This window comes from Neoroseomonas oryzicola (assembly GCF_012163135.1).
In the GTDB taxonomy this organism is placed as follows: Bacteria; Pseudomonadota; Alphaproteobacteria; order Acetobacterales; family Acetobacteraceae; genus Neoroseomonas; species Neoroseomonas oryzicola.
The window spans coordinates 1-54971 of the sequence record NZ_JAAVUP010000013.1; the positions used below are offsets into that span (position 1 = coordinate 1).

The following is a 54971-nucleotide window of genomic DNA, read 5'->3' on the forward strand; positions in this document are numbered from 1 at the left end:
ACCACGCGGTGGCCGCAGGACTCGACCACGCGCCGGATGTCCATGGCGGTCACCGGTTCGTCCTCGATGACGATCACATCAGTCGCCGATACGGCACGGAGGGCGGACCGTGCCACCTCGAGCTCGAACCCCGCCTCCTCGGCACCGATGCCGATCACCAGGGCGACCTCGGCCAGGCTCAGGTTCTCGAGTGCGGTGAGGAGGAGCAGCTGCCTCTGACGCGCGGAGAGGTTCGTCGTGTCGCGCGGTGTCGGCGCGGCCCGCGTGACCGCGGCGTAGAGCGCCAGCTGGGGCGCCATGTCCGGCAGGTCTGCGCCCAGCACCGCGGCGACGAGTGCGTCGCCCTCCGCCTGCGTCCCTGTCAGGGCGCGGGCGTAGCGCCGCGCGAAGGGCACGGCATGCATGAGGTCCCGCTGTCCTGAATTCTTCACTCTGTCGCCTCCGGTGAGTTCGCGCCTATGGTTGGTGACGCAGATCGAATGTGGCGCCACTTCGCATGCCGCGCGTGCCGTCCGAGTTCCGCAAAGCCCTGGCCGCACTGCTGCCGCAGCTGCGCGCCTTCGCGCGTTTCCTGATCCGGGATCCGGCGCGTGCGGACGACCTCGTGCAGGACGCCATCCTGCGGGCCATGACGGAGGAGCAACGCTGGGAACCCGGCACGAATCTTCGCGCCTGGGTGTTCCGCATTCTCCGCAACGGCTTCCTCATGCAGCTGCGCAGGGGCGGGGCGGAGCAGCGCGCACTGGAACGGTTCGACGCGCGCGCTTCCTCGGCACCGGCGCAACTGGCCACGGCTGAGCTGCATGAACTCGACCGCGCTCTCGACGACCTGCCCATGGCGCAGAGGGAATCCCTCACGCTGGTCGCCGCCCTGGGCTTCTCGATCGAGGAAGCGGCCGCGATCTGCGGTGTTCCGCCCGGCACGGTGAAGGCGCGCGTCTCCCGCGCCCGCGCGGTCCTCGCGCAGCGCTTCGCCGACAAGACGTGATAGGTGAACGCGATCGCGGATCAGGTGGATTTGCATCCAACGGTAATGCGCGAAGCCATCACAAGGTTGCATCGCCCGGTCACGCTTGTGCCCCGCGCCGGCGCGCAGGATCCGATGCAACCGTTTCGGGGGCTCGTGCATTGGACTTGCATGCCCCTCGACACCCGTGCGCGCGCCCTGGCGCGGAGCCCCCCAACCCTCATCGCAGGAGAAGTCCGGCGATCCTTCGCCGATGATCTTGTGGCGTTACTGCCGCGCCTCAGGATTCAGGCCCTGGCCCTGACCCGCAACCATTCCGACGTCGACGATCTGGTGCAGGCGGCGGTCACCAGCGCCCTTGCCGCGAAGGCAAGCTTCACCCCCGGTACGAACTTCGGCGCCTGGATGTACCGCATCCTGCGCAACCGGTTCCTGTCCGATCGCCGTGGCACGCACGATACAGTAGGCCTGGACGACGCCACCGCGGATGCCCTGCAGCGGCCCGCGAGCCAGGAGCACGACATCGCGCTCGAGGAACTGCACGCGCATCTCGCCCGGCTGTCGCCGGACCAGCGCACCGCGCTGATCATGGTGTCGGTGCAGGGCCTCAGCTACCAGGACGTGGCCGATGCCATGGGCTGTGCGGTCGGCACCGCGAAATGCCGTGTCTTTCGTGCGCGGCGGCAGCTCGAGCTGTGGCTGCTTGGCACGGACGGCGCACGGCGCAGCAAGCCTGCACCGGTTTCGGCTGGCGTCAGGCGCGGCACGACGGATAGTCTGCCGCAGGTCGCCAACGGCCCGCGTTCCGCCGCAGCGTAGGACCTGATGGACCAGAGCGAAGACCCGAATCAGGATGTCGCGGCGCGGATGCCGAACGCTGTGCTCCGTGGGCGAGCGTATCATCGCGCGATGCCGGACACGGCCTTCGATATCTGGCTGCGGCGCGGCCTTCGCACGATGTACGACGAGGTCGCGCGCGAGCCCATCCCGGACGATCTGCTCCGGCTGATCGAGGCGGATCGGGAGAAGTGACGGCGGGTGGCGCCGCAAGGGCCGCCCGCTTGCCAGAGTTCCGACGTCTGATGACCGGCCTGCGCCGACGGCTCCTGCTCATCCTTCTCGTACCCTTCGTTGGGATCTACGGAGCGATCGCCTGGAGGGACTATGCGCGCGAAGTGGCCGCGGACCGGACGGCCGCCCTCGTGCTGCACCAGGCGACTGCCGCGCACGCCAGCGCCGAGATGGACGTCGTCGAGGAGATGCTGCTCGCCGTCGCAGGGCGCACGGAACTGTTGGCGATGACGCCAGAGGCCTGCGATGCGGCCCTGCGCGCGGCGCATGACCTGTTCGGACAGCGCTATGCGGATGTCTGGATCCTCGATGGCGACGGGCGGCTGCTCTGCAGCGCAGCGCCAGTTCAGCACGGGATCGATCCTCACGATCTGCCGGTTCTTCGCGACGTCCAGGCCATCCGTCCGCACACCGTGAGCTGGTTCAGCATTGGGCTCCTATCCGGCCGTCCCGTGCTTCGGGCTGCCACGCCGGTCCTCGCGCCCGATGGCGGCCTGCGCGCGGTGGTCGGCGCCTCAGTCGTCCTGGACCAGGTCTTCAGGCCACAACACGCGGCATCGATCACTGGCGCACAGCACAGCTGGCTGATCGACCGGACCGGCACCGCGGTGAGCGTGACCGGGGGGGCGGCGGCCGCCCTGCCGGACGTCGGCACCCTGGAACGGATGCTCTATGGTGGGGTCCGGACAGCCGAGGGCAATGCGCGGTCGGGCGAGCCTTATGCCTCGACGGTCGCTGTCCTGCGTCCAGATTTGCTGCTGTTGGCCGGCGTGCCGATGGACGGTCTCCGCCCCGCGGCGCGCGCGGCACTGCGGGTCCGATGGATCGAACTCGGCGGCGTCATGATCGGTTGTCTGATCGTGGTGCTGATCGGACTCGAGATCGGCGTCGTCAGGCCGTTGTGTCGCCTCGCCGCGCGGGTCCGCGCCTGGTCGCCGGGACAACCGTTCGCGGCGACTGGCGACGGCCACAGATTGCCGGAGGTGAGGGAGATCGACACCGCCATGCTGGCGGCGAGCGATGCGATCATCGCCAGGGAAGCGGCACTGCGGGATGCACGGTGGCAGCATGACCTTGCGATGGAGGCCGTGAACCATCGGGTTCACAACAACCTCCAGATCGTCGCCTCGCTGTTAAGCATGCAGGCCAATGGCCGTGTTCAGCCGGAGGTGCGGACGGAACTCATCGTCGTGCGGGACAGGGTGCGGGCGCTTGCGGCGCTCTATCGGCACCTGTCCCGGGCTTTGGATCCGAGGGGCATCACGCTCGGCCCGTACATCGAGGAGTTGTGCCGGCAACTCGCGCCGATCGTCTGCGTCGCGTCGAACGCTGATGTGGCGACGGCGATCGAGATCGACGACATGGACCTGAGGGCCGATCAGACCGGTTCGCTCGTCCTTCTGATCACCGAGGCCGTGACCAATGCCCTGCAGCACGCGTTTCCTGCGGGGAGGCCCGGGACGATCACGGTCTCCCTGAAGCAGCAGCGCGAAGGCGCGCAGCTTGTTGTTGCCGACAACGGCGTGGGTCTGCCGAAGGAAATGGAGTGTCGAAAGTCTCTCGGGCTGAAGCTTATCCGGGCTTTCGCAGAGGACCTCGGCGGCGCCGCCCAAATCTCTAGCGATCATGGTACGCTGATCAGCGTGCGGTTCGCAGTCAATCATAGTCCGGCCCGAAGGTAGGCCTTCCTCACGGAATGGGGCTCCGGCAGCATGACGTGGCTGCCGTTCGAAGTGATAGGGGCGCTAGCCGGCAGCGTATTGAACCAACGCTTGGAAACTAGTCCGGCGATGAACTGTAGGGCAGGACTGCCGGTGAAGAGGCAGATCGCGCGAGACGAACTCCGTGCCCTGGTCGACCCGGATCGTCTTCGGATAGCCCAGCGCCGCGCAGGCTTGCTCCAGCGCCGCCACGACATTCTCGGCCCGATAGCTGACCGAGGATCGATCACTGGCGAGCAGCGGGAGCAGGTGTCCACCGCCGTCATGACCCTGCCCCCCCTGGATGTCCCCGCCCTGAGCTAGAGTCCGTCGAAGGGATGCTCCGAGCCCCAACGTTGGAGCGCCCGATGGTGGAGTTTTCGGGCCTTGTGCTCCGAGCCCCATCGTTGGAGCGCCCCATGGTGGAGTTTTCGGGCCTTGATCACGGTGACGGGCTGGTGATGCCACCGGGATTTTGCAACGAAATGGGCGGCTTCTGCCCGATCGCCCCATGCGGGCGATCCTCGTTGTAGTACTTGCGCCAAGCCTCCGACTTTTCCTGCGCATCGGCAAGCGTCAGGAACCAGTGCGCGTTCAGGCATTCCGCCCGGACGCGCCCGTTGAACGCTTCCGCGAAGGCATTGTCCGTCGGCTTGCCGGGTCGCGAGAAGTCGAGCGTCACCCCCTTCGCGTACGCCCACAGGTCCAGATCGCGCGAGACGAACTCCGTGCCCTGGTCGACCCGGATCGTCTTCGGATAGCCCAGCACGGCGCAGGCCTGCTCCAGCGCCGCCACGACATCCTCGGCCCGATAGCTGAACCGCGGATCGATCACCGGCGAGTAGCGCGAGAACGTGTCGACCACCGTAAGCACCCGGATCTTCCGCCCCGTCGCGAGCTGGTCGTGGATGAAGTCCATCGCCCAGGTCTCGTTCGCCTGGCTCGCTGCCCGGCGATCGTCGCGCAGCTTCGCCCTGACCCTTCGCTTGGGCGTCTTGTTCCGCAGTTGCAGGCCGAGTTCCCGGTAGATCCGGCATGTCCGCTTATAGTTCACGCGCCATCCCTCCCGCCGCAGCAGCACATGCACGCGCCGATAGCCGTAGCGCACGCGCGTCGCGCAGATCTCCCTGATGCGCCCTTCGAGGCCGGCCTGGTCGGGTCGACGTGAGCGGTAGTGGTGGGTCGACGTGTCCACCTCCAGAACCCGGCACGCGCGCCGGATCGACACGTCCCACTCCCGCCGCACCGCGTCGACAAGTTGGCGCTTGCGACCAGGCCTCAGATTTTTCGGCGGATGACGTCTTGCAGCATCTCGCGATCCAGCGACAGGTCCGCCACCAGCTTCCGCAACTTGCCGTTCTCGTCTTCCAGCTGCTTCAGCCGCCGCATCTCCGGCGGCGTCATCCCGTCGTACTTCTTCTTCCAATTGAAGTAGGTCGCCTGGCTGATACCCGCCTTGCGGCAGATCTCCGCCACCGGCATTCCCGCCGCACCCTGCTTCAGGATGAACGCCTTCTGGGCATCACTGAACTTCGAGGCCTTCATCGGCTCCGCTCCTCCCAGCCCAGGGAAAACCCGGCACCGAAAACTCTACCTCCAACCGATCCAGTTTTCCGGGCTCGGATCAACCGGCTACCGCGATCGCATCGTCCACATTGCGCAGAGGCCGGGCGAGGGCGGCCTGAGCCTCGGCATGGACAGCGCCACCATCCTGAAGCTCTCGGCGCGCGGCGCCGCGGCCGCTCAGCTCCTAGTGGACAGGTTCCATCCCAGGGGTCCGGCGGCGCGCCTTGTCGATTTCCCGATGGACTGGGACAATCATCCGTGGGTCCGCTACCGCACGCTGATGGCTGCTGTTGAGCGGCTGCTGTCCGGGATCCTACGCGGGGCGGGCGATCTGCCAGAGAGCCTGTCGAGCTATCGGTGGCCCTCCGAGGCCGCGGCAGAACGCGCCGCAAAGGCACATTCGGCTCTGATGGAACTGGCAGAGGCATTCGAGAAGGCCGCTCATGCGCAGGCATCCGCCACCGGCGATGCCCCAAGCCTGTTCGACCGCCTGACGCCCAATGGGGCGCGTTCTCCCCATGGCGGGAACAGCCCCCGCCCGAAGATGGGCCTGACCCTGCAGCCTATCGGGCGGGACCCGGCGCGCAGCCTGCCCTATCCGTGACTCGCTCTTGCGATGTGGCAGGACGTCACGCGACACCTGAGCTGACTCTGGGGGGGCGGCGCTCCGGCGCCATCACGCCAGGCGCGATGGCCCTGAACCCGGAAACTGATCCGCTGGGAGGCCAGACTTTTCGGGCACTTTGACCGAAGATGGACGGCGCCAAGAAGACGTTCCGCTTCACGGAGGAGCAGGTCCCGTTCGCGCTACTGCAGGCTCACACAACGTCGGCGCGTCGCCCGTCGCTAGGATAGAGCCGCTCGTAACGTCATCAGCGGCAGCCACACATCGCTAATCCCAGGGTGGCGCTACGGAAAACGCACCGCGATGACCTTCGCCAGTTGAACATCCTTGGCGGGAAATTTCCGCGGCTTGTCCTCCGCATCGCGGATCGCGACGACGCTATCGGCCGACACGAGCGTCCCGAGTGCCACGACACGCCGCTCCGCCAACGCCAACGCGGTGTCGCCCACACGCGGCGGCTGCAACATGTGGACGTAAGCCAGGTCGCCAGGCTGCAGGCGACCGCGGGTGCCGGTGATCCACAGGGCAATGTAGATCCCGCCATAGGCCGTGGATTTCAGGCCCGTGGTCCACTCCGCGGCCTGGGCCGGATCAATCACACCATCGTCGCGGAACACGGGCACGTCGCGCAGTTCCCCGCCGCTCCTCGCCCCGCCACCGGGCGCCTCGGTGTCGCCGACGATGCTGGCGAGGCTCGGCTCGCCCGGCGGACTCAGCGAATCCACCGGCATGTCCAGCGCCTTGGCCACTTGGATGCGGACCGCCAAGGGGAGTGACTTCGGCGCGCCCTTCCAGATGAACTGGTGGACGTAGCTCAGGTTCTTTCCGGCTGCCCGACTCAGATCCGCCAAGGTCACGCCCTTCGCGCGGGCCCGCTCGACCAGCCTGCGGCGAACCGGATCCAGGTCATCCTCTGACGTCACCTTGGCCATTTCGTTGGGTTCCAGCTGCCAGTTGTTAGGAAATTTCCTAGTTAATTTCGCGCATGTATGCAAGTGAGTTTGCGCGCTAGGTGAAAAGAGGATATTTCCTCGCTTGCATGGTATTGAGCCAAGGGCGCTTAGCGCCGTCCGCACCGCCGCCCGCCGACCCTCCGAGCGAGACCGCCGGCGATCGGGGCGATCGCTGCGTGTCAGACGCCCCTTCCAGCACGCTTCTCCTGGGCCTCGTCCGTGCCATCGCGCGGCAGGCGGCCGCGGATGCGTGGGTCAATGCCATGGCACTGCAACCCGAAGGATCGGAGATCCCAGCGTGATCGATTCCTATACCAATCCCAGCTGCGCCAGCGGGCGCCTCCTCTCCATCGGGAAGGTCGCAGAGTTGCTCGACCTCTCGATCAAGACGGTCCGCCGCATGATCAAGCGCGGGGAACTGCGCGTGCATCGCATCGGCCGCCAGATCCGGATCGCCGAGGACGATTTCACGGTGTTCCTCCGCCATCGCCGCCAGTAGCGCCGAGGCCTCCGCAATTCGGATCGCATGTCCGCCAAAGTCCAATTAATTCCTGAGTACTAATCCGTATCGTGACTGCGTCTTTCGCGAATTAAGGAACATTATACAGCAAACGCAGTCACGTTTTGGCGGTATGTACCGCCTTGTCCATGGGAGTCATTCTGTGAACATGTCTGTATCCTTGCATAAGGCCGCCTCGGCGGCCACGGTTCCTTCGATGGCTGACGTTCGGCAGCGCATCCTGGCGGACGAGGCGGTGCCGCCCGGCCGTCGTCGCGACATGGCCTCGGCCCTGATGTCGCTGGCCAAGGCAGTGGGCCGACCGGCGGAAGTGCTGCCCGCGGATCCCCAGGTGCTGCGCCCGCTGCTCGCGGGGCTGACCCCCGCCATGGTCGGGCAGAAGCCCGGCCGCTGGCGCAACATTCTGTCCCTGTCGAGCACCGCGCTCGCGCATGCCGGGATCGTCGCCATCCAGGGCCGCATCCGAGAGGAACCCTCGCCCGCCTGGGTCGCGATCCTCGACCTGCTGGCAGACGGTCAGCACCGGCACTTCAATCTCTGGCGGCTGGCGCGCTACGCCACCCAGCAGGGGATCGAGCCGGACGCGGTCGACGACGCCATGATCGAGCGCTACCGCCTCGATCTCGCGACGCGCAGCCTGGTGTCGGAGCCGGATCGCGCGGCGCGCGATGCGGCGCGCTACTGGAACATGGCGGTGGAGGCGTGCCCCGAATGGCCGCAGCAGCGCCTGTCCATCCCCGACAACCGCGATACCTACTCGCTGCCGTGGGATCGCTATCCGGACAGCCTGCTCCAGGAGGTGGAGGCGTGGGCGGCCAAGCTCTCCGATACCAGCCCGTTCGGGGATCGCGGCCTCAAACCGTTGCGGCTGACCTCGGTCAGCACGCGCCGATGCCAACTGCGCCTGTATCTGGGCGCCTTGGTGCAGAAGGGCATCGAGCCGAGCGCGATGGTGAACCTGGCCACGGTCGTCGCCCCCGCCATGGCGGCTCGTGGCTTACGCTACATTTGGGAGCGTGCCGGCGAGAAGTATTCCCACCACCTCTTTCAGATGGCCGGCATGGTGCAGATGATCGCGCGGCACTGGTGCAAGCTGCCGACGTCGGACGTTGACCAACTGGCGGAGATGGTGAAGCAGTGCCGTCCGGAGCGCGCCGGCATGTCCCTGCGCACCAAGGAGCGGGTGCGCGCGGTGGCGGAGAACCCCGAGCGTCTGCGGCAGCTCCTCCTGCTCCCCACCACCCTGATCGACGAGGCACGGGCGATGCCGCCGTGCGAGCAGACGGCGCAGCAGGTGCAGACCGCCATCGCCCTCGAAATCCTGCTGTTCGCGCCGATTCGGCTCCGCAACCTCCAGAATCTCCGGCTGGGCGTGCACTTGCTGCCGAGGCAGGCGAAGGGGTTCGACATCTCGATCCCCGCGTCGGAGACGAAGAACGGGGATCCCTACGATGCGGTGCTGCCGCCGGAGGTCGCGCGGCACATCACGCTCTACCTGGAACGCTACCGTGCATTCCTGATGCCTGCGCCCAGCGACTGGCTGTTCCCGGGCCAGGTGCTGGGCAAGGCCAAGACGGACGACGGCCTGCGCAGCCAGATCCGCAAGGCGATCGCGATCCGCTGCGGCCTCGTACTGACGCCGCACTGCTTTCGCGCGCTGGCCGGGTGGATGGTGCTGAAGAAGAATCCCGGTGCGCACGGGCTGGTGCAACGCCTCCTCGGGCACAAGTCGACCACCACGACGATGGCGTACTACACGGGCCTCGAGCAGGTGCTCGCGGTCCAGCACTATGACGAGATGCTGCGGGAGGAGCGCGAGAAGGCCGCAGCGTCGTTCGATCGCGCCGGCCGCCGCCGGAAGGCGCGCTGATGACCGGCACCGCAATTCGACCCCACGCCGCATTGCCGGTCGCGGCCTGGCCCGCGGCGGACCAAGCCGCCTGGCAAGCCGCGCACCGGCAGGGCGACTTCCTGGTCAAGGCCGGTCACGCCACGACGTGGCGTGCCGCCAGCCAGCGCTCCGCCGCGGGCGCCTACGGACGCTGGCTGGGCTGGCTCCAGTCCCGGGATGTCGCTCTATCGAACGAAGCTCCGTCAGACCGGTTCACCGAAGAACGCACGCGGGCCTATGTCGCGTTCCTGCAGCACGGGCGCTCCCCGGTCACCGTGGCGAGCTACCTGGGCCTGTTGTGCATGACCGTCGTCGCGCTGTTCCCCGACCGGGACTGGGCCTGGCTGCGCGGGACGCAGGCCCGTCTGGCCCGCCGGGCAAAGCCGGTGCGCGACAAGCGCTCTCGCTTGGTGCCGGTCGGCGGCTTGGAGCAGCTCGGCCTCGATCTCCTGGAGCGGAGCGGATCGGAGCTCGACAAGCCCCGCACCGGCGAAGCCGACCGGCGCCGTGTGCTGGCGGCCGCGCGGGACTATCGGGACGGACTCATGATCGCGCTGCTCGCATCGCGCGCGCCGCGGCTGAAGAACCTCCTCGGCATCGAGATCGGCGTTCAACTGCGGGACACCGCCGGCCTGGCGACGCTGCACTTCGCGGCGTCGGAGATGAAGGACAAGAAGGCCAGGACCATGAGCTGGCCGCGCAATCTGCTGGCAGGGCTGGAACGTTACCTGACGGTCGTGCGGCCGATGCTCATCGCGGCGACGGCCCCGATCGACCCGAAGCGCCCGGCACGGCCGGCCGGCGCCATGCTCTGGGTCGCCCAGGGCGGTACGCCGTTGACCGCAGGTGGCCTGCAGAAGGCACTGCGTCGTCACACCGCCCCCCGGTTCGGCCACGCGATCAACGCCCATCTGTTTCGCGATTGCGCCGCGACGACCTACGCGAACGAAAGGCCCGCCCATATCCGCGGCGCGAGTGCCCTGCTCGGCCACAGCCGCGCGAGCACGACGGCCCGCAACTACATTGCCGTCGATACGCGTCCCGCGGTGGCGCAGCACCAGGAAGTCATGCTCGCCTTGCAGCGGGCTGCACGTCGGCGCCGGCGGACCGAAAAGGAGTAGGGGACATGGCTCGCTGCGTCATCTACGCCCGCTATTCCTCGGACAACCAGCGCGAAGCGTCCATCGAGGATCAGCTGCGCATCTGCAACGTGCGCGCCGAGCGTGAGGGCTGGTCGGTGACGGCCACCTACACGGATGCGGCGATCTCGGGCGCGACGACGCAGCGGCCGGGCTATCAGGCGATGCTGGAGGTCCTGCGGAAGGGTCAGGCCGACATCGTCCTGGCGGAGAGCCTGGATCGGTTCTCCCGCGACCTCGAGCACGTCGCCGCGTTCCACAAGCTGTCGATCTTTGCCGGCGTGAAGATCGTCACCCTCGCCGAGGGCGAGATCTCTGAACTGCATGTCGGACTCAAGGGCACCATGGGGGCGCTGTACCTCAAGGACCTGGCGCAGAAGACCCACCGAGGTCTGGAGGGCCGTGCCCGTCAGGGGTTCGGGACCGGGCGGTTGGCCTATGGCTATCGGGCAATCCGTCAGTTCGGCCCGGACGGCGAGCCGGTGCGGGGGTTGCGCGAGGTCGATGAGGCCTGCGCCGTCGTCGTGCGGCGGATCTTTCGCGACTATGTCGGCGGCGCCAGCCCGCTGGCGATCGCCCGGGCGCTGAACGCCGAGGGCGTTCCGGGCCCCGATGGCCGGCCCTGGCATGACTGGACGATCCGTGGCCGGCCGGGGCGGGAGAACGGCCTGCTGCGCAATCCGCTCTATGTCGGCCTCCAGGTCTGGAACCGCACCACCCGCCGGCGTGATCCCGTTCGCGGTGGCTGGGTAAGGCGCGCCCATGCCAAGGAGGCCATGGTCGAGACGCCGGTGCCGGCCTTGCGGATCATCGATGATGAGCTGTGGCAGCAGGCCCAGCGGCGGCTGGCCGCCGAGGCGTCACCCGCCGATCAGAACCGCGGCAATACCTTCTGGGACCGGCGACGGCCAAAGCACCTGCTGAGCGGCAAGGTATTCTGCGGCTGCTGTGGGAGGGCGTTCTCGGCGGTCGGGCAGGACTATCTGGCCTGTCTGGCGGCCCGCAACCGGCAGGGCTGTCCCAACCGACGGACGGTCCGGCGGTCAACGCTCGAGGCGCGGGTCCTGGACGCGCTCGGCCGGCGTCTCATGCGGCCTGATCTGGTCGAGGCGTTCTGCAAGGCATTCATCGCGGAATGGAACCGCCTGTCGGCGGAAGCCTCATCGGGGGCCGAAATGCGCCGGCGGGAACTCCAGGCCGTCGAACGCAAGATTGAGAACCTGGTCGAGGCGATCTCCGACGGCCTCAAGGCCGCCGGTGTGCAGAAGAAGCTGTCGGATCTGGAAGCGCGTCGGGACGAGTTGGCGGCAGCGCTCTCGACGGGGCCGGCGTCTCCGCCCGCCCTACTGCCGAACCTCGCGCAGGTCTACGCCGCGAAGGTCGCCCAGCTGCAGTCAGGCCTGGAGGCCGGCAAGGGCCAGGAGGTACTGGAGGCCGCGCGGGCGCTGATCGACAAAATCATCATCACCCCCGGCGCCGGGCCGGACGACCCTCCTGGAATCGAGCTGATCGGGCACCTCATGGCCATGCTTCAGGCGGGCGGGGCCTTTGCATACGGAGCTGATGAGACCAGTCGCGGACTCATCAACGCCGTATCCAGCGGTTCGGCAAAGGGGGCTATGAGGGGGCGGCGCCCCTCCGCCGTCACGCAATGCGTAGCGCCATCCGCCGTTCCGCCACGCGCCGCCCCCATTGCTCCGCCGCGACCTCCTCGGTCACGCGGAACCCCGCCTGTTCATACAGATGCGTCGCCGCATCGAGCCCCGCGAGGGTCCAGAGGTAGACCTCCGGCACGCCCAGGCGACGCGCCTGGTCCACCGCCTCCGCAAGCCATCGCCGCCCCAGCCCCTGCCCGCGCAGCGCGGGGTCGAGGATGAACCAGCGCAGATGCGCCGAGCCCGGGTCCTCCCCGCAATCCAGCGCGATCGACCCGAGCACGCGGCTGTCGGCCGCGCAGCGGAACAGGTCGCGCGCCGGATCGAAGCGCAGCAGGAAATCGCCGAGCTCGCGGGCCACCTTGGCCTCGAAATACGCCCCGAAGCCGTGGCTCACGGCGTAGGTGCGGGCATGGAGCGCGGCGATGTCCCCGATCGCGCCGGGGATCCAGGCGCTGTGCAGCGTGATGTCCATGGCTGCCATCCTGGCACGGGCCTCGTCAGCCCGCGCGGGGTGCGGTAGAGCGCCCGGCGTGACCCCGACCCGCTTCTTCCTTGTCCGCCACGCCCTGGTGGAACCCTCGGCCCGCGCCGTGCTCTACGGCTCGATGGACGTTTCGCTTTGCGACCTCGCGCTCCGGCAGGAGGCGGCGTCCTATCGCTGGCTCGCGCATCGCCTGCCGCAACCGGCGCGCTGGTTCGTCACCAACCTGTCGCGCACGCGGGCGACCGCTGCGGCGATCTTCGCGGCCGGCTATCCGGAAGCGGAGCTCGACGCGGAATCGGACCTGGCCGAGCAGCACCTCGGCGAATGGCAGGGCATCCCGCACGAGGCGCTGCCCGCCCTGCTGCGCCACCCGCCGCACCCCTTCTGGCCGCATGGCGGCGAGGAGCATCCGCCCGGGGGCGAATCCTTCCGCGAGGTCCAGGCCCGCGTCGCCGCGGTAATGGAACGGATGGCGACGCTGCTCGAAGGCCAGGACGTGGTGATCGTCGCGCATGGCGGGTCGATCCGCGCCGCGCTGGCCCATGCGATGGGGCTGACGCCGGACCAGGCGCTGGTGTTCAGCATCAAGAACCTCTCGCTGACCCGCATCGAGAAGCACGGCCGCGACTGGCGCGTCGCCGCGGTGAACGAGGAACCCTGGACCCCGCCGCCCGTCGAGGGCTGACGCGTCCAGGGCGGCGGCACGCGCCTCGCCGCGCGACTCCGGGGCCGGCGCGGCGTCCGAGGGCACAAGACAATCCGGCCCGCGGGGCCGAGGCCGCGACTGCGACCCGCCGCGAGTGCGGCGAAGCCAAGGACCGCGGATGCGGTCCGCCCGGCGTCCGAGGACACAACACAACACCGCCCGCCCGGCGCTTGAGGGCGCGGCACCACCACCGCCCGCGGCCCCCGACACCCCCCTCCTCACGCTTTCGCCATCGCGAAACCTTTGTGTTGCCCGAGAAGCACGGTTAGAAGGACGGACATTCAAAGGCTTGGGAGGTTCGCTTCATGCGCCGTCTCGCCCTTTTCGCCCTTGCGCTCTGCGCCTTGGCCCTTGGCGGACGGGACGCCCGCGCCCAGTCGGAGGAGCAGACGCTCGTCGACCGGGCCGCGCTGTCCCTGCGGGAAGTCTTCGACATCGGGGATATGAGCGCCGATGCGCGCTCGCTGCTCGGCCGCGCGCGGGCGGCGGTGATCTGCCCGCAGGTCATCCGCGGCGGCTTCGTCATCGCGGGGCAGGGGGGCGATTGCGTGCTGGTGGCGCGCGACGGCAGCGGATCCTGGTCCTCGCCCGCCTTCTACACCATGGGCGGCGCCTCGGTCGGGCTGCAGATCGGCGTTCAGGACGCGCAGGTCGTCATGCTGATCATGAACGACAAGGCGCTGGACGCGGTGCTCGACAGCCAGTTCCGGGTCGGCGCGGACGCCAATGTCGCGCTCGGCACGCTCGGGCGCGGGATCGCGGGGTCGACGACGGCGGCGGTGGGCGGCGACATCGTCACCATCGCCCGCGCGCGGGGGCTCTTCGCGGGCATCTCGCTCGACGGCGCGATCCTGTCCGCGCGCAGCCAGTACATGCGGAACTACTTCGGCCGCGACATCTCGCCGCGCCAGGTCGTGGTGGGGATGGAGGCGCACAACCCGGCCTCCGACCCGCTGCGCGCGGAGCTGATGCGGATCGCGCAGGCTCCGGCGGCCAGCGCGGCGACGCCGGCCCCGGCGCCCCAGGGTTCGGCCGCGCCGCAGGCGGTGATCACGCCCGGCCCCGGTACGACCACGGGCCGCGTGCAGACCGAAAGCCTGTCGGCCCCGCCGCGCAGCGGCACGCGCTGATCGCAGCGTCATGCCGTGTCCCTGAACAAACGAAGCGGGGGAGGTTGCCCTCCCCCGCTCCCATCTCGGTAATGTGAAGGGCGGTCAGGCCGCCGCTTCGACGCTCCGCCGGCCCGTGAGGCGGCCGAGGTCGAGGGCGAAGGCGCCCGCGCCGAGGCCCGCCTGCACCAGCAGCAGCACGGTCCAGAAGGCGGGGAATTCCCAGCCGCCGCCGCGGGCGCTGAACACCCAGCCATTGGGCAGGTGCTGCAGGGTCGCGCCGATCATGATCGGCAGGGCCAGCAGGCTGACCGCCCGCACGCCGACGCCGAGGATGAGGGCGATGCCCGCGCCGATCTCGGCGGCGATCACGATGGCGCCGAAGAAGGGCGGGTAACCGAGCGAGCCGAAATAGCCCATCGTGCCGGTGATGCCGAAGGTGCCGAGCTTCAGCAGCGCGCCATGGGCAAGGAACAGCAGGCCCATGCTCACGCGCAGCAGGAAGGCCGCATAGGGGGTGGTGGTCCGGGTGTCGATCATCGTCGTGGATCCCATCTGGTGAAGGCCCGCGGCCTTCGATTGGCGGGGAACATGCCTCCGCAGGCCCCCCGGCTTCCAACGGGGCTTCCGAACGTCCATCATCACCGGCGCCAATGGCGGACCTTGCGACCCTCGACCTCAACCTGCTGCGCGTCTTCGACGCGGTGGCGCGCGAACGGCACGTCACGCGGGCCGCGCGGCGGCTGAACCTGTCCCAGCCGGCGGTGTCGAATGCACTCGCGCGATTGCGCGCGGCGCTGAACGACGAGTTGTTCCTCCGCCGGCCCGGCGGGGTCGAACCGACGGAACTCGCCCTGGCGCTGGCCGGCCCGGTCGCCGAGGTGCTCGACCGGCTGCGCGATACGCTCGCGGTCCATGCGCCCTTCGATCCCGCGACCTCGGACCGCGTCTTCCCCGTCGCCTTCAGCGAATATGCCGAGGCGGTGCTGGTGCCGCGCCTCGTGCAGCGCCTGGCGCGCGAAGCGCCGGCCTGCCTGCTGACGGTCCGCCATGCCGACCGCACCAACTGGCAGCAGCTGCTCGAACGCGGGGAGGCCGAGCTCGCCCTCGGCGTGCTGCCCGAGCCGCCGGCGATCTACACCCGCATCCGCCTGCTGCCCGAGGGCTTCAAGACGCTGATGCGCGAAGGCCATCCGCTCGCCGAGGGCGTGCTGACCGAGGATCGGCTGATCACCTTCCCGCACCTGCTGCATTCGCCGAACGGATCGCGCAACGGCGCGGTGGATGTGGCGCTCGCGACGCGGGGGAAGCAGCGGCGCCTCGGCGCGGTGGTGGCGCATCTCTCGGCGGTGCCGGAGATACTGCAGCGCACCGACATGGTGATGACGCTGTCCGCGCGGCTCGCGCTGGCGCTGGCCGAGGCGCACGGGCTCAAGGTGCGCGAGAGCCCCGTCGAGATCCGCCACACCCGCCTGTCGATGCTGTTCCACCGCCGCTTCGAGAGCGATGCCGGGCATGCCTGGCTGCGGCGCCTGATCCTCGCCGTGGCGCGCGAAGTCCCGGCGGTGGAGCAGGGAGAAGCGCCGCGCGGCGACGATGATTGAACGTGTTTGTACGAAGGCGTTGCCTTCGTGCCCCTCAGACGCCGGGCGCCGCGCGTCCGCGCGGCTTGGCTTCGCGGCACTTGCCGCGGGCCGCGTTCGCGGCCTCGGCTCTGCGGGCCGCAGGATGCAGTGGTGAACCCGATGCAGGACAGTTTCGACCACGTCATCGTCGGCGCCGGCAGCGCCGGCTGCGTGCTGGCCAACCGCCTCTCGGCCGATGGGCGGTCGACCGTCGCGGTGATCGAGGCCGGGGGCAAGGACCGCCACCCCTACATCCACATCCCCGCCGGCTATGCCCGCATCCTCAACCACCCGAAACTGACCTGGGGCTTCCGCACCGAACCGGATGCCGCGACGGGCAACCGCGCGCTGGATTACCCGCGCGGGCGCGTCTGGGGCGGGTCGTCCTCCATCAACGGGCTCGGCCATGTGCGCGGCGATCCGTCGGATTACGACCTCTGGGCGCAGAAGGGCTGCACGGGCTGGGGGTGGGACGACCTGCTGCCCTACTTCAAGCGCCACGAATCCTTCGCCGGCGGCGGGGAAGGGCGCGGCACGCAGGGGCCGCAGCCGGTCGAGCACTTGGCCGAACGCCCCGAGTTGCTCGACCGCTTCGCCGCGGCGGCGGAAGCGATCGGCCTGCCGGTGAATGCCGACATGAACGGTCCGCGGCGCGAAGGCTTCGCCACCTTCCAGCAGACGCGGCGCGGGCAGCGGCGGATCTCGGCGGCGCGCGCCTATCTCGTGCCGGCGCTGTCGCGGCCAAACCTGACGGTGATCGACGACTCCCTCGCGCTGCGCATCGTGGTCGAGGACGGCCGCGCCGCCGGCGTGCTGATCCGTCGCGGCGGGGAGGAACGCCTGGTCCGCGCCCGCTTCGGCGTGGTGCTGGCCGCCGGCGCGATCGGATCGCCCCACCTGCTGCTGCTCTCGGGCTTCGGCCCGGCGGAGGAGGTCGCGCGCCACGGCATCGCGCCGCTGATGGACATCCCCGGCGTCGGGCGGAACCTGCAGGACCACTACATCGTCCGGCTGACCTATCGCCTGACCGACCATCGCTGGTCGGCCAACCGCCGCATCGTCTGGCCGCGGCTGGGGCTCGAGGTGCTGCGCTGGATGACCACCGGCAAGGGCGTGCTGACCTGGTCGCCGGGGATGATGTCGCTGTTCGCGCGAACGGAACCGGGGCTCGAGGCGCCCGATGTCCAGATCAACGGCGGGCCGCTGTCCTGGCAGGACGGCCGCATCGGCGTGCCGGAGACCGAGCCCGGCTTCACCCTCGGCGTCTGGCAGTGCCGACCGCACAGCCGCGGGTCCGTCACGCTGAAATCCCCCCGCCCCGAGGACGCACCCGCGATCAACCCGCGCTTCCTGACCGAACGCGCGGACGAGGCCTGCGTCGTGCGCGGCCTGCGCCTGGCGCGCCGCTGGATGGCGGCCGCGCCGCTGCAGGGCGTCGTCGCGCACGAAGTCCGCCCCGGCCTGCAGGCCGAGAGCGACGAGGCGCTGCTCGCCGTCGCCAAGGCGACAGGCGGGACGGTCTATCACCCGTCCTGCACCGTGCGGATGGGGGCCGATGCGGCGGCGCCGCTCGATGCGCGGCTGCGCTTCCGCGGCATCGAGGGGCTGCGGGTGGCCGATGCCTCGGTCTTCCCGGACATCCCGGTGTGCAACATCAACGCGACGGTGCTGAGCGTCGCCGAGAAGGCCGCCGACCTGATCGCCGAGGACATGCGTCGCTGACGCAGGGCCGCCACGATCGCGTAGCATCATCGCCGAACCGTCCTGCCCGAGGCCGCCGATGGTCCTTCGCGTCGCCGCGCTGCTGCTGATCCTCCTCGCCGCGCCCACCCGCGCCGAGACGCCGCCCGATCCCTTTGAGGAGGCGAACCGTGGCATCCACGCCTTCAACGACCTGCTGCGGCAGCATGTGCTGGGGCCGATGGCGTCCTTCTACGTCGAAACGACGCCGCAGCCCGTTCGGGCGGGTATCGCACGGGCGCTGTCCAATCTCGGCGAGCCGGTCACGGCGGTGAACGCGCTGCTGGCCGGCGAGGTGGAGATCGCCCGCAACGCCGCGATGCGCTTCGGCATCAACACGGTGCTCGGCTATGGCGGCGTGCAGGATGCGGCGGCCGAGCGGGGCCATGTGCCGCGTCCCTTCACGCTCGGCGATGCGGCCTGCCGCTGGGGCGTGCCCGCCGGCCCCTACCTGGTGCTGCCCGTGCTGGGCCCGTCCTCGCTGCGCGATGCCGTGGCGCAGATCGTGACCGGCGCCGCGCTGTCGCAGGCCGTGGGCTCGGAGGCCGTGACCGCCTGGGCCTCGGGCCTTGGCTTCACCGACTATGCCGAGATCCACCGCGACCTGACCCAGGCCGAGGCGTTTTCCCTCGATCCCTACGCCCTGCACCGCGCCGCCTGGTCCCAGCGCCGCGCCGCGACCTGCCCCTCGGACTGACGGTTCCTGTGTCCCGAAGTCCCCAAGTGGCAAAGAAGGTTGGGGGGCGCGGGGGGAAGTTCCCTTCCCCCCGCCCTTCCTCATGCTAAGCACGTCCTAGATGCCCCGTGCCGTCGCGCCGCGGGTGCGGCGTGCCCCCCTTGCCGCGCCTGTCCGACCAGCACCCCCCGCCCCGCCGCGTCGCCGCGGCCTGCTCTCGCGCCTGTTCGGCTGGGCGGCGATCCTGGTCGCCTGGGGTCTCGTCGCCGGTTTCGTGGCGCTGGTGGTCATGGCCTGGGACCTGCCGCGGCCCGAGGATGCGCTGGCCGCGACGCGCCGGCCCTCGGTGACGCTGCTCGCCGCCGACGGCGCGCTGCTGGCGACCAGCGGCGACCTCTATGGCGAGACGGTGCGGCTGCGCGACCTGCCCGCGCATGTCCCGGCGGCCTTCATCGCCATCGAGGACCGGCGCTTCCGCGACCATCTGGGCCTCGACCTGATTGGCCTGGTGCGCGCCGCCGTCGTGAACGTCACCGCGGGCCGGGTGGTGCAGGGCGGGTCCACCATCACGCAGCAATTGGCGAAGAACCTGTTCCTGACGCCCGAGCGCAGCCTGCGGCGCAAGGTGCAGGAGGCGCTGCTGGCGCTGTGGCTCGAGAGCCGCTTCACCAAGGACGAGCTGCTGACGATCTACCTGAACCGCGTCTACCTCGGCGCCGGAACCTTCGGCGTGGATGCGGCGGCGCGGCTCTATTTCGGCGTGCCGGCGACGCGGCTGACGCCAGGCCAGGCGGCGGTGCTGGCGGGGCTGCCGCGCGCGCCCTCGCGGCTCAACCCGCGGGTGAACCCCTCCGCGGCGGTGCGCCGCGCGGTCGAGGTGCTGGACGCCATGGTCGAGACCGGTGCGCTGACCGCCGCCGTCGCGATGCAGGAAGCCGAGCGCCTTCGCTTCCCGCCCGCGCCATCCCGCGACGCCGGCTGGTTCGCCGACTGGGTGCGGGAGGGCCTGGCGGAACGCGCCCCGCCGGGCCGCGACCTGACCCTGCGCACGACGCTCGATTCCCGCCTGCAGGCGGCGGTGGAGGCGCGGCTCGAGGCGCTGCTCGCCGGCCCCGGCCGCGCCGCCGGCGTCAGCCAGGGCGCGGTGGTCGCGATCGATGCCGAGACCGGCGCCGTGCGCGCCATGGCGGGCGGGCGCGACTACCGCAGCAGTCCCTTCAACCGCGCGACGCAGGCGCGGCGCCAGCCGGGATCCGCCTTCAAGGCCTTTGTCTACCTCGCGGCGATCGAGGCCGGGGCGTCGCCCGACGACCTGGTGGGCGACGGGCCGGTCAGCCTCGGCGGCTGGTCGCCGGGCAACGGCAATTGGCGGACACGCGGCGAGATCAGCATCGAGGACGCCTTCGCCCATTCGGTGAACACGGCGGCCGTGCGGGTGATGCAGCGCGCCGGCGGGCCCCGCGCGGTGGCCGCGGCCGCGCAGCGGGTCGGCCTGCCGGGGCCGTTTCCGCGGGAGGCCTCGATCGCGCTCGGCACGTCCGAGGTCACGCTGCTCGACCTCGTCACCGCCTATGCGCCCTTCGCCAATGGCGGCACCCGCGTCGCGCCCTTCGGCGTGGCGGAAGCCCGCGCCGAGGGTCGCCCCGTCGCCTGGCTGCCGCCGGCGCCGAGCCCCGCGATCTCGCCGGCCCAGGCCGCGGCGATGCGGCGGATGATGGGCGCGGTGGTGGCGCGCGGCACGGGCCGCGCGGCGGCGGTCCCCGGACTCCAGGTGGCGGGCAAGACGGGCACCACGCAGGACAACCGCGACGCCTGGTTCATCGGCATGGCGGGCGGGCTCGTCATGGGCGTCTGGCTCGGCAACGACGACGCGACGCCGATGGAAGGGGTGGCCGGCGGCGGCCTGCCGGCGCGGCTGTTCCGCGACATCCTGGAAGCGGCGCGCGCCGGGCGGGGCTGACTCCCGCTTTGGATGCCTTCACGCCGCCACGCAGGGCGGCGATGGTAGGGGCCCGATGCAATCGCGCCTTGCCGGTGTCGCGCTGCAGCTCGCAGCGCTCGCGACCTTCGTCGCCATGGACACCATCATCAAGCTCCTCACCGAGGGCTTTCCCGTCGTGCAGGTCATGTGGGCGCGCTTCTTCTTCGGCGTGCTGACCGTGACGCTGGCGATGAAGCTGATCACCGGCCAGGTGCCCTGGCGGTCGCGCGCGCCGGGGCTGCAGACGCTGCGCAGCCTGACGCTGGCCTTCTGCAACCTGCTGTTCACCACGGCGCTGGTGCACATCCCGCTCGCGGATGCGACGGCGGTGGGCTTCGCCTCCCCGCTGCTGACCATCGCGCTGGCGGCGGTCTGGCTGAAGGAACCGGTCGGCTGGCGGCGCTGGGTCGGCGTCGGGATCGGGCTGCTCGGCGTGGTGGTGCTGCTGCGCCCGCCCTTCATATTCGGGGCCGCGCCGGTGCACTGGGCGATGCTGCTGCCGCTCGGCACCGCGGCGCTGTTCGCGGTCTACCAGATCCTCACGCGCAAGCTCGCCGGCGTGGACGATCCGCGCACCACCATCCTGCACACCAGCTTCGCGGCGTCGCTGGTGACCTCCGCGACGCTGCCCTTCGACTGGGTGTGGCCGTCCGCCGGCGGCTGGGGCGCGCTGGCGATGCTCGGCGTGCTGGGCGGGCTCGGGCACGGGTTGCTGGTGCTCGCCTATGCCCGCGCGCCGGCGAGTCTGCTCGCGCCCATGTCCTACACCCAGATGATCTGGGCGGTGCTCGCCGGCGTGCTGGTCTTCGGGGACGTGCCGGACCTGCTGACGCTGGTCGGCATGGCGGTGATCGCGGCGGGCGGCGTGCTCGTCGCGCTGCCGGACCGGACCCGCCGCTGACCGGACCGCCGAGGCGCTTGCGCCGCCGACCCCGCTGCGTTACCGAAAGCCGTCGCTCCGGCCGCCCTCCCGCGCCCGGCGACTCGCGGCCCCTTCCTCCCGGGATCGCGCATGAGGGACACGATGGCTGACATCGGACTGGCCAAAGGGGCCGAGGAACGCGGGCACGCCCGGGCGGCGCTCGACGCCGACAGCGTGCGCGAGGCGTATCGCCGCTGGGCGGGCGTCTACGACACCGTGTTCGGCGGCGTTTCGGGCTTCGGCCGGCGGCGCGCCGTCGCCGCGGTCAACCGGCTGACCGGCCCGCGCGTGCTGGAAGTGGGGGTCGGCACCGGCCTTGCCCTGCCGCAGTACCGGCGGGACCTGCAGGTGGTCGGCATCGACCTCTCCCGCCACATGCTCGAGCTCGCGAAGCAGCGCGTCGAGACCGAGAAGCTCGCGAATGTCCGCGGCCTGCTCGAGATGGACGCCGAGCACATGGCCTTCGCCGACGGGTCCTTCGACATCGCGGTGGCGATGTTCACCGCCTCGGTCGTGCCGGACGCCAAGAAGCTGTTCGCCGAGATGTCGCGCGTCGTGCGCCCCGGCGGGCACCTGCTCTTCGTCAACCACTTCGCCGCCGAGGGCGGGCCGCGCTGGTGGATCGAGCGCGCCATGGCGCCGTTGTCGCGCCGGCTCGGCTGGCATCCCGACTTCGCCCTGCGCGACCTGCTCGACCCCGAGGCGACCAAGGTCGAATCGATCGAGGCCTGCCCGCCGGCCGGCATCTTCACGCTGGTGCAGCTGCGCAACCCGGCGGCGGCGGAACAGCTCCTCGCCGCCGAGTAGGGCGGGTCAGCCCCGCCGGGCGCGGGGCTCGCGCGCCTGCGCCGCGCCGGACGACCGTCCGGCGTCGAATCCCAGGAACCCGACATCCGGCCGCGGCGCGCCGCCGTCGTTGGCGAACAGGCGCGGCCGCGTCGACGGCGCGGGGCCGAGGCGCGTCGGTCCCGCCCCGCGGACGCCGGCGGCGGCGCGGGCCGACCGTTCGGCTTCCTCGCGGATCGCACGGTCGCGCGCCGCGCGCTGGGCGGGGGTCAGCGCGGCCTCGGGCGGCGGGGCCGGGCCGCGCGCCGCGGTGCGGGCCGCCAGCAGGTAGAACAGGATCTCGTTGCGCCCCTGGTCGACCGCCGAATCGATCGCGGTCATGCCGAGCACGTTGCGTTCCTCGAGGCTCGCGCCCCGGCCGACCGCATCCCGCGCCGCGGGGAGGTCGCCGCGGTTCACCGCGTCGAACAGCGCGGCGGTGGGGGAGAGGTTGGCGTTGGGGTCGGCCGGGATCGGCTCGGGCGCGCGGCGCGCGGCGAGGCCGGGCAGGCCCGGGGGCGGCGGCTGCTGGGTCCGGGTCGAGTTCGGCGCCGCCGGGCCGGCGAACTGCGCCTGGGCCGGAAGGGCGCCGAGGGCCAGGAGGCCGGCGGCGAGGAGGGGGATGGACCTTCTCATGGACGCGCTTCTACGCCGGATCGGCCGCGAGGGAAAACACGGCGTTCGGCAGGCCTGAAGCGCGGCGCCCGTCAATGCCCCTCGCGCCGCCACGCCATGACGGCCGCCCCCATCACCAGCGCGAGCGCCAGCCAGGGCGGCAGCAGCGGCAGGGCGCTGATCCCGGTCACCGTATGGTCCCCGTTCCGCCGCAGCCCGATCCAGCCCGGCCCCGCGACGTCCCGCCCCGGCGCGACCCGGCGCAGTTCGGGCAGGGCCGGCGCCGCGCCGTCGCCCATGAAGCGCGCCGCCCCGCCGGTGCCGGCCAGCAGCGGCCGCAGCCGCTCGGGGTCGGCGCGCAGGTCCGCGACCTCGAGCGGATTGGTCGCCGCCGAGGCCGCGAAGGCGGTCCGCCGCCCGTCGGTGGCCTGCCAGACGCCTGGCTGCGTCGCGGGCATGGACAGCGTCGTGCGCCCGCCACCGGCTTCCTCCGCCCGCGCGCGCGTCACGCCGCCGTCGGGCGCGGTGACGGTGATCTCGGGCGGCGGCCCCTCGGCCAGGCTGCGCCGCGTCACGGTCAGGCGCCCTCCCTCGATGCGCGCGGTCAGGTCCTCTTCCTCGAGCTCCGTCTCCCGCATCAGCCAATGGGCGATGCGGCGGAGCAGTTCCTGCTGCGGCCCGCCCCCGTCATGGCCGCGCGACCACAACCAGATGTGATCGGACAGCAGCAGCGCGACGCGCCCTTCGCCGACGCGGTCCAGCACCAGCAGCGGTGCCCCGTCGGGCCCTTCCATCACCGTCGACCCGCTGCGGGCGTCGGCGCGCAGCCAGCGATACCAGCGGCCCCATTGCGCCTCGGCCTGCTGTTCGGTGTTGGCGCCCGAAAGCCCCTCGGTCACCGGGTGGCGGAACCCAAGGCCCGAGACGCGCGGGCGGAACGCCCCTTCGGCCACGATGTTCTGCCGCCCCGAAGGCCGCGCCGGCAGCACCTGGCCGAGCGGCGTCAGCGCCAGCGAGACCGGCCCGCTGAATTCCGGCCCCGTCGACATCAGCAGCGCCCCGCCCCCGCGCACGTAGTCGGCGATGTTGCGCAGGTAGGCGACCGGCAGGATGCCGCGGTTGCTGAACCGGTCGAAGACGATCAGGTCGAATTCGCGCAGCTTCACCTGGAACAGCTCGCGCACCGGGAAGGCGATCAGCGCGAGCTCGTTGAGCGGCGTCAGGTCGTCCTTCTCCGGCGGGCGAAGGATGGTGAAGTGCACCAGGTCGACATTCGGGTCGGCCTTGAGCAGCCGCCGCCAGGTGCGTTCGCCGGCATGGGGTTCTCCCGACACCAGCAGTACGCGCAGCCGGTCGCGCACGCCGTTGATGGTCACGACCTGGCGGTTGTTGCGGGTGCTGACCTCGCCGGGCCGCGCCTCGGCGTCGATCTCGACGACGGTCGGCCCGCCGCGCTGGATCGGCACGGCGATGCGGTGGTCGCGGCCGATCGGCACGCTTTCGGTCCGCGGCGCCTCGCCGTCGCGGCGGATGGTCAGGCGCGCCGCACCCTGCGCGTTCGGCACGCCGAGGTCGTCGACCGCGACGCGGATCTCGACCTCGCGTCCGACGATGCCGAAGCCCGGCGCCTCGATGACGCGCAGCCGCCGGTCGGTCTCGCCCGCCCGGCCCGGCATCAGCGCGTGGAAGGGCGCATCGAAGGGCGAGGCGGCGGGGATGTCGTGCGCCTGCCCGTCCGTCAGCGCGATGACGCCGGCGAGGCGCGCGCGCGGGATCTCGGCCAGCGCGCGCTCGATCGCGGCGAACAGCCGGGTGCCCTGGTTGCCGGCCTCCGGCACCTCGACCGTGCGCAGTTCCAGTTCGGGCAGGCGGCTGGCGCGCGCCTCGATCTCGCGTCGTGCGGCTTCGATCTGCGCGGTGCGGGTGCCGACCGTGGTGGAATCGCTGTGGTCGACGACCAGCAGCGCGATGTCGGGGCGCGTCTCGCGCGATTCCTCGACCAGTCGCGGATTGGCGAGCGCGAGCAGCACCAGCGCGAAGGTCACGGCGCGCCAGATCGTGCCGCGCGCACGGCGCCACGCAGCCGGCGCCAACGCCAGAACCGCGAGGACCGCGGCTGCCGCGAGCAGCCAGAGCGGCAGGACGGGGGCGAAGTCGATGCCGGCGATGGTCTGGGTCATGGCGCTGCCTTCCCCGGACCCCATCCGCCAAAGGCCGGAAGGCCTGTGGAAACCGTGACGTCAGCCATCAGTTCCCGAGCCTTTCCAGGATGGCCGGCACATGCACCTGGTCGCCCTTGTAGTTGCCGGTCAGCGCGTACATCACGAGGTTCACGCCGAAGCGATAGGCCAGCACGCGCTGCCGCGCCCCGCCGGGAATCGTCGCGTAGGGATTCTGCCCGCGGCTGTCGATCGCCCAGGCCGCCGCCCAGTCATGGCCGCCGATGATCACCGGGCTGACGCTGTCATTCGCCCGGTCCTGGTCGCGCGCCACCCAGACCTGCCCGCCGCTGAACCGCCCCGGCAGATCCTGCAGCAGGTAGAAGGCGCGCTTCAGGACGTGGTCCTCGGCGACCGGCGCGAGCGGCGGGACGGCCAGGTCCCGCGTCACCCGCCGCAGCGCCGCCCGCGCGCCGGGGTTCATGCCCTCGCCCGTCCCCTCGTCGCGGGTGTCGAGCAGGATGATCCCGCCATTCCGCATGAAGGTGTTCAACGCCGCGACCATCGCCGCATCCGGCTGCGGCGCATCCGCCAGCACCGGCCAGTAGAGCAGCGGGTAGAAGGAGAGATCGTCCCGCCCCGGCACCACCGCCGCCGGCTCCGCCAGCCCCGCCGCCGTGCGCCGGTTCACGAAATCCGACAACCCCAGCAGCCCGAGCCGCGAGACCTCGTCCACCTGATTGTCGCCGGTGACGACATAGGCGAGCCGCGTCGCATTCGCCGCCGCGCCGTCCGGTTCCTGCGCCATGGCCGGGGCGGTCAAGCCCAGCGCCAGCACCAAGGCGGCCGCCCGCGCCCAGCGCGGCCCGATCAGCCCGCGCTGGACCAGGGAGATCACCAGGTCCGCCGCCAGCAGCAGCAGCGCCAACGCCAGCAGCCAGGGCCCGAGGTCACGTTCGCCCGGCACCCCGCCCACGCTCTCGATCCGCGCCGAGGCCGGCGGCGGCGCCGATGCGCGCGGCGCCGGCAGATGCGCCGTCAGGTTCAGCGCCCGCCGCCAGGCGGCGTCCTCCGCCTGTCCCGGCGTGCCGTACCAGCCCGGCGGATGACGCGGGGAGGCCACCGTCTCCTCCACCTTGTTCGCCGGAATGGGCGCCGCCGCCGGCGTCGCGGGCCCCAGCCGCCCGAAGCCGTCCAGCATCTCGAGCGGCGCCAGCGGTGCCTCGCTCTCCGCCCCCTGCACGCCGGCCGACAGCGCGACCAGCCGCCGCAGCATGTCCACGAACAGCCCCGACAGCGGCAGGTTCGACCACTCCGCATTCGCCGTCACATGGAACAGCACGATCCGCCCCTGGCCGCGCGACACCGCGGTGACCAGCGGCGTCCCGTCCGCCAGCCGCGCCCAGGACCGTTCGGTCAGCCGCGGGGACGGCTCGGCCAGCACCTGGCGTTCGATCGTCACCTCCGCCGGCGGCACCAGACCCGCGAAGGGAGACCCGTCCGGGAAGGGTGCCAGCGTCTGCGGCCGGTCCCAGGACAGCGCGCCGCCCAATTGCCGTTCCCCCGCCCGCAGCCCGACCGGCAGAAGCGGGTCGGGGCGTTCCGCGAGGCGAGGACCGGCAAAGCGGATCAGCATCCCGCCCTGTTCGACCCAGCGGGTCAGCGCCTCGCGCTCGCGCCCCTCGGGCACCTCGCGGTCCGCGAGGATCATCACCGCGAGCCGCCGGCCCAGCAGCGCCTCCGGCGTGCCGCGCCGCACCTCGGCATAAGGCGCGAGCGCGCGTTCCAGGTAATAGAGATCGCCGGTCAGCGGCGCATCGGCCGAGGTCTCGATCGCCGCGGCGAGGCCCACCGGCCGCCGGCGGAACCGTTCATCCAGCAGCACCGTCCCCGCCGCGCCCGCCTCGGGCTCCAGGTCCAGCCGCACGACCTGGTTGCGGATCTCGATCGGCAGGTCGAGCGACGCCTCGGCCTCCGTCGCACCCGCCGGGAAAGCGAGCGTCGCCGAGGCGATTGCCCGCCCGTCGCTGGTCCGCGCCAGGACGTTCGCCTCGCTCGGCACCGCGACCGGGGTCTGCAGCGCGCGCACCACCAGCCGGTCGGCCTCGGCGCGCGGCGGGGGCAGCATCCGCGCCGGGCGCGCCTCGGCCCGCGCCACCGTCAGCGGCCCGGCATCGGCCAGCGCGCCGGCGAAGGGGCTGAAGGCGCTGCCCTCGGGTGCATGTTCCACGCCATCCGCGACGTAGAAGGTTGCGAAGGGGCCGGGATGGGCGGCCCTGAACGTCGTCAAAGCCGCCTGCGCCGCCACCCGGTCCGGCGCCCAGGCGCGCGGCCGCAGGGCCGCGAGGCGCGCCCGCGCTTCCTCGGCCGGCACCAGCCCGGTCGCGGCGATCGGCTCGCCCGTCTCCGGCGGGGCGGTGGCGAGCAGCGCCACCCGCCGCCCCTCCCGCGCCGCCGCATCCAGCGCCGCCGAGGCCGAGGCGACCCGCGCCGGCCAATCGGGCGCGGCCGCCCAGCCATTGTCGACCACCAGCAGCAGCGGCCCCGACCCGCCGCCGCCCGCCTGCGGCTGCCAGACCGGCCGCGCCAGGCCGATGATCACCAGCGCCGCCGCCACCAGCCGCAGCAGCAGCAGCCACCAGGGCGTGCGGTGCGGCGTCTCCTCGGTCGGCGGCAAGTCCCGCAGCAGCCGGATCGCCGGGAAGGCCTGCGTCCGCGGCGCCGGCGGGCTCACCCGCAGCAGCCACCACAGGACGGGCAGCGCCGGCAGGGCCAGCAGCAGCCAGGGCGCCGCGAAGGCCAGGGGACCGAGATGCCACATCAGCCGGGCGCCAGCCTGCGATGCAGCGCCAGCAGCGCCGCCTCCGGCGGCTGGTCTGTCCGGTGCGTCGCGAAAGACCAGCCCGATGCCGAGGCCAGCGCCGCCAGCCCCTCCCGGTGCCGCGCCAGCCGTTCCTCATAGAGCGCGCGCACGCCCTCCACCCGCGGCACCAGCGCGTGCTCCGTCACGCCCAGCGCTTCGAAGCGCACGCGGCCAGTGAAGGGCAGGGTCTCTTCTGCGGGATCAAGCACCTGCAGCAGATGGCCCCGCACGGCCCGCGCCGCCAGTTGCGCCACCACCCGCTTCGTCTCCTCGAGCGGCGCGAGGAAATCCCCGATCAGCACCGCCCGCGCATGGCGCGGAATCCGCCCGTCATCCGCCACCTCGGCCGCCGCCGGCAGCGACTGCGCGATGGTCTGCAAGGCCCCCCGCCCGGCAAAGGCCCGCGGCAGGCCGAACAGCCGCACCCGCTCCCCGCCCCGCAGCAGCAACGCCGACAAGGCCAGCAGCAGCAACTCCGCCCGCACCCGCTTGGTCGGCAACTCCTTGCCGCTCCGCCAATCCATCCCCGGCCCGCCCTGGCACCAGAGCGCGACCGTCTGCGCCGCCTCCCACTCCGTCTCGCGCACGAACAGCCGGTCCGACTTGGCCGACTGCCGCCAATCCACCCGCGCCGCCGCATCCCCCGGCAGATACGGCCGGAACTGCCAGAAGGCATCGCCCTGCCCCGGCCGCCGCCGCCCATGCACCCCCTGCATGACCGTCGCCGCCACACGCTCGGCCTGCACGACGAGCGGGGGGAGCGAGGCACCAAGGGCCTCGGCCCAGGGGACGGGAACGGTGGTCACGGGCGCGCGCCGGTGAGGGCGCTGCCCTCCCCGGACCCCTCCCGCCAAGGGCTTAAGGCCCTTGGAACCCTCGACTTGATCGGGGTGGAGAGGGAGGGGGCGTGGCGCGCCTGCGATCGAGGGCGCGCGCGTGACGCCCCCTCCCTCTCCACCCCGATTGAAACTGGTTTCCAAAGGCCCTTCGGCCTTTGGCGGGGAGAGGTTTGGAGAGGGGCGGCGCCCCTCTCCAACGCGACCTGTGCCACCGTCCCTTACCCCAGGCTGGCCTTGAGTGCGTCGATCACTTCGCTCAGTCGCACGCCGTCCGCGCGGGCGGCGAAGGTCAGGGCCATGCGGTGGCGCAGCACGGGTTCGGCGAGGGCGATGACGTCGTCGATGGACGGTGCCAGGCGGCCGTCGAGCACGGCGCGGGCGCGGGTGGCGAGCATCAGGGCCTGGGCCGCGCGCGGGCCGGGGCCCCAGGAGAGGTTCTGGCGGACGGTCTCGAGGCTGGTGGTCTCGGGGCGTGCGCTGCGCACCAGTTTCAGGATGGCGTCGAGGACCTGTTCGCCCACCGGGATGCGTCGGATCAGGGCCTGGGCGGCGATGAGTTCGGCGCCGGTCATGGCCTGGACGGGCTTGGCTTCGCGGGCGCCGGTGGTGGCGAGCAGCATGGCGCGCTCGGCGGCTTCGTCGGGGTAGCCGACCTCGATTTCCAGCAGGAAGCGGTCGAGCTGGGCTTCCGGCAGGGGGTAGGTGCCTTCCTGCTCGATCGGGTTCTGGGTGGCGAGGACGTGGAAGGGGGCGGGCAGGGGGTGGATCTCGCCGCCGATCGCGACCCGGTGTTCCTGCATGGCCTGGAGGAGGGCGGACTGCGTGCGGGGGGAGGCGCGGTTGATCTCGTCCGCCATCAGCAACTGGCAGAAGATCGGGCCCTTGATGAAGCGGAAGGCGCGCTTGCCGTCGGCCGCTTCCTCGAGGACTTCGGAGCCCAGGATGTCGGCCGGCATCAGGTCCGGGGTGAACTGGACGCGGCGCGGATCGAGGCCGAGGACGGTGCCGAGCGTGTCGACCAGCTTGGTCTTGCCCAGCCCCGGCACGCCGACGAGCAGGACATGCCCGCCGGACAGCAGGGTGATGAGCGTCCGCTCGATCACCAGGTCCTGGCCGAAGATGACGCGGCCGACGGACTCGCGCACCCGGGCGAGGCGGGCGCCGAGCGCCTCGACCTCCGCGACGAGAACGGAAGGGTCCTGTGTCGTCTCGGCCACTTCACTCATGCGGGCAAGGCTCCCTATATGTCGGGCGGAGGCGCACCGTCCGGTGCCGCCCGGGACATGGATTACCTCGCATCGGCGACGCTGAGTGCAAGGGCGACGATTGGCAATGACGCTCCAGCGCGTGGAAAGCACGGAAAAGCACGCAGCAAGGACCATGCCGGCCCCCGGCACCGTCCTGGCGCGGGCGAAGATGGAATGCGGCGACTACGCGATTCGGATCGCGCGGGACGGCACCTGGTATTACCGGGACAGCCCGATCCAGCGGAAGCCGCTGGTCTGCCTGTTCGCCTCGGTGCTGCGGCGGGGGGAGGACGGCTCCTATTGGCTCGAGACCCCGGCTGAGCGCGGCAGGATCGAGGTCGAGGACGCGCCCTTCATGGCGGTCGAGCTGTTCTGGCGCGATTGCGAATGCGGCTGCGCGACGAAGCAGCAATGCCTGACCTTCCGCACCAACCTCGATGAGATGGTGACCGCCGGCGCGGCGCACCCGATCCGGGTCGCGATCTGCCCCGTCACGCGCGAACCGCGCCCCTACATCACGGTGCGCCCGGGCCTCGAGGCGCGGATCAGTCGCGCGGTGTTCTACGAACTGGTGGCCCTCGCCCAGCCCGAGACGGTGGATGGGCGCGAGGTGCTGGGCGTCTGGTCCGAGGGGGTGTTCTTCCCGATCGACGAGTCGCCCGCGATCGACATGGCGGCGGATTGAGCGCCGCCCCGCTTTTCGCGCTCGATCCGGACGATCTCCGGGCGCGCCTCGCCGATCCTGATCGCCTGCCGCGCGACCGGCCGACGCCGGAGGACGACCTCGACCGCGTGGCGCGCACCGGCGGGACGGTGGTGCCGGCCGCGGTGCTGGTGCCGCTGGTGATGCGCCCCGAACCGACGGTGCTGCTCACGCTGCGCTCGGCGCGGCTGAAATCCCATTCCGGCCAGGTCTCCTTCCCCGGCGGCCGCATGGAGGAAGGCGAGACCCCCGAGGAAGCCGCGCTGCGCGAGGCGGAGGAGGAGGTCGGCCTGCACCGCTCCCTGCCCGAACTGGTCGGGCGGCTGCCCTCGCTGCTGACCGGCACCGGCTTCGCGGTGACGCCGGTGGTCGCCCTGCTGCGCCCGCCCTTCGCGCTGCGCCCCGATCCGGGCGAGGTGGAGGAGCCCTTCGAATACCCGCTGGCGCGGCTGCTCGATCCCGCGGCGCCGGAGCGCCGGCGGCAGGAATTCCGCGGCCGCATGCGCGAATTCTGGGTCTGGCCGCATGACCGGCACTACATCTGGGGTGCGACGGCCTCGATGCTGGTGACGCTGGCCGCGGTGCTGCGCGGCGAGGGCGACTAACCCAGCCGGAAACTCGGCAGGTAGCGCATCACCCGGCCCTGCCCGTCCACCACGCGCTTGTGGTGGATGGCGGGCGCCATCTCCGGTGGTAGTTCCACAGCGAAGCGGGCGGTCGAGACGAGCCGCGACAGGAAGGCGGCCCGCGTTCCCCCGGCGCCGCGGCGCGCGAGCACATAGGTCGCGAAGGCCTCGGCGTTCAGCGCCAGGATCTCGAAGCCCGAGCGCTTGATGAATTCCGTCACCCCGCCGACCACGCCGAAGCCCATGCGCCGCGTGTCCGCGTGGCTCGAGAAGTCATGCCCCCAGAGCAGCCCGTCCGGCTTCAGCTTCGGCGCAAAGGCGAGCAGGTCGGCGAGCACCGCGTCATGCGTGTGCATCGCATCGACATAGACGAGGTCGAGGCTGCCGTCGGGAAGGTCCGCCGCCGCCTGGGCCGAGAAGGCGCGGTGGATGCGCACGGCCGGCACGCCGGCGAAGCGCGCGGTCACGGCGCGGAACCGTCCCTCCTGGTCGTCGTCGGCGACGTTGTTGAGGTCGCGGACGTAGTCCTCCCGCGGCTGGTGCACCCAGGGATCGATCAGGTGCAGCGCGGAAGGCTGCACGCGCGCCAGGATCTGGGCCGAGAAATCGCCCGTGGCCACGCCGATCTCGGCGCAGGCCAGGCCCTTGGGCAGGCAGTCGAGGAGGTCCTCGCGCCGCGTGTCGACGAAGTACATGGGGCCGACCCTGGCAGCCGCGCGGCGCGCTGTCACCGGGGCCTCGTCTGGCCTTCACGGTTCGGGCGCTATATCTGGGAGGTCACGAAGACTCACCGGGAGAAAGCAACGTCCATGAGCACCACACGCCGCACCATGCTGGCCGCCGGCGCCGGCCTCCTCGCCGCGCCCGCCGTCCAGGCCCAGGGCGAATGGCCCAACAAGCCGGTCCGCATCATCGTGCCGTGGCCGCCCGGCGGGTCGACCGACGTGCTGGTGCGCCTCTATGCGGAGCTGCTGCAGCCGATCCTCGGCCAGCCCTTCGTGATCGAGAACCGCCCGGGCGCGGGCGGCAACATCGGCATCGACGCGACCGCCAAGGCGACGCCGGACGGCTACACGCTCGGCATCGCCTCGGTCGGCCACCTGGTGATCAACAACTTCCTCTATGCCCGCCTGCCCTACGACCCGGCGAAGGACCTGATGCCCGTCGGCATCGCCTGGGACCTGCCGAACGTCGTGGTGGTCAGCAGCCAGCACAACCCGTCGCGCAGCCTGGCGGACTTCATTGCCTGGTGCCGCGCGAAGCGGGGCGGCTTCACCTATGGCTCGCCGGGTGTCGGCACGACCGGGCACCTGACCGGTGCGCTCTTCGCGAGCCGCATCAACGTGGAAGGCACGCATGTGCCCTTCCGCGGCGCGGCGCAGATCATCCCGGCGATGCTGTCGGGTGATCTCGATTCCGCGCTCGACAACCTCGCCTCCTACGTGCCGGTGATCCAGGAGGGGCGGATGCGCGCGCTCGCCGTCACCTCCGCCGCGCGCTGGCCGACCATGCAGGACGTGCCGACCATGGCCGAGGCGGGGATGCCCAATTTCGTCGTCTCCTCCTGGCAGGGCTTTGTCTTCCCCGCCGGGACGCCGCGCGCGGCGATCGAGCGGCTGAACGGCGCGCTGCGCCGCGTGGTGTCCGACCAGGCGGTGAAGGACCGCTTCATCCGCATCGGCGCCGAGGCGGTGTGGTCCACGCCGGAGGAAATGATCGCCCGCGCCCAGGCCGAGCGCCCGATGTGGCAGGAGGCGGTGCGGGTGTCGGGCGCGCGGCTCGAATAGCGCCCGGCGGGCCTCCGGATAGGGGCGCGCGCCGCTACTTCTCGCAGCGGATGAAGACGGTGCTGGGGTGGACCTGCTCGCCCACCTCGGCCGCCGGCCGTTCGGCCGAGGCGCTTTCGCGCATCTGCGGCGTCACGCCGTTGCGGCGCAGGAAATCGACCGCCTCGGTCCCCTTCACCGCGAAGTTCACGTTCTGCGGGATGTCGCCGGTGCGCTGCGCGATGCGCGCGGCATTCAGTTTCGACACCACCACGCCGATCACGTTGCCCTGCCGGTCGAGCAGCGGCCCGCCGGAATTGCCCTGCTGCACCGGCGCGCTGATCTGGAACTGCTGCTGGTTGTCGCCGAGCCCCGAGAGCGCGCTGACCTCCCCGGTCGTCAACGTCGGGCCCGACGACAGAAGGCCCGCGAGCGGGAAGCCGTAGGTCACCACGCTCTCGCCCCGCCGCACCGGGTTCGAGCGGAAGGAGAGGACCGGCCCGGCCTCCCCGGTCACGCGCACCAGCGCGAGGTCGCGCCGCGCATCCGCGGCCGGCACCTGGGCCGGCAGGGTGCGATTATCCGCCGTGCGGACGAAGACGCGCTGGCAGCCGTCGATGACGTGGTGGTTGGTCAGCACCGCACCGCCGCCGACGACGAAGCCGGTGCCGGTGGTCACGCGCGCATTGGGGTTGGGCCGCGCGGTGCCGGCGGGCGGCGGCGGCAGGGCGCCGGCCACGCCTTCGGGTGCCGGCTTGCGGTCGGGCAGTCCGGGCAGGCCCGGCATCGCCAGGACCGGCGGCGGGGCGGCCATCACCACTGTGCGGTTGGCGCAGATGTCGACGTTGCGCTGCACGACGTCCTGCCCGCCCTGCAGCACCAGGCGCAGGTCGAAGGCGCAGCCCGCGCCTTCGGACGGGCGCAGCGCGAAGGTCTGCCCGGGCCCGAGCGGGCCCCGGTTCAGCAGGTTCGCCCCCCATTCCGCCCGCCCGCTACGCACCGCATAGAGCCCGACCGCCGTGCCCGGCGTGCGGTTGACGATGCGGAAGGGTTCGTTCTGCGCCAGCGCCGGCGATGCGGGGACACCGGAGGCAAGCAGGGCGGCGGCGATGACGAGGCGCATGGAACGATTCATGCCCGCAGCGCCCCCGCGCCTGTCAATCGGCATTGCCATGTCCCGGCGCGACCTGCGTCACGCTCATCGCGGCGCGGGCGCGATGCTGGGCAGCAGGCGGTCGCTGCCGCCGACCTGCGGCAGCGCGCCGGCGCGCGGCGCCGGGGCGGGACCGCCCGCGAGCTCGATGTTGCGCTGCGTGCAGATGTCCGCCTCGCGCTGGACCAGTTCCTGCCCGTTCTGCAGCACCAGGCGGATGTCGAAGAGGCAGCCCGCGCCTTCGCCGGGACGCAGCGCGAAGAAGGTGCCCGGGGCCAGCGGATCCCGCAGCAGGTTTGCCCCCCAGGGCTGCCCCGTGCGCGAGACATAGAGCCCGGTCGCCGGCACCGCGGCGCGGTTGGTGACGCGAAAGGGCTCGTTCTGGGCGGAAGCCCCCGGCGCGATGGCGAGGAACGCCAGGACGGCGAGGCAGGCGACGGTCCGGATCATCGCCTTTGCATGTCGGCAGTCGCCATCGCGGAGTCAATTGCGGAGCGCCCTTGACCTTCCCATTATGGGAAACCCCATCTGGGCGGCGAGAGGTTGACCATGCCCGAAGCCCCCCTGTCCGAACCCCGTCTTCTCCTGCCCGTCGAGGGCATGACCTGCGCCGCCTGCGCGCTGCGCGTGCGCCGTGCCCTGACAGCCGTCCCCGGCGTCGCATCCGCCGAGGTGAACCCCGCCTCCGGCCAGGCCGAGGTGCGCGGCACCGCCCCCGTGGGCGACCTCGCCGTCGCCGTCGCCAAGGCCGGCTACCGCGTGCCGGAGGTCACCTTCGACCTCGGCGTCGGCGGCATGACCTGCGCGTCCTGCGTGAAGCGCGTCGAGAAGGCGCTGTCGCGCGTGCCCGGCGTGCTCGAGGTGAGCGTGAACCTCGCGACCGAGCGCGCCCATCTGCGCGCGGTGGCGGGCACCGAGGAAGCGGCGCTCGCCGCCGCGCTGACCCGCGCCGGCTACCACCTGGTCGCGGCGAGCGAGGCGGCGGCGGAAGATCCCGGCGCGTCGCGCGAGAAGCGCGACCTGCTCCTCGCCGCCGCGCTGACCGCGCCCTTCCTGGTCGGCATGGTGGGCCTGCCCTTCGGCCGGGACTGGATGCCGGGCGGCTGGTGGCAGGCGGTGCTCGCCACGCCGGTGGTATTCGTGCTGGGCGCGCGCTTCTGGCGCGCGGGCTGGGCCGCGGCGCGGGCCGGGACCGGCAACATGGACCAGCTGGTCGCCATCGGCACCGGCGCCGCCTGGGGCCTGTCGATGTGGCTGCTGCTGCGCCACGGCGCGGCGCACGCCCACCACCTGTATTTCGAGGCCGCCGCCGTCGTCGTCTTCTTCGTGCTGCTGGGCAAGTGGCTCGAGGCGCGGGCGAAGCGCGCGACGGGGGCGGCGATCCGCGCCCTACTCGGCCTCGCCCCGCGCACCGCGCGGCGGATCGAGGACGGCGCGGAACGCGAGGTCCCGGCCGCGGCCCTTGTTGTGGGCGACCTGGTCGTGGTGCGGCCCGGCGAGCGCATCCCGGCCGATGGCGAGGTGCGGGAGGGCCGGTCCGGCGTCGACGAAAGCGCCCTGACCGGCGAAAGCCGCGCGGTCGAGAAGGAGCCCGGCGCGAAGGTCGCGACCGGCACCATCGCGCTCGACGGCCGGCTGGTGATCGAGGTCCGCGCGGTGGGCGGGGAGACGATGCTCGCCCGCGTCGCGGCGCTGGTCGCCGCCGCCCAGGCCTCCCGCGCGCCGGTGCAGAAGTTGGTCGACCGCGTGAGCGCGATCTTCGTGCCTGTGGTGCTCGCCATCGCCGCGGTGACGCTGGCGGGCTGGCTGCTGGCGGGCGCGGATGCGGAAACCGCGATCATCACCGCCGTCTCGGTGCTCGTCATCGCCTGCCCCTGCGCTCTCGGTCTCGCCACGCCGGCGGCGATCATGGCCGGGACGGGGACCGCGGCGCGCGCCGGCATCCTGGTGCGCGACGTCGATGCCATCGAACGCGCGCAGGGCGTCACGCTCGTCGCCTTCGACAAGACCGGCACGCTGACCGAAGGCAAGCCGCGGCTCGCCGCGCTGCATCCGGCCGAGGGCGTGACGGAGGGCGATGCGCTGCGCCTGGCGGGCGCGCTGCAGGCGGGCAGCGAGCACCCGCTCGCCCGTGCGGTGGTGGCCGCTAGCGGCGCCGTGGCGCCTGCGGCCAACTTCCGGGCCCTGCCCGGGCGCGGCGTGGAGGGCGTGGTGGACGGACGGCGCATCGCGCTCGGCAGCCCGCGCCTGCTCGCCGAAAGCGGCGCCGATGCCGGGGCGCTGGTCGCGGCTGCGGAGGCCGAGGCCGCTCAGGGCCGCAGCCTCGCCTGGCTGATCGAGGGTGACCGCGCGCTCGCGCTGCTCGCCTTCGAGGACGCGCCGAAGCCCGGCGCCGCCGCCGCCGTCGCCGGCCTGCGCGCCATGGGCATCCGCACGGCGATGCTGAGCGGCGACATCCGCGCCGCGGCCGAAGGTGTCGCCGCACAGCTCGGCATCGACACCGTCGCCGCCGAGGTCCTGCCCGACGGCAAGGTCGATGCGGTCGCCGCCTGGCAGGCCGAGGGCGCGCGCGTCGCCATGGTCGGCGACGGCGTGAACGATGCGCCTGCGCTGGCGAAGGCCGAACTCGGCATCGCCATGGGCACCGGCACCGATGTCGCGATCGAGGCGGCGGGCATCACCCTGCTGCGCGGCGATCCCGCCCTGGTCCCCGCGGCGATCGAGGTGGCGCGGCGGACCCATGCGAAGATCCGCCAGAACCTGGTCTGGGCCTTCGGCTACAACGTCGTCGGCCTGCCGCTCGCGGCCCTCGGCATGCTCTCGCCCGTCGTGGCGGGGGCGGCGATGGCGGCGTCCAGCGTCAGCGTCCTGACCAGCGCCTTGCTGCTCGCGCGCTGGCGGCCGAAGGGAGATGCACGGTGAACATCGGCGACGCGGCCGCGGCCTCCGGCGTCTCGGCCAAGATGATCCGGCACTATGAATCGATCGGCCTGCTCAAGGCCCTGCGCAGCACCAACGGCTACCGCGTCTATGCCGAACGCGATGTCGCGCTGCTGCGCTTCATCCGCCACGCGCGCGACCTCGGCTTCCCGCTCGAGGATGTGCGCCGGCTGCTCGCCCTCTGGCAGGACCGGGACCGGGCGAGCAAGGAGGTGAAGCGGCTTGCGCTGGCGCATGTCGCCGCCCTCGAGACCAAGGCAGAATCGCTGCGAACGATGGCGGCGAGCCTGCGCCACCTGGCCGCGCACTGCCACGGCGATGCGCGCCCCGACTGCCCGATCCTCGACGACCTCGCACGGAAGGAATGAGACCCATGGCCAAGACCGAGAACGCCCCCGCCCTGATCACGCTGAAGGTGGGCGGCATGTCCTGCGGCCACTGCGTCAGCGCCGTGACCGCCGCCATCCAGGCCAAGGACCCGACCGCGAAGGTCGTGGTCGACCTGACCGAGGGCACCGTGAAGTCCGAGACCGTGCTGCCGCGCCACGTCGTGTCGATGGCGGTGGAGGAGGAAGGCTACGAGGTGAAGTCCTCGGACTGAGGCCGCGCGCCACGTTGATCTGAATCAACCTGGATCCGCGCCGCTCCTGCGATGGTGCGGCCATGCGGATACCAGGCCCATGCCGGCGATACGCAGCGCCAACGGCGTGAAGGACGCCGGCCCCCTCCTCGCGGCGGCGACGCCCGAGGTGCGTGCGCGGCTCCTCGCGGAGGCGAAGCCCCTGATGGTGCCGCGCGGGGGCACGGTGCTCGCGCAGGATGCGCCGGCGGATTTCCTCTATGTGCTGACCCAGGGCTCGATCGGCCTCAGCACCGCCGAGGAAGGCAACAGCGGCACGATGGTCGAGATCCTCGCCCCCGGCGAGGCCTTCGTCATCGCCGCGGTGATGCTGCGCATGCCGAGCCCGGTCGCCGCCACGGCGCTGGCGCCCACGCGGCTCATCGCCATCGAGGCCGAGCGCCTGCGCGCCGCCGCCGCCGGCGATCCCGGGCTGATGCGCGCGGCGATGGAACAGATGGCGCGCCAGTGGCGGCTGATGATCGACCAGGTGGTCGACCTCAAGACGCGCGACGCGACGCAGCGTGCGGCGCGCTTCCTCGCGCGCCGGCTGCCGGCCGCGCGCGGGCCGGTCGACCTGCCCGAACCGCGTGCGGCGATCGCCGCGCGGCTCGGCATGACGCCCGAGAGCCTGTCGCGCGCGCTGCATGGGCTCGAGGCCGCCGGGCTGCTGCGCCTGCACGGCCGGCGCGTCGACGTGCCCGACCGCGCGGCGCTGCTGCGCGTGACGCTGCCGAGGACGGAAGCGCGCGCCCGGTCCGCCTAGGGACTTTCCAGCCTGCCCGTCGCATGGTGCCATACCCCCGAAGCATCGAAGGGGGAAATGCCGATGGCTCGCGTGCCCGACATGACGGTCGCCGACCTCAAGGAAGCCGATCGCGACCTGCTCAAGCGCAACATCGCGCTGCATCGCGCGCTGACCAACAGCCCCAACGGGGCGCGGGCCTTCTCGGGCCTCGGGCAGTTCATCCGCTACGGATCGACGCTCGACCCGCGCCTGCGCGAGCTCGCGATCCTGCAGGTCGGCTGGCTCGCGCGCTCGGCCTATGAATGGTCGCACCACGTCAAGATCGGCTTCGACTTCGGCGTGAGCGAAGCCGACATCCACGCCCTGATCGCCGAGACCGAGGGCCGCGACAGCGCGCTCGAGCCGCTGGCGAAGCTCGTGCTGCTCGCGGCGCGGGAGGCCTATGCGGGGCCTGGCGTCAGCGAGGGGACCTTCGAACGCCTGCGCGCGTATTTCGACAATGAGCGCCTGGTCGACCTGGTGCTGGTCATCGGCTTCTACTGCGCGGTGGTGCGCGTGCTCGCCTCGCTCGATATCCAGGTGGAGCCGGACTACCAGCCCTATCTGGACCGGTTTCCGCTGCCGACCTGAGGAGGGGCGCCGCCCCTCCTCGCCGCCCCGCCAGAGGCCGAAAGGCCTCTGGACACCATCACCTGGGTCGTCTCAGAGCGTGAAGGGAGCGGGATCGGCGAAGCGGCGGACCACGTTGCGGATCAGTTGCGCCGTCGCATTGGCGTAGCCATCCACCGGCAGCGCGCCGATGAAGTTCATCGACCCCACCGAGAAGACGGCGCCGCCATTCGGCGTCTCGAAGAAGGTCACGTCGGAGCGGATCAGATCCTCCCGCGTGCCGGGCCAGGTGTGGTCGCGGCGTTCCTCGTTGACCGGCTGGTAGCTCGCTTCGTGCACCACGGCGCGGGCGACGATCAGCGCATGGTGCGGCGTGCCGAGGCTGACATCGGCGCGGTCGAGTTCATGCCCCGCCGCGCCGCCGCCCATCAGCCCGCGATCGCCGAAGATGCCGCCGGGCGTCGCGGTGGCTTCCATGCCTTCGCGCAGGAAGGCGACGCGCGGGTCGAGCACCGCATCGGTGAAGGTATAGGGATGCCCGTTGTAGTTGCCCTGCGTGCTGAATCCGACGCCGACGAGGGCCTGCGGCGGCCGCCCGAGCCGGCGCCACAGCCCGCCATAGCCGCCGTCGAAGGCGTGGTAGCCCTCGCCGGGCAGCGTCTCCCACAGGCGGATGCCGCCCTCGGCGCGGCGCAGCTCGAAGGCCCAGGGGCCGCTGCGATGCGGCGCGACGCGCCAGTAGAAGCCGTTGCCGCCGAGGTAGACGAAGCGCCCGCCATTCGCGAGATACCAGGCGATGGCGTCGAGCGTCTCATGCGTGTGGTATTCGGGATGCTGTCCGGTCAGCACGACGGCGTAGCGCGACAGCAGCGCCGCGCCCTCGGCATGGACGTCGTGGTCGGTGATGACCTCGACCTCGATCCCCGCGCGGTCGAGCATGTCGAGGATGTAGCTGTCGGCCGCGATCCAGTAGGTGCCTGACCCTGTCGGATCAGGATCCATCAGGTGGAACTGGTTGACGCGCTTGTCGATCATCGGCCGGCGCATCGTGGACATCACGACGCCCGATCCGTCCGCATGATGGTTGTAGGGCGACAGCCCATATTCCGGATGCCCGTCCGGCGCCTGCGGCAGCGCGCCCCAGGCGGCGGCGCGCGGTGCGATCTGCGCTTGGCGCCCGGCGCGCACGAACTGGCTGTACACCGTGTAGGTCATGGTCGGCGCGAGGAAGGCGACGCGCGCCTTCCGCCCTGGATCCTTTGCCCGCACGAAGAAGGGGATGTTGTCCCGCCCGCCCTCGGTCTCGAGGTGCAGGGCGTAGAGGCCACTCGGCCAATCCGCCGGCACGTCGAGCGTGAGCGACGGCGACCATCCCGCGTCGCCGATGTCGTCGGAGTGGAAGTGGATGGCGTCGTAGTGGCGCGGCGCCTCGGTCCAGCGATGCACGGCGCCGGTCCAGTCCGGCCCGGTCATGGCGCGCGTCGGCAGGTTGTGGCAGCGGCCATGCCAACGGCCTGGCCCGATGTCGGCGACGTCGTCGGTCGGGATGCCGATGGCGAAGTCCCAATCGGCCAGCACCTCCGCCGGCGGCGGCGCGGCGCTGCCGGCCTGCGCGCAGAGCCGTTCGCCGATACTCTCGTCGCCACGCAGGATGCGCGGCCGGGCGATCTTGCCGTCGAAATGCAGATGCGCGGCGCGCTCGGCCGCGATGGCGGCGCTGCCGATACCGGAGGGGCGCGCATCGCGCGTCGTCGCCTGCGCGACGGCGGCCTCATCCACATCGAGGCGCTTCGCCCGCGGCACCTGCGCCACCTCCAGCACGCCGCTCGCCGGGTCGATCCGGCAGGCGATGTCGTGCCAGGCGCGTTCGGTCAGCGGCACGCCGGCCTCGACGATCGTCGTCGCGCCGCCCGACGTCAGCCGCGCGAAGGCGCCGCGCGGCCCGATGCCGAGCGTCAGCATCGCCCCGCCGCCCGCGCAGGACAGCACCGGCTGCGCACCGCGCCCCGGCAGCGTCGGCCAGATCGTCGCCGCCAGCGTCAGTGGCGCGTCGCCCGCGCCGAGGTCCACCGCCGGCACCTCGACCCAGGAGCCAAGGCGCATCGCCTGCTCGGTGCCTTCATGCTCGCCCGCGATGCCGCAGGGCATCGGGATCTCGCGATACCCCGGGCCGGCCGGGTTCGGATCGCCGCAGAGGATGCGGGCGACGCGCGCGCGATAACGCCCGCCCCCCGCCACGCCGATCATGAATCGGAGTGCATCGCCCTGGCGCACGCTCCAGCGCTCGGCATAGCCGGTGACGGGCAGCATCGGCTCACCCGCGCTTCACGTTCCAGAACAGCGGCAGCCCCTTCAGCACGCCCTGCAGGTCGTCGCGATAGGCCGTCGGCTGGTAGAACTGGCCGAGCGGCACATAGGGCACGTCGATGAAGGCCTGGCGCTGCATGTCGCGGCCGATGCGCGCGCGCACCTCGTCGCTGGTGGATTGCAGCCACTCGTCGCGCAGCTCCTCGAGCTTCGCGCTCGTGGACCAGCCGAAGGTCGCATTCAGCCCGCTGCCGCGGATGAAGTTGTGCGCGGCCGGATTGAACTGGTTCACCCCCGCCGTGTAGGTGCAGTAGGCGTTGTAGCCGCCGCGTTCCGGCACTTCCCGGTTCGCCTGGCGGCGCAGCGCGGACGCCCAGTCCATCGCCGCGTAGTCGAGGTTGATGCCGATCCGCCGGAAGGTGTCGGAGACCACCTCGCTCATCGCGGTGATGGCGGGGAAGTCGGTCGGGCCCATCATCAGGACCTTCTCGCCCTTGTAGCCCGCCTGTTCGAGCGCGCGGCGCGCCGCGGCGAGGTCGCGCGGACCGTTCAGCGCCTCCATCCCCACGTCGCTCGCCATCAGCGATCCCGGCGCGAAGAAGCCGACGCCGGCGCGCCACAGCGACCGGTCGGTGCCGGCGACCGCCGTCATCACGTCCTCCTGGCTGATGGCGCCGAGCACCGCGCGGCGGATCGCCGGATTGTCGAAGGGCGGATGCAGGTGGTTGAAGCGCAGCATGGCGATGGCGCCGGTGGGATCGAGCACCTCCACCTTCAGCCCGCGCTGGCGCTGCAGCCTCGGCAGCAGGTCCGAGGTCGGCTGCTCCCACCAATCCACCTCGTTCCGCTGCAGCGCGGCCGAGGCCGTGCTGGCATCGGGGATGGTCAGCCATTCCACGCGATCGAGGTTCACGATCTTCGGGCCCGCGAGCAGGCTGGTGGTGCCACTTGCGCGCGGCACGTAGCCGTCGAACTTCGCATAGACCGCGCGCGATCCGGGTACGCGCTCGCTCGCGACGAAGCGGAAGGGGCCGCTGCCCACCATCTCGCTGATCGGCAGGGCGGGATCGGAATTGGCCAGGCGCTCAGGCATGATGAAGGCGACGTTGGCGCCGATCTTGCCGAGCGCATCGGGCAGCAGCGGGAAGGGCCGCTTCAGCCGCCAGCGCACCACGCGGTCCGAGGTCGCGGTGATCTCGTCCGTCACCGCCATCGCGGCGATGCCGAACTGGTCGCGCACGCCCCAGCGGCGTAGGCTCGCGACCACGTCGCGCGCGCGCACCGGCTCGTTGTCGTGGAACTTCAGCCCTTCGCGCAGCGTCATGATCCAGGTGCGGCCGTCATCCTCGACGACATGGCCTTCGAGCATCTGCGGATGCGCGCGGTACTGCTCGTCCCAGCCATAGAGCGTGTCGAAGACGAGGAAGCCGTGGTTGCGCGTGACGAAGCCGGTGGTCGCGATCGGGTCGAGGATCGCGATATCCGCCTGCGGCACGAAGCGCAGCACGCGCTGGCCCTGCGCCGCGGCCAGGCGCGGCGAGGCGATCGCACCGGCGCCGATGGCGGCGGTGGTCTGCAGGAAGGAGCGTCGTTGCATCGGGGATCCCTCACCTCGGCTTCGGGCCTGCGCGGGGATGCGCAGCGCCGCCGGTCGTGACGGGCGGAGCCTGCGACGCACGCCGCAGGCTGGCAAGGGGGCGCGCGCTACACGCGCTGGAAGTCGATCACGCGGCTGCGGTTCGTCGCGATGCGCAGCACGCCCGGCGCACGCAGCCAGAGGCAGGCACGCCCGGGCCAGGGCAGCGCGCCGACCGGCATGATCGCGCGATCCGCCGCGAGCGGCGTGAGCGGCACGACGCGATGCAGCGGCCCGCTGCCCATCGACGCCGTCGCGCCGCCATCGGCGGCGATGGCGATCGACAGCTCCGCGTGCATCGCCGCGGCGCGCCATGTGCCGGCGAGGCCGGCATCGAGCCGCGCATCCGCCGCGACGGGATGGAAGCGCCGCGCGGCGTGGCCCACCTCGCCCACGATGTCCGCGCCGTCGCGACGCAGCCGCATCGGCAGGTAGGGCGACAGCGCGACGGCCTCGCCCTCCGTCGCGCCGGGCAGCAGCGTGTCGCGCGATCCCATGAAGGTCGCGCTGCCCTCGCCCAGTTCGAGCCAGGTCGGCCCGCTTGCCTCGACGAACAGACCGCGCGGCAGTGCCGGCGCATCGAGGCACGGCGGCGCGATGCCGAGCAGCCGCGCCATGACGCGCAGCGCGGGAAGATAAGGCTCGGTCTCCTCGCGGTTCGACAGCAGCACGACGCCGCTGCCTGTCGCCGGATCGAGCAGGACGTGGTTCTTGAATCCCGGCAGGTGCCCGCCATGCCCGACGAGCCGCACGCCGTCGATCCCGGTCACATGCATCCCGAGCCCGTAATGCGACGCGCGGCCATCCGCGAGCGTCGCCGGCGTCGCCAGCCGCGCGAGCACGTCGCCGGCCGGCCCGTCGCCGCGCAGCAGCGCGCGCAGCCAGGTCGCGAGGTCCTCCGCGCTGCCGGCCAGCGCGCCCGAGCCCGACAGCGCCATGCCGTAGGATCCGACGCGCCAGGGCGCATCCGGCCCCTCGCGCCAGTATCCGTCGGCAAGCCCGGCGAGCGGCCGGTCCCAGGCGGTCGGAAAGCGGAAGCCGGTGCCGAGCGCCGCGTTCAGCGGTACTTCCACCCAGGCGGCGAAGGCGCCGCCCTGCCGCGCGAGCGCGTGCTCGACCAGCCGGTAGCCGGTGTTGCTGTAGGACATCTCGCTGCCCGGCGCGAAGTCGAGGCCGGGCAGCGCCGCCGTGAAGGCATCGAGCGCCGCCGCATCCACCGCGGCGGAGGCCGGCACGCCGCAGAGCATGTAGCTCTGCAGCAGGTCGGGGATACCCGAGGTCATCGACAGCGCGCGCACCACCGGCACCGACCCGATCGCGTCCGGAAGGCCGGGAACCAGCGCGCCGAGCGGCGCGGCGAGGTCGATCCCGCGATGCAGCGCATAGGCGCACAGCAGGTGCTTGGTGATGGAGGCGAAGCGGCTTGGCGTGCGCGGCGTGAAGGGGATGCCGTGCTGCAGGCTCGCCAGCCCGGCGGAGGCCTGGCCGCGGATGCCGTCGCGGTCGAACAGCAGGATGGTCCCGCCCGGCGCTGCCTCGCCGGGTGCGGCCCAGGCGGCGACGATGGCCTCGGCCTCAACGAGGGCGGCCGTCCAGTCGGGTGGGGTCATGGAAAAGGGTCTCGCCTCGCGGCTGCGGCAGGGGCGCGCAGCATGGACGAGGCGGGGAGGCGTGCGAAGCCGTGGGCAGGTCGGGAAAACTGGTGCCGGCACGCGGATTTGAACCGCGGACCTACTGATTACGAATCAGTTGCTCTACCACTGAGCTATGCCGGCCCCTGGCCGCCGCGCGTCGCCGCACGGTCCGGGCGGCGCGTCATACCCGCGCGCGGCCCCGCCTGCAACCGGGTGTTTCCCGCCCAAGCCAATCGGCCGGTTCCATGCTATTCCATGCCCAGCCATGCGCCGCCGCGCCCTCCTCATCCTCGCCATCCTCCTGGCCGCCGGCGGCGCATGGGGCTGGCACTCCCTGCCGCCCTCCGTCGCGATCGCCGTCGCAACGACCGGCCCCGCGCTGCGCGCCGTCTATGCCACCGGCAGCGTCGAGCCCGTCCACTGGGCCAAGGTCGGCCCCGCCGTGCGCGCGCGCATCACCGCCGTCATGGTCGACGAAGGCCAGCGCGTCACCGAAGGCCAGCCCATGGCCCGGCTCGACGACCGCGAGGCCCTGCACCGCGTCGAGGAAGCCGACGCCCGCGCCCGCTTCGCCGAGGACGAGCTCGCCCGCACCCGCACCCTGGTGACGCGGGAAGTCGCCTCCCGCTCCGCCCTCGACCGCGCCGAATCCGAGGCCCGCGCCGTGCGCGCCGTGGCCGACGCCGCCCGCCGGCGCCTCGACGACTACATCGTCCGCGCGCCGTCCGCCGGCCTGGTCCTGCGCCGCGACGCCGAGGTGGGGGAGGTCGTCGACACCCCCGCCGCGCTGTTCTGGATCGGCGAACCCCGCCCGCTGCGCGTCACCGCCGAGGTGGACGAGGAGGACATCGCCCAGGTCCGCGAAGGCCAGCGCGCCCTGCTGCGCGCCGATGCCTTCCCCGGCCAGGTGCTGCCCGCCACGGTCGGCCAGATCACGCCCAAGGGCGATTCCACGCGCAAGGCCTACCGCGTGCGCCTCAACCTGCCCGAGGACACCCCGCTGCTCATCGGCATGACGGTCGAGGCGAACATCGTCCTCCATCAGTCCGACAACGCCGTGCTGGTCCCGCCGTCGGCGGTGCGCGACGGCCGCGTCTTCGTCATCCGCCGCGAACGGGTCGAACCCCGCCGCGTCGAGCTCGGCGTGCAGGGTGCCCGCTCGGTCGAGGTGCTGCGCGGCCTCGCGCCGGGGGAGATGGTGGTGCTCGATCCGCCCGCGGGCCTCGCGGCCGGCCAGCTCGTCAGGCTGCGGTCGTGAGGCTGCTGCTCGACCTGGCGCGTGGGATGCTCGCGCGGCGGCGGCGGCAGACGCTGGTCAGCGTCACCGGCGTCGCGCTCGGCGTCGCCTTCTTCATCGCCATTGCCTCCCTGATGCGTGGCTTCCAGACCTATTTCATCCAGCAGGTCATCGACGTTCAGCCGCACATCGTCATCAAGGACGAAACGCGCACGCCACCCGCCCAGGCCGCAGAACTCGCGATCACCGACGGCGCCGTCTCGATCAACGGCGTGAAGCCGCGCGACCGTGTGCGCGGCATCCGCGCCTCGGGCGAGAAGCTCGACATCCTCGAGGCCATGCCCGGCGTCGCCGCCGCGCCCATTCTCACCGGCCCGGCGCTGCTGCGCTATGGCGCGCGTGACCTCAGCGTGACGATCACGGGCATCGACCCGCAGCGCTACCGCCGCGTCGCCAATCTCGAGAAGGACATGATCCAGGGCCGGCTCGAGGACCTGCGCTCGGCGGCGAACGGGCTGATCATCGGCTCGACGCTCGCGTATCGCCTCGGCGTGCAGCTGGGCGATACCGTCATCGCCGTCTCGCCCCGCGGCGTGACGCTGCAGATGAAGATCGTGGGCATCTTCCACACCGGCCTCGTCAGCCTCGACCAGACCCAGGGCTACGCGCTGCTCAAGGTCAACCAGGTGCTGCAGGACCGCAGCAACGTGGTGAACCAGATCCTGCTGCGCCTGGACGACGTGACCCAGGCCGAACCGCTCGCCCGCCGGATCGAGGCCCGCTTCGGCGACCGCACCGAATCCTGGGAGGAGCAGAACCGCAACATCCTCACGGTCTTCGTCATCCAGAACGCCATCATGTACAGCGTGACCGGCGCCATCCTGCTGGTCGCGGCCTTCGGCATCTACAACATCATCTCGACCGTGGTGTTCGAGAAGACGCGCGACATCGCCATCCTGAAGTCGCTTGGCTTCACCGAGGGCGACATCCAGGCGCTGTTCCTGCTGCAGGGCGCGATCGCCGGGCTGCTCGGCGCGGTGCTGGGCTGCCTGCTCGGCCAGGCGATGATCGAAGGCCTGGCGCAGGTGCGCTTCGCGACCGAGACGCCGGCCGGCAACGACCGCTTCATGCTGGCGCAGGACTGGCGGATCTTCGCCGTCGCCTCGGGCTTCGCGGTGGTGTCGGCGGGGATTGCGGCGGTGATCCCGGCGCGAAGGGCGGCGCGGCTCGATCCGGTGCAGATCGTCAGGGGGGCGGCATGACAGGGCGGGGGAGGGGAACCTCCCCCCGCCGCGGCCTGCGCCCATTGGCAAAGAAGGTTGGGGGGCTCGGGGGGAAGTTCCCTTCCCACCGTCTTCCTGCATGACTCTCCTCGTCGCCGAATCCGTCACCAAGCGCCTGGCCGAAGGCGTGACGCTGGTCAGCGACATCGACCTGCGCGTCGATGGCGGCGAGTTCGTCGCCATCACCGGGCCATCGGGGTCCGGAAAATCCTCGCTGCTCTACCTGCTCGGGCTGCTCGACCGGCCCACCTCCGGCCGCGTGCTGCTCGAAGGGCAGGACACCGCCTCGCTCGCGCCGCCGGCGCTGGCCGCGCTGCGCCTCGCGCGGCTCGGCTTCGTCTTCCAGTTCCACTTCCTGCTGCCGGAATTCTCCGCCCTCGACAACGTGCTGATCCCGATCCGCCGGCGCGGCGTGCTGAAGCCCGCCGAGGCCGAGGCGCGCGCGATGTCGCTGCTCGGCGCCCTCGGCCTCGCCGACGATGCGCGCAAGCTGCCCGAGCAGCTCTCCGGCGGCATGCGCCAGCGCGTCGCCATCGCCCGCGCGCTCGCCAACGATCCCGTTCTGCTGCTGGCCGACGAACCCACCGGCAACCTCGACACCAAGAACGCGGCGGCCGTCTTCGACATCTTCGCGCGGCTCGCGCAGGAAGACGGCCGCGCGGTGCTGGTGGTGACGCACGATGCGGACCTCGCGCATCGCGCGACGCGCCGCGTGCACCTGGTGGACGGCCGGATCGTCAGCGACGAGCGGGGGTGACGCCGTCCCGCGCGGTCGCCGCCAGCAGCCCGCCGCCCGCGACCAGCAGCGCCGCCAGCCCCACGCGCCAGTCGAGCGCGCCTTCGCCCGCGACCACCAGCAGCAGCGTGGAGGCCACCGGCACCGCATAGGCGAGCGTGCCGAGCAGCCGCGGATCGCCCCGCTTCATCCCCGCATCCCACAGGAAGAAGGCGGCCCCCAGCGGCCCCGGGCCGAGCAGCAGGATCGCGATCCATTGGCGCGCATCGGGCATGACCAGCGTCTCGAAGGCCAGCGACGTCACGCCGGCCAGAAGCGCCGTTGCGATGCAGAACCCCGCCACGGCCTCGGTCGGCACGGCGGCCATGCGCTTCGAGGTGACGGAATAGACCGCCCAGACCACCGCGCAGCCGACAGCGCAGGCGAAGCCCCAGAAGGCCCCCGCGGGAAAGGATGCGCCCGCGCCGACCAGCAGCGCGCAGCCGAGGAAGCCGAGCCCCACGCCCGCCAGCCGACGCGGCCCGAGGTGCAGCCCCAGGATCGGCCCCGACAGCAGCACGATCAGCAGCGGCCAGAGGTAGTTGAGCAGGTTCGCCTCGACCGCCGGCGCCAGCGCCAGCGCGGCGAAGTACAGCGCGTGGTAGCCGAACAGCCCGCCCACGCCATGCGCCCAGGCGAGCGGCCCCTGCCGCAGCGCCCCGAGCCGCCCGCGCGCCGCGACGACGCCGAGCGCCATGACCCCGCCCGCGGCGAAGGCGAGCGCGGTCAGCTCGAGCGGCGGAATCCCCGCCGCCATGCGCGCGAGCAGCGCAAGGAAGGCCCAGAGCAGCAGCGCGCCGCATCCGGCCAGACTGGGCAAACCCATCGCCTCGTCACCATCTGGGGGATGCAGCGCACTAACCCAGGAAGGACTGTCAGGGAATGGCCGGCTTCGTCATCCGCACCCTCGTCACCGCCGGGGCCCTCTGGGTCGCCGTCGCCATCGTGCCGGGGCTCGCGGCGCGGGACATGGGCGCGCTGCTCATCGCCGCGATCGTGCTCGGCCTGGTGAACGCCATCGTCCGGCCGGTCGCGGTGATCCTGTCGATCCCGCTGACCATCCTTACCCTCGGGCTGTTCCTGCTGGTGGTGAACGCCGGGATGCTGGCCCTGGTCGCAGCGCTGGTGCCCTCCTTCACCGTCGCGGGATTCTGGTCGGCGCTGTTCGGCGCGATCGTGGTCTCGATCGTCTCGGGGCTGATCAACGGGGCGCTGGCGGAAGGCAGTCTGCGAGGCTGACCGCGTCCAACGCCCGGTAGAAGGCGAACTCCGCCCCCGCGAGGGCGGATTTGAGCCGGCAGCGCGGCGTCAGCGTGCAGGCGCCGCCATCGGCGCGGAAGCATTCGACCAAGGCCTGATCGCGCTCCATCCGGCGCACGACCTCCCCGATGCGGATCTGGTCGGGCGGCTGGGCGAGCGTCACGCCGCCCTGCGCCCCGCGTTGGGTCGCGACGAGCCCCTCGGCCGCCAGCGCCTGCACGAGCTTGTGCAGGTGGTTGCGCGACAGGCCGAGCTCGCGGGCCAGTTCTTCCGTGGACATCCGCCGCTCCGGCTCGGCGGCGAGGCGCATCAGCGCGCGCAGCGCGAAATCGGTGGCGGCAAGGAGGCGCATCGGTCGGGTCCCTGAATTGGTATTGACGATACCACAATTGGCGTGGCAGTTAATTGGTATCGGAGATACCAATATGCAGCCCCCGAGCGTTCCGCATCCCGAAACCCCCGCCCGCCGCGCCGCGGCCGCCGCCGCCATCGCGGCCGAGACGGGGCTCAGCGAGGCCCTGATCGCCGAGACGCTGCGCGACTTCTACGCCCGCGCCCGCGCCGACGACCTGCTCGGCCCGGTCTTCGCGAAGGTCGGCGACTGGGAGGCGCATATCGGCACCGTGACCGACTTCTGGTCCTCGGTGGCGCTGATGACCGGCCGCTACCACGGCCAGCCGATGCGCGCGCATTTCGGGCTCGGCCTGGACCCCGCGCATTTCGCCCGCTGGCTCGAACTCTTCGAGGCGACGGTCGCCGAGCGCTGCCCGCCCGCCGGCGCCGCGCTGCTCGCCGCCCGCGCCCGCACCATTGCCCGCAGCCTGGAAATGGGCATCGCCGTCGCCCGGGGCGATTTGCCGGGCCGCACTCCAGGAGCACCCGCATGACCGCCACCGCCTTCGCCGACCGCAACCTGTCGGACATCGCCGCGACGCTGCCCGGCGCCACCGCCGTCTTCCGCCAGCGCAAGATGGATTTCTGCTGCGGCGGCGCCGTGCCGCTGTCCGAGGCCGCCGCGGCCCGCGGCCTCGACCTCACCGCGATCGAGGCCGACCTCGCCGCGCTCGCCGGCCGGGCCGGCGTGCCCGACACGGAACTCCCGACCGAGGCACTGATCGGCCGCATCCTCGAGCGCTACCACGCCGTCCATCGCCGCGAGCTGCCCGAGCTCATCCGCCTCGCCCGCCGCGTCGAGGCCGTGCACCGCGGCGTCGAGGGCGCGCCCGTGGGCCTCGCCGACGCGCTCGAGGAGACCGAGCTCGCGCTCGCCGACCACATGGCGAAGGAGGAAGGCGTGCTCTTCCCGATGATCCTCGCCGGCCGCGGCGGCATGGCGGGCGCGCCGATCTCGGTCATGCGGCACGAGCACGACGACCATGGCGAACGCCTCGCGCAGCTGCTGGCGCTGTCGAACGACGCCACGCCGCCCGCCGGCGCCTGCACGACCTGGCGCGCCCTCTGCGCCGGCCTGCGCAAGTTCGCCGACGACCTGCAGGACCATGTCCACCTGGAGAACAACGTCCTCTTCCCCCGCTTCGGGGCCTGACCCTCGGGGGGCGCCCCTGGCGGGCGCCTCCCCAAGGCGGCATCGGCGCGTCGCCGCCGCCCGGGCGGCGCGAGGGAGGGCGCGCCGGTGCCGCCGGTTGTCCTTGGCGAAGGCGCTTGAAATGGCCGGCACCGGCCGGCCACCCATCCGGGGCGCGGTCGTCGGCTGGCCGGTTGGGGACGCGGCCCGATGCCGGGCGACGGAATGCTCCGATCGGCGCATTCCCGAAGGGTAGCCGACCGCTCCGCCGCCGCATTGAACCCGGCGCCGCCTTCCGGCAGGGTGCAGCGCAGCAACCCCCGGGAAGGTTGGCAGATGAGCACGGGCCTCTTGGCGCTGCTGGACGACGTCGCGGCCATCGCGAAGGTCGCCGCCGCCTCCATCGACGATGTCGCCGCGCAGGCGGCCAAGGCGGGCGCCAAGGCCGCGGGGGTCGTGATCGACGACGCCGCCGTCACGCCGCGCTACGTGGTGGGCTTCGACGCCTCCCGCGAGTTGCCGATCATCGGGCGCATCGCCCTCGGGTCGCTGAAGAACAAGTTCGTCATCCTGCTGCCCGCGGCGCTGCTGCTCTCGGCCTTCGCGCCCTGGCTGATCACGCCGCTGCTCGTGCTCGGCGGCATCTACCTGTGCTTCGAGGGGGCGGAGAAGGTCCTCGAATGGGTCCGCCCGCATCCCGAGCAGGCGCAGTCCTCCGCCGTACCCACCGATGCGAAGCAGCTCGAGGACACGCGCGTCGCCGGCGCGATCAAGACCGACTTCATCCTCTCGGCCGAGATCATGGCCATCGCGCTCGCGACCATCCCCGAGGCAGGCATCGCCACCCAGGCCGCGACCCTCGCCATCGTCGGCGCGGTCATCACCTTCGCGGTCTATGGCGTCGTCGCGCTGATCGTGAAGGCGGACGATGCCGGCGTGGCCCTGGTCCGCCGCGGCTACGGCGCCGGCGCCATCCTCGTGCGCGGCATGCCGGTGGTGCTGAAGGTGCTCTCGGTGGTCGGCACGCTCGCCATGGTCTGGGTCGGCGGCGGCATCATCCTGCATGGGCTCGAGGCCTTCGGCCTCGGCGCCCTGCCGCACTGGGTCCACGACATCGCCGTCGCGGCGGGCCATGGCGGGGGCGGGGCGGTCGTCGAATGGCTGGTCGGCGCGATGCTCGCGGGTGTGGCGGGCCTCATCGTCGGGGCGGCCGCGATGCCGGTGCTCGGCCGCCTGCTGCATTGACGCCCGGCCCGGCCTGACGGCCGGCGCCATCCGTCCAGGATGCCGTCGCCGGGGTGGGATTAGGGGCGGCGCCGTGCCGTCGACGACGGTCCTAGCGGCCGCGCCGCGTCACTCCTCCGCCGTCGCCGGCCCCGGCATCGACACGCGAGTGATCGCCCATTGGATCGAGGCCTCGCCCTCCTCGGCGATCAGCACGACCTGGTTCGACCGCCGCGGCTCGCCGCCCAGGTAGACGCTGTCCTCCAGCGCCACCCGCGCGCCCTTGGCGCGGATCTTCCACCCGATGCCCGATGGCAGGCGCAGCAGCGCCGCGCTCTCGTCCTGCAACAGGGAGGCGCTCACGCCCGGATGCAGGTGGAAGCGGATGGCGAAGCCGGGGACGGCGACGTCGCCCGGCACCTCCACCATGTCCTCCCCGCGCAGGTCGTCCCCCGATTCCGCGAGGTACAGCCGCCGCCGGTGCAGCGCGCCGAAGCCCCGCCGCCAGCCGTCATGGCTCGCTTCCAGCCACTGCGCGCCGGCCGCTTCGTGCCGCGCGGTCTCGACCTGCTCGGGCCGCCGGCCCAGGCCTTCCGGCCGCAACTCCGAGGAATTGGTGTCCGACAGCACCAACGTCGAATGCGCCGCGGTGGCGCGCAGCGCGTCGCGCCAGGCCTCCTCGGCCGCCGGCGCCGCGCCGCAATTCACGATCAGCCGGTCACGCCCGACCGACATCTCGAAGGCCAGCGTCCCGGCATGGGCGAAGCGATCCGCCCCCGCCGGCAGCCCGCCTTCGGCCGCCGCCACGGCGCGCCCGGCCGGAGGCGCGCCAGTATCGACGATCACCAGGGTCCGCCCGGCCTGCAGCCGCTCGAACCCCGTCTCCGGCAGCTCCGCCGGCGCCCGCCCCCGCGCCTGGCCCTGCGTCAGCACCAGGTCCAGCAGCGCCGAGGTCTCGTCCCGCGTCCCGTTGAACAGCGCGAGCCCGCCATCCCCATGCCGGAACAGCCGCAGCGCCGGTGCGGCGCGATCCAGCACGGCCGCGAGATGCGGCGGCGGCTCCACCCCCGCCCCATGCAGCAGGTTGCGGATCTCGATCAGGTCCTGCAGCGCCAGCAGCTGCATCGACGGCGAGCGTTCCACATGCCCGCCATCGGGGTGGAACTGCCGCTCGATCTCCGCCGGCAGGAACCGCACCGCGCGCTGGAGATAGGCGTCCTCCTCCAGCGCGATCGCCGCGGCCAGCGCGCCCTTCAGCGCCACCAGCGCGCCGCGGTGCTCGGCCTCGGCCGGCAGCGCCGCCGACAGGTCGCGCGCATCCTGCGCCAGCCGCGTCATGATCGCCTTGCGGAACACGTCTTCCGACGTCGCGGCGAAGAAATCCCAATGCCCGAGCCAGGCCGAGATCCGCGCCCCCGTCACCTCCGGCGCATCCGCGATCGGCTCGTCGGACCCGCGGTTCAGCCAATCCGCGCTCAGCGCCCGCGCATGCAGCCGCGCCGCATCCGTCCCGAGCGCCCGCAGATCCCGCATCCAGGCGAAGCCATGCGCCGCGGCACGCCAGGCGGCGCTGCCCGACGGCGCGTCCCACCCTTCCGCCCCCGCCGCGCCGGGGCGCAGGGTCCGCGCCGTGCCGGCGATCTCGAACTCCCCGCGCAGCAGCCTGGCGCCGCGCGCGGCATCGCCCGGCCAGAGGTCGCGGAACGCCCGCGCGGGCGCCTCCGGAACCTTGACGGGACGCAGCCGCGCGAGCTTCTGCCGGGCACCGCGCAGGATGTTGATCATGCGGCGGCCCTGACCGGCGCCCGCAGGGCGGAAATCGCCGCGGCATAATCCTTCTGGCCGAACACCGCCGTGCCCGCGACCAGCACGTCCGCCCCCGCCTCGACGCAGAGCGGCGCGGTCTTCGCCGTCACCCCGCCATCCACCTGCAGCCGGATGTCGCGGCCCGAGGCATCGATCATCCGACGCAGCGTCGCGATCTTCGACAACTGGCTGTCGATGAAGGACTGCCCCCCGAAGCCCGGGTTCACCGACATCACGAGAATGAGGTCCGTCAGGTCCAGCACATGCGCCACCGCATCGACCGGTGTCGCCGGGTTCAGCACCACCCCGGCCTTCTTGCCGAGCGCGCGGATGGTCTGCAGCGACCGGTGCAGGTGCGGCCCGGCCTCCGGATGCAGGGAAATCCAGTCCGCCCCCGCCTCGGCGAAGGCAGCGAGATACGGATCGGCCGGCGCGATCATCAGGTGGACGTCGAAGGGGATCGCGCTGCGCCTGCGCAACGCCTTCACCACGATCGGTCCGAAGGAGATGTTGGGCACGAAATGCCCGTCCATGATGTCGAGGTGAAGCCAGTCGGCGCCGGCGGCGGCAACGGCCTCGACCTCGTCACCGAGGCGGGCGAAATCGGCAGCGAGAAGGGAAGGGGCAATCAGCGGTTCGGGCACGCTGCGTTTGTAGCCCTTTGCGACAAAGCGCGACAACACGGAGGAACCGGGGCGCCGACGGCCGGGAGGGCGCCGCCCTCCCGGACCCACCCGCCGAGGGCCGAAAGGCCCTCGGAACCCGCAACGCGAGGGCGCCGCGACCTCGAGCGCCCCCCCCTGCGGCCCGAGGCCACGGCCTCGGGCCGGGAGCCCGAAGGGCGACCGCGCCCAGACCAGCCGCCGCGCCGGGTCCGCCAGTGCACGGCGCGCAAGCCAAGCGCGCGGATGCGCGCGCCGGCGCCTGAGGCCACTAGATGGGCAGGGCGGTGGTGCTCTTCACGCGCTCCATCGCGAAGCGCGACGTGACCTTCCGCAGGCTCGGCACCTGCGCCGTGAGGCGGCGGTAGAAGGAATCGAAGGCCTGCATGTCCGGCACGACGACCCGCAGCAGGTAATCCACGTCCCCGCCGAGCCGCCAGCACTCCACGATCTCCGGCATCTTCGCGACCGTCGTGGCGAAGGCCTCGATCCAGGGCGCCGAATGGTCGCCCGTCTCGATGGCGACGAAGACCGATACGCCCAGCCCGACCTTCTCCGGGTCCAGCAGCACCACGCG

At 72.0% G+C, this 54971-nt stretch carries 51 protein-coding genes, 1 tRNA gene and 3 pseudogenes (1 of these 55 running past the window's edge); 32 read left to right on the forward strand and 23 right to left on the reverse strand.

Annotated features, from left to right (window positions below):
* Positions 1-431 (reverse strand): annotated as a pseudogene (locus GWK15_RS22535) (response regulator); the annotation flags it as partial.
* A 65-nt stretch (positions 432-496) separates the two neighbouring features.
* Between GWK15_RS22535 and GWK15_RS22540 the strand changes: the two are divergent.
* From GWK15_RS22540 to GWK15_RS22555, 4 genes are read left to right on the forward strand one after another with little or no spacing between them, the layout of a single operon-like run.
* Positions 497-988: a sigma-70 family RNA polymerase sigma factor gene (locus GWK15_RS22540; protein WP_168043661.1), complete on the forward strand. Its 492-nt coding sequence runs from the start codon at positions 497-499 to the stop codon at positions 986-988.
* A 3-nt stretch (positions 989-991) separates the two neighbouring features.
* Complete coding sequence (locus GWK15_RS22545) at positions 992-1786, forward strand: sigma-70 family RNA polymerase sigma factor (protein WP_338147316.1); 795 nt, start codon at positions 992-994, stop codon at positions 1784-1786.
* Between the two features lie 6 nt (positions 1787-1792).
* Positions 1793-1999, forward strand: coding sequence for a NepR family anti-sigma factor (locus GWK15_RS22550; RefSeq protein ID WP_209442370.1), 207 nt, complete (start codon positions 1793-1795; stop codon positions 1997-1999).
* A 50-nt stretch (positions 2000-2049) separates the two neighbouring features.
* Complete coding sequence (locus tag GWK15_RS22555; protein WP_168043662.1) at positions 2050-3720, forward strand: sensor histidine kinase; 1671 nt, start codon at positions 2050-2052, stop codon at positions 3718-3720.
* Positions 3721-3855: 135 nt separating this feature from the next.
* Here the strand turns inward: GWK15_RS22555 and GWK15_RS22560 are convergent.
* Positions 3856-4031: pseudogene (locus GWK15_RS22560) on the reverse strand (integrase catalytic domain-containing protein); the annotation flags it as partial.
* Positions 4032-4180: 149 nt separating this feature from the next.
* Positions 4181-5283 (reverse strand): IS3 family transposase gene (locus GWK15_RS22565; RefSeq protein ID WP_168043663.1). Its coding sequence is split into 2 segments (ribosomal slippage): positions 4181-5022 and positions 5022-5283, totalling 1104 coding nucleotides; the frame shifts between segments, so codons are not numbered across the junction.
* Between GWK15_RS22565 and GWK15_RS22570 the strand changes: the two genes are divergently transcribed.
* Positions 5243-5908: a hypothetical protein gene (locus tag GWK15_RS22570; RefSeq protein WP_168043664.1), complete on the forward strand. Its 666-nt coding sequence runs from the start codon at positions 5243-5245 to the stop codon at positions 5906-5908. The two genes, GWK15_RS22565 and GWK15_RS22570, sit on opposite strands and share 41 nt — an antisense overlap.
* Before the next feature lie 305 nt (positions 5909-6213).
* Here GWK15_RS22570 and GWK15_RS22575 read toward each other — a convergent pair whose 3' ends face one another.
* Positions 6214-6861, reverse strand: a complete 648-nt coding sequence (locus tag GWK15_RS22575) for a hypothetical protein (protein WP_168043665.1) — start codon at positions 6859-6861, stop codon at positions 6214-6216.
* Positions 6862-7180: 319 nt separating this feature from the next.
* On the opposite strand from GWK15_RS22575, the gene GWK15_RS26640 reads away from it, so the two are divergent.
* From GWK15_RS26640 to GWK15_RS26135, 4 genes and pseudogenes are all read left to right on the forward strand, one after another.
* Positions 7181-7381 carry a helix-turn-helix domain-containing protein gene (locus tag GWK15_RS26640; protein ID WP_168043666.1) on the forward strand — a complete coding sequence of 67 codons (201 nt, stop codon included), beginning with the start codon at positions 7181-7183 and terminating at the stop codon, positions 7379-7381.
* Positions 7382-7598: 217 nt separating this feature from the next.
* A complete protein-coding gene (locus GWK15_RS22585) occupies positions 7599-9272 on the forward strand; it encodes a site-specific integrase (RefSeq protein ID WP_168043667.1) in 1674 nt (557 codons plus the stop codon).
* On the forward strand, positions 9272-10414 hold the full coding sequence (locus tag GWK15_RS22590) for a site-specific integrase (RefSeq protein ID WP_168043668.1): 1143 nt from the start codon (positions 9272-9274) through the stop codon (positions 10412-10414). Before GWK15_RS22585 ends, GWK15_RS22590 begins: the two co-directional genes overlap by 1 nt.
* A 5-nt stretch (positions 10415-10419) precedes the next feature.
* Positions 10420-11496: pseudogene (locus GWK15_RS26135) on the forward strand (recombinase family protein); the annotation flags it as partial.
* A 580-nt stretch (positions 11497-12076) separates the two neighbouring features.
* On the opposite strand, the gene GWK15_RS26140 reads toward GWK15_RS26135, so the two are convergent.
* A complete protein-coding gene (locus tag GWK15_RS26140; protein WP_245211842.1) occupies positions 12077-12562 on the reverse strand; it encodes a GNAT family N-acetyltransferase in 486 nt (161 codons plus the stop codon).
* A 58-nt stretch (positions 12563-12620) separates the two neighbouring features.
* Between GWK15_RS26140 and GWK15_RS22600 the strand changes: the two genes are divergently transcribed.
* Entirely contained in the window at positions 12621-13259 is a 639-nt protein-coding gene (locus GWK15_RS22600) for a histidine phosphatase family protein (RefSeq protein WP_168043670.1), read from the forward strand.
* A 326-nt stretch (positions 13260-13585) separates the two neighbouring features.
* Positions 13586-14410 (forward strand): lipid-binding SYLF domain-containing protein, encoded by an 825-nt coding sequence (locus GWK15_RS22605; RefSeq protein WP_168043671.1) that lies wholly within the window; start codon positions 13586-13588, stop codon positions 14408-14410.
* Positions 14411-14494: 84 nt separating this feature from the next.
* On the opposite strand, the gene GWK15_RS22610 is transcribed toward GWK15_RS22605, so the two are convergent.
* On the reverse strand, positions 14495-14929 hold the full coding sequence (locus GWK15_RS22610) for a DoxX family protein (RefSeq protein ID WP_168043672.1): 435 nt from the start codon (positions 14927-14929) through the stop codon (positions 14495-14497).
* A 113-nt stretch (positions 14930-15042) separates the two neighbouring features.
* On the opposite strand from GWK15_RS22610, the gene GWK15_RS22615 reads away from it, so the two are divergent.
* The 6 genes from GWK15_RS22615 to GWK15_RS22640 all read left to right on the forward strand — a co-directional run bounded on the left by GWK15_RS22615 (position 15043) and on the right by GWK15_RS22640 (position 22140).
* Entirely contained in the window at positions 15043-15993 is a 951-nt protein-coding gene (locus GWK15_RS22615; RefSeq protein ID WP_168043673.1) for a LysR family transcriptional regulator, read from the forward strand.
* 141 nt (positions 15994-16134) lie between these two features.
* Positions 16135-17736, forward strand: a complete 1602-nt coding sequence (locus GWK15_RS22620; protein ID WP_245211848.1) for a GMC family oxidoreductase — start codon at positions 16135-16137, stop codon at positions 17734-17736.
* Positions 17737-17794: 58 nt separating this feature from the next.
* On the forward strand, positions 17795-18451 hold the full coding sequence (locus tag GWK15_RS22625) for an MlaA family lipoprotein (protein WP_168043675.1): 657 nt from the start codon (positions 17795-17797) through the stop codon (positions 18449-18451).
* 100 nt (positions 18452-18551) lie between these two features.
* The gene (locus GWK15_RS22630) at positions 18552-20390 is read left to right on the forward strand and encodes a transglycosylase domain-containing protein (RefSeq protein WP_168043676.1); all 1839 of its coding nucleotides are present in this window, start codon (positions 18552-18554) and stop codon (positions 20388-20390) included.
* A 55-nt stretch (positions 20391-20445) separates the two neighbouring features.
* Positions 20446-21312: a DMT family transporter gene (locus tag GWK15_RS22635; protein WP_168043677.1), complete on the forward strand. Its 867-nt coding sequence runs from the start codon at positions 20446-20448 to the stop codon at positions 21310-21312.
* 123 nt (positions 21313-21435) lie between these two features.
* Positions 21436-22140 (forward strand): class I SAM-dependent methyltransferase, encoded by a 705-nt coding sequence (locus GWK15_RS22640; protein ID WP_168043678.1) that lies wholly within the window; start codon positions 21436-21438, stop codon positions 22138-22140.
* Positions 22141-22146: 6 nt separating this feature from the next.
* Here GWK15_RS22640 and GWK15_RS22645 read toward each other — a convergent pair whose 3' ends face one another.
* The 5 genes from GWK15_RS22645 to GWK15_RS22665 all read right to left on the reverse strand — a co-directional run bounded on the left by GWK15_RS22645 (position 22147) and on the right by GWK15_RS22665 (position 29860).
* On the reverse strand, positions 22147-22794 hold the full coding sequence (locus GWK15_RS22645) for an ankyrin repeat domain-containing protein (protein ID WP_168043679.1): 648 nt from the start codon (positions 22792-22794) through the stop codon (positions 22147-22149).
* Positions 22795-22865: 71 nt separating this feature from the next.
* Positions 22866-24953 (reverse strand): hypothetical protein, encoded by a 2088-nt coding sequence (locus GWK15_RS22650; RefSeq protein WP_168043680.1) that lies wholly within the window; start codon positions 24951-24953, stop codon positions 22866-22868.
* A gap of 67 nt (positions 24954-25020) precedes the next feature.
* Positions 25021-27753, reverse strand: coding sequence for a DUF4159 domain-containing protein (locus tag GWK15_RS22655; protein WP_245211843.1), 2733 nt, complete (start codon positions 27751-27753; stop codon positions 25021-25023).
* Positions 27753-28601, reverse strand: coding sequence for a DUF58 domain-containing protein (locus GWK15_RS22660; RefSeq protein ID WP_338147317.1), 849 nt, complete (start codon positions 28599-28601; stop codon positions 27753-27755). Before GWK15_RS22660 ends, GWK15_RS22655 begins: the two co-directional genes overlap by 1 nt.
* 251 nt (positions 28602-28852) lie before the next feature.
* Complete coding sequence (locus tag GWK15_RS22665) at positions 28853-29860, reverse strand: AAA family ATPase (protein WP_168043681.1); 1008 nt, start codon at positions 29858-29860, stop codon at positions 28853-28855.
* Positions 29861-29981: 121 nt separating this feature from the next.
* Here GWK15_RS22665 and GWK15_RS22670 point away from each other — a divergent pair, with 121 nt between their 5' ends.
* A complete protein-coding gene (locus tag GWK15_RS22670) occupies positions 29982-30566 on the forward strand; it encodes a DUF1285 domain-containing protein (RefSeq protein ID WP_338147318.1) in 585 nt (194 codons plus the stop codon).
* Positions 30563-31189 carry a CoA pyrophosphatase gene (locus GWK15_RS22675; protein WP_168043682.1) on the forward strand — a complete coding sequence of 209 codons (627 nt, stop codon included), beginning with the start codon at positions 30563-30565 and terminating at the stop codon, positions 31187-31189. Before GWK15_RS22670 ends, GWK15_RS22675 begins: the two co-directional genes overlap by 4 nt.
* Here the strand turns inward: GWK15_RS22675 and GWK15_RS22680 are convergent.
* Positions 31186-31905: a class I SAM-dependent methyltransferase gene (locus GWK15_RS22680; RefSeq protein WP_168043683.1), complete on the reverse strand. Its 720-nt coding sequence runs from the start codon at positions 31903-31905 to the stop codon at positions 31186-31188. The two genes, GWK15_RS22675 and GWK15_RS22680, sit on opposite strands and share 4 nt — an antisense overlap.
* A 114-nt stretch (positions 31906-32019) precedes the next feature.
* On the opposite strand from GWK15_RS22680, the gene GWK15_RS22685 reads away from it, so the two are divergent.
* Complete coding sequence (locus GWK15_RS22685) at positions 32020-32997, forward strand: Bug family tripartite tricarboxylate transporter substrate binding protein (RefSeq protein WP_168043684.1); 978 nt, start codon at positions 32020-32022, stop codon at positions 32995-32997.
* A 34-nt stretch (positions 32998-33031) separates the two neighbouring features.
* Here GWK15_RS22685 and GWK15_RS22690 read toward each other — a convergent pair whose 3' ends face one another.
* Both GWK15_RS22690 and GWK15_RS22695 read right to left on the reverse strand, forming a co-directional pair.
* Entirely contained in the window at positions 33032-34099 is a 1068-nt protein-coding gene (locus GWK15_RS22690; RefSeq protein ID WP_245211844.1) for a S1C family serine protease, read from the reverse strand.
* 75 nt (positions 34100-34174) lie between these two features.
* Positions 34175-34579: a hypothetical protein gene (locus GWK15_RS22695; RefSeq protein WP_168043686.1), complete on the reverse strand. Its 405-nt coding sequence runs from the start codon at positions 34577-34579 to the stop codon at positions 34175-34177.
* 99 nt (positions 34580-34678) lie between these two features.
* On the opposite strand from GWK15_RS22695, the gene GWK15_RS22700 reads away from it, so the two are divergent.
* The 5 genes from GWK15_RS22700 to GWK15_RS22720 all read left to right on the forward strand — a co-directional run bounded on the left by GWK15_RS22700 (position 34679) and on the right by GWK15_RS22720 (position 39066).
* Entirely contained in the window at positions 34679-37051 is a 2373-nt protein-coding gene (locus GWK15_RS22700; RefSeq protein WP_168043687.1) for a heavy metal translocating P-type ATPase, read from the forward strand.
* Positions 37048-37437, forward strand: a complete 390-nt coding sequence (gene cueR, locus GWK15_RS22705; RefSeq protein WP_168043688.1) for a Cu(I)-responsive transcriptional regulator — start codon at positions 37048-37050, stop codon at positions 37435-37437. Before GWK15_RS22700 ends, cueR begins: the two co-directional genes overlap by 4 nt.
* A gap of 5 nt (positions 37438-37442) precedes the next feature.
* A complete protein-coding gene (locus tag GWK15_RS22710; protein ID WP_168043689.1) occupies positions 37443-37670 on the forward strand; it encodes a cation transporter in 228 nt (75 codons plus the stop codon).
* A 79-nt stretch (positions 37671-37749) separates the two neighbouring features.
* Positions 37750-38454, forward strand: a complete 705-nt coding sequence (locus GWK15_RS22715) for a Crp/Fnr family transcriptional regulator (protein WP_168043690.1) — start codon at positions 37750-37752, stop codon at positions 38452-38454.
* Between the two features lie 63 nt (positions 38455-38517).
* Positions 38518-39066, forward strand: a complete 549-nt coding sequence (locus GWK15_RS22720; protein WP_168043691.1) for a carboxymuconolactone decarboxylase family protein — start codon at positions 38518-38520, stop codon at positions 39064-39066.
* A 72-nt stretch (positions 39067-39138) separates the two neighbouring features.
* Here GWK15_RS22720 and GWK15_RS22725 read toward each other — a convergent pair whose 3' ends face one another.
* From GWK15_RS22725 to GWK15_RS22740, 4 genes are all read right to left on the reverse strand, one after another.
* Entirely contained in the window at positions 39139-41355 is a 2217-nt protein-coding gene (locus tag GWK15_RS22725; RefSeq protein WP_168043692.1) for a N,N-dimethylformamidase beta subunit family domain-containing protein, read from the reverse strand.
* A 4-nt stretch (positions 41356-41359) separates the two neighbouring features.
* Positions 41360-42949, reverse strand: coding sequence for an ABC transporter substrate-binding protein (locus GWK15_RS22730; RefSeq protein WP_168043693.1), 1590 nt, complete (start codon positions 42947-42949; stop codon positions 41360-41362).
* 107 nt (positions 42950-43056) lie between these two features.
* Positions 43057-44598 carry a serine hydrolase domain-containing protein gene (locus GWK15_RS22735; protein ID WP_168043694.1) on the reverse strand — a complete coding sequence of 514 codons (1542 nt, stop codon included), beginning with the start codon at positions 44596-44598 and terminating at the stop codon, positions 43057-43059.
* 90 nt (positions 44599-44688) lie between these two features.
* Positions 44689-44763 (reverse strand) — tRNA-Thr (locus GWK15_RS22740).
* A 124-nt stretch (positions 44764-44887) separates the two neighbouring features.
* On the opposite strand from GWK15_RS22740, the gene GWK15_RS22745 reads away from it, so the two are divergent.
* From GWK15_RS22745 to GWK15_RS22755, 3 genes are all read left to right on the forward strand, one after another.
* Positions 44888-45880: an efflux RND transporter periplasmic adaptor subunit gene (locus tag GWK15_RS22745; RefSeq protein ID WP_168043695.1), complete on the forward strand. Its 993-nt coding sequence runs from the start codon at positions 44888-44890 to the stop codon at positions 45878-45880.
* Complete coding sequence (locus GWK15_RS22750) at positions 45877-47121, forward strand: ABC transporter permease (RefSeq protein ID WP_168043696.1); 1245 nt, start codon at positions 45877-45879, stop codon at positions 47119-47121. The genes GWK15_RS22745 and GWK15_RS22750 overlap by 4 nt, the downstream gene beginning before the upstream one ends.
* 100 nt (positions 47122-47221) lie before the next feature.
* Positions 47222-47899 (forward strand): ABC transporter ATP-binding protein, encoded by a 678-nt coding sequence (locus tag GWK15_RS22755; protein WP_168043697.1) that lies wholly within the window; start codon positions 47222-47224, stop codon positions 47897-47899.
* Here the strand turns inward: GWK15_RS22755 and yddG are convergent.
* Entirely contained in the window at positions 47880-48743 is an 864-nt protein-coding gene (gene yddG, locus GWK15_RS22760; protein WP_168043698.1) for an aromatic amino acid exporter YddG, read from the reverse strand. The two genes, GWK15_RS22755 and yddG, sit on opposite strands and share 20 nt — an antisense overlap.
* A gap of 56 nt (positions 48744-48799) precedes the next feature.
* Between yddG and GWK15_RS22765 the strand changes: the two genes are divergently transcribed.
* Entirely contained in the window at positions 48800-49156 is a 357-nt protein-coding gene (locus GWK15_RS22765; protein ID WP_168043699.1) for a phage holin family protein, read from the forward strand.
* Here GWK15_RS22765 and GWK15_RS22770 read toward each other — a convergent pair.
* Positions 49119-49529, reverse strand: a complete 411-nt coding sequence (locus GWK15_RS22770; protein WP_168043700.1) for an RrF2 family transcriptional regulator — start codon at positions 49527-49529, stop codon at positions 49119-49121. The two genes, GWK15_RS22765 and GWK15_RS22770, sit on opposite strands and share 38 nt — an antisense overlap.
* A gap of 73 nt (positions 49530-49602) precedes the next feature.
* Between GWK15_RS22770 and GWK15_RS22775 the strand changes: the two genes are divergently transcribed.
* The 3 genes from GWK15_RS22775 to GWK15_RS22785 all read left to right on the forward strand — a co-directional run bounded on the left by GWK15_RS22775 (position 49603) and on the right by GWK15_RS22785 (position 51947).
* Positions 49603-50064 carry a group III truncated hemoglobin gene (locus GWK15_RS22775; RefSeq protein WP_168043701.1) on the forward strand — a complete coding sequence of 154 codons (462 nt, stop codon included), beginning with the start codon at positions 49603-49605 and terminating at the stop codon, positions 50062-50064.
* The gene (gene ytfE, locus GWK15_RS22780; RefSeq protein ID WP_168043702.1) at positions 50061-50723 is read left to right on the forward strand and encodes an iron-sulfur cluster repair protein YtfE; all 663 of its coding nucleotides are present in this window, start codon (positions 50061-50063) and stop codon (positions 50721-50723) included. Before GWK15_RS22775 ends, ytfE begins: the two co-directional genes overlap by 4 nt.
* Positions 50724-51038: 315 nt before the next feature.
* Positions 51039-51947, forward strand: coding sequence for a DUF808 domain-containing protein (locus tag GWK15_RS22785; RefSeq protein WP_168043703.1), 909 nt, complete (start codon positions 51039-51041; stop codon positions 51945-51947).
* Positions 51948-52055: 108 nt separating this feature from the next.
* On the opposite strand, the gene GWK15_RS22790 is transcribed toward GWK15_RS22785, so the two are convergent.
* The 3 genes from GWK15_RS22790 to GWK15_RS22800 form a co-directional block, all read right to left on the reverse strand.
* Positions 52056-53711 (reverse strand): heparinase II/III family protein, encoded by a 1656-nt coding sequence (locus tag GWK15_RS22790; protein ID WP_209442372.1) that lies wholly within the window; start codon positions 53709-53711, stop codon positions 52056-52058.
* Positions 53708-54376, reverse strand: a complete 669-nt coding sequence (gene rpe / locus GWK15_RS22795) for a ribulose-phosphate 3-epimerase (RefSeq protein ID WP_168043704.1) — start codon at positions 54374-54376, stop codon at positions 53708-53710. Before rpe ends, GWK15_RS22790 begins: the two co-directional genes overlap by 4 nt.
* Before the next feature lie 289 nt (positions 54377-54665).
* Positions 54666-54971: the 3' portion of an Lrp/AsnC ligand binding domain-containing protein gene (locus tag GWK15_RS22800; RefSeq protein ID WP_168043705.1), read on the reverse strand. Its footprint extends 165 nt past the window's final position; 306 of the gene's 471 nt are visible here — the last part of the coding sequence; its start codon lies off the right edge, out of view; the stop codon is at positions 54666-54668.

Bases quoted from the DNA above. Each gene is read 5' to 3' on its own strand.
- GWK15_RS22540 (WP_168043661.1), top strand. From the start codon at position 497: ATGCCGCGCGTGCCGTCCGAGTTCCGCAAAGCCCTGGCCGCACTGCTG.
- GWK15_RS22550 (WP_209442370.1), top strand. From the start codon at position 1,793: ATGGACCAGAGCGAAGACCCGAATCAGGATGTCGCGGCGCGGATGCCG.
- GWK15_RS22555 (WP_168043662.1), top strand. From the start codon at position 2,050: ATGACCGGCCTGCGCCGACGGCTCCTGCTCATCCTTCTCGTACCCTTC.
- GWK15_RS22570 (WP_168043664.1), top strand. From the start codon at position 5,243: ATGAACGCCTTCTGGGCATCACTGAACTTCGAGGCCTTCATCGGCTCC.
- GWK15_RS22575 (WP_168043665.1), bottom strand. From the start codon at position 6,861: ATGGCCAAGGTGACGTCAGAGGATGACCTGGATCCGGTTCGCCGCAGG.
- GWK15_RS22585 (WP_168043667.1), top strand. From the start codon at position 7,599: ATGGCTGACGTTCGGCAGCGCATCCTGGCGGACGAGGCGGTGCCGCCC.
- GWK15_RS22590 (WP_168043668.1), top strand. From the start codon at position 9,272: ATGACCGGCACCGCAATTCGACCCCACGCCGCATTGCCGGTCGCGGCC.
- GWK15_RS26140 (WP_245211842.1), bottom strand. From the start codon at position 12,562: ATGGACATCACGCTGCACAGCGCCTGGATCCCCGGCGCGATCGGGGAC.
- GWK15_RS22605 (WP_168043671.1), top strand. From the start codon at position 13,586: ATGCGCCGTCTCGCCCTTTTCGCCCTTGCGCTCTGCGCCTTGGCCCTT.
- GWK15_RS22610 (WP_168043672.1), bottom strand. From the start codon at position 14,929: ATGATCGACACCCGGACCACCACCCCCTATGCGGCCTTCCTGCTGCGC.
- GWK15_RS22615 (WP_168043673.1), top strand. From the start codon at position 15,043: ATGGCGGACCTTGCGACCCTCGACCTCAACCTGCTGCGCGTCTTCGAC.
- GWK15_RS22620 (WP_245211848.1), top strand. From the start codon at position 16,135: ATGCAGGACAGTTTCGACCACGTCATCGTCGGCGCCGGCAGCGCCGGC.
- GWK15_RS22625 (WP_168043675.1), top strand. From the start codon at position 17,795: ATGGTCCTTCGCGTCGCCGCGCTGCTGCTGATCCTCCTCGCCGCGCCC.
- GWK15_RS22630 (WP_168043676.1), top strand. From the start codon at position 18,552: ATGCCCCGTGCCGTCGCGCCGCGGGTGCGGCGTGCCCCCCTTGCCGCG.
- GWK15_RS22635 (WP_168043677.1), top strand. From the start codon at position 20,446: ATGCAATCGCGCCTTGCCGGTGTCGCGCTGCAGCTCGCAGCGCTCGCG.
- GWK15_RS22640 (WP_168043678.1), top strand. From the start codon at position 21,436: ATGGCTGACATCGGACTGGCCAAAGGGGCCGAGGAACGCGGGCACGCC.
- GWK15_RS22645 (WP_168043679.1), bottom strand. From the start codon at position 22,794: ATGAGAAGGTCCATCCCCCTCCTCGCCGCCGGCCTCCTGGCCCTCGGC.
- GWK15_RS22650 (WP_168043680.1), bottom strand. From the start codon at position 24,953: ATGACCCAGACCATCGCCGGCATCGACTTCGCCCCCGTCCTGCCGCTC.
- GWK15_RS22655 (WP_245211843.1), bottom strand. From the start codon at position 27,753: ATGTGGCATCTCGGTCCCCTGGCCTTCGCGGCGCCCTGGCTGCTGCTG.
- GWK15_RS22665 (WP_168043681.1), bottom strand. From the start codon at position 29,860: ATGAGTGAAGTGGCCGAGACGACACAGGACCCTTCCGTTCTCGTCGCG.
- GWK15_RS22680 (WP_168043683.1), bottom strand. From the start codon at position 31,905: ATGTACTTCGTCGACACGCGGCGCGAGGACCTCCTCGACTGCCTGCCC.
- GWK15_RS22685 (WP_168043684.1), top strand. From the start codon at position 32,020: ATGAGCACCACACGCCGCACCATGCTGGCCGCCGGCGCCGGCCTCCTC.
- GWK15_RS22690 (WP_245211844.1), bottom strand. From the start codon at position 34,099: ATGCGCCTCGTCATCGCCGCCGCCCTGCTTGCCTCCGGTGTCCCCGCA.
- GWK15_RS22695 (WP_168043686.1), bottom strand. From the start codon at position 34,579: ATGATCCGGACCGTCGCCTGCCTCGCCGTCCTGGCGTTCCTCGCCATC.
- GWK15_RS22700 (WP_168043687.1), top strand. From the start codon at position 34,679: ATGCCCGAAGCCCCCCTGTCCGAACCCCGTCTTCTCCTGCCCGTCGAG.
- GWK15_RS22710 (WP_168043689.1), top strand. From the start codon at position 37,443: ATGGCCAAGACCGAGAACGCCCCCGCCCTGATCACGCTGAAGGTGGGC.
- GWK15_RS22715 (WP_168043690.1), top strand. From the start codon at position 37,750: ATGCCGGCGATACGCAGCGCCAACGGCGTGAAGGACGCCGGCCCCCTC.
- GWK15_RS22720 (WP_168043691.1), top strand. From the start codon at position 38,518: ATGGCTCGCGTGCCCGACATGACGGTCGCCGACCTCAAGGAAGCCGAT.
- GWK15_RS22725 (WP_168043692.1), bottom strand. From the start codon at position 41,355: ATGCTGCCCGTCACCGGCTATGCCGAGCGCTGGAGCGTGCGCCAGGGC.
- GWK15_RS22730 (WP_168043693.1), bottom strand. From the start codon at position 42,949: ATGCAACGACGCTCCTTCCTGCAGACCACCGCCGCCATCGGCGCCGGT.
- GWK15_RS22735 (WP_168043694.1), bottom strand. From the start codon at position 44,598: ATGACCCCACCCGACTGGACGGCCGCCCTCGTTGAGGCCGAGGCCATC.
- GWK15_RS22745 (WP_168043695.1), top strand. From the start codon at position 44,888: ATGCGCCGCCGCGCCCTCCTCATCCTCGCCATCCTCCTGGCCGCCGGC.
- GWK15_RS22755 (WP_168043697.1), top strand. From the start codon at position 47,222: ATGACTCTCCTCGTCGCCGAATCCGTCACCAAGCGCCTGGCCGAAGGC.
- yddG (WP_168043698.1), bottom strand. From the start codon at position 48,743: ATGGGTTTGCCCAGTCTGGCCGGATGCGGCGCGCTGCTGCTCTGGGCC.
- GWK15_RS22765 (WP_168043699.1), top strand. From the start codon at position 48,800: ATGGCCGGCTTCGTCATCCGCACCCTCGTCACCGCCGGGGCCCTCTGG.
- GWK15_RS22770 (WP_168043700.1), bottom strand. From the start codon at position 49,529: ATGCGCCTCCTTGCCGCCACCGATTTCGCGCTGCGCGCGCTGATGCGC.
- GWK15_RS22775 (WP_168043701.1), top strand. From the start codon at position 49,603: ATGCAGCCCCCGAGCGTTCCGCATCCCGAAACCCCCGCCCGCCGCGCC.
- ytfE (WP_168043702.1), top strand. From the start codon at position 50,061: ATGACCGCCACCGCCTTCGCCGACCGCAACCTGTCGGACATCGCCGCG.
- GWK15_RS22785 (WP_168043703.1), top strand. From the start codon at position 51,039: ATGAGCACGGGCCTCTTGGCGCTGCTGGACGACGTCGCGGCCATCGCG.
- GWK15_RS22790 (WP_209442372.1), bottom strand. From the start codon at position 53,711: ATGATCAACATCCTGCGCGGTGCCCGGCAGAAGCTCGCGCGGCTGCGT.